Annotated in this window: 47 protein-coding genes and 1 riboswitch (2 of these 48 cut by a window edge); of the genes, 24 read left to right on the forward strand and 23 right to left on the reverse strand. The window is 74.1% G+C overall.

Annotated elements, in window-relative coordinates; genetic code table 11:
* From AC4MBH_RS13260 to AC4MBH_RS13275, 4 genes are all read left to right on the forward strand, one after another.
* Positions 1–497, forward strand: the 3' portion of a protein-coding gene (locus AC4MBH_RS13260) for a MerR family transcriptional regulator (RefSeq protein WP_491795358.1). It extends 106 nt beyond the left edge of the window; only the last 497 of its 603 coding nucleotides appear in the window; the start codon falls outside the window, past its left edge; its stop codon occupies positions 495–497.
* Positions 498–695: 198 nt separating this feature from the next.
* Positions 696–791, forward strand: a riboswitch (glycine riboswitch).
* Between the two features lie 70 nt (positions 792–861).
* Positions 862–3,735 (forward strand): aminomethyl-transferring glycine dehydrogenase, encoded by a 2,874-nt coding sequence (gene gcvP / locus AC4MBH_RS13265; RefSeq protein WP_491795359.1) that lies wholly within the window; start codon positions 862–864, stop codon positions 3,733–3,735.
* Positions 3,732–4,973, forward strand: a complete 1,242-nt coding sequence (locus tag AC4MBH_RS13270) for a serine hydrolase domain-containing protein (protein WP_491795360.1) — start codon at positions 3,732–3,734, stop codon at positions 4,971–4,973. The genes gcvP and AC4MBH_RS13270 overlap by 4 nt, the downstream gene beginning before the upstream one ends.
* A 34-nt stretch (positions 4,974–5,007) precedes the next feature.
* Positions 5,008–6,519: a CYTH and CHAD domain-containing protein gene (locus tag AC4MBH_RS13275; protein ID WP_491795361.1), complete on the forward strand. Its 1,512-nt coding sequence runs from the start codon at positions 5,008–5,010 to the stop codon at positions 6,517–6,519.
* 102 nt (positions 6,520–6,621) lie between these two features.
* Here the strand turns inward: AC4MBH_RS13275 and AC4MBH_RS13280 are convergent, their stop codons facing one another.
* Genes AC4MBH_RS13280 through AC4MBH_RS13290 form a run of 3 tightly spaced genes read right to left on the reverse strand, consistent with a single transcriptional unit; the run spans position 6,622 to position 10,248 of the window.
* Complete coding sequence (locus AC4MBH_RS13280) at positions 6,622–7,245, reverse strand: Ig-like domain-containing protein (protein WP_491795362.1); 624 nt, start codon at positions 7,243–7,245, stop codon at positions 6,622–6,624.
* 58 nt (positions 7,246–7,303) lie between these two features.
* Positions 7,304–8,725: a metallopeptidase TldD-related protein gene (locus AC4MBH_RS13285; RefSeq protein ID WP_491795363.1), complete on the reverse strand. Its 1,422-nt coding sequence runs from the start codon at positions 8,723–8,725 to the stop codon at positions 7,304–7,306.
* Positions 8,722–10,248 carry a TldD/PmbA family protein gene (locus AC4MBH_RS13290; RefSeq protein WP_491795364.1) on the reverse strand — a complete coding sequence of 509 codons (1,527 nt, stop codon included), beginning with the start codon at positions 10,246–10,248 and terminating at the stop codon, positions 8,722–8,724. Before AC4MBH_RS13290 ends, AC4MBH_RS13285 begins: the two co-directional genes overlap by 4 nt.
* Before the next feature lie 37 nt (positions 10,249–10,285).
* Here AC4MBH_RS13290 and AC4MBH_RS13295 point away from each other — a divergent pair, with 37 nt between their 5' ends.
* Together AC4MBH_RS13295 and AC4MBH_RS13300 are read left to right on the forward strand one after the other, a co-directional pair.
* The gene (locus AC4MBH_RS13295; RefSeq protein WP_491795365.1) at positions 10,286–10,999 is read left to right on the forward strand and encodes a sulfotransferase family protein; all 714 of its coding nucleotides are present in this window, start codon (positions 10,286–10,288) and stop codon (positions 10,997–10,999) included.
* Between the two features lie 127 nt (positions 11,000–11,126).
* Positions 11,127–11,663, forward strand: a complete 537-nt coding sequence (locus AC4MBH_RS13300) for a type 1 glutamine amidotransferase domain-containing protein (RefSeq protein WP_491795366.1) — start codon at positions 11,127–11,129, stop codon at positions 11,661–11,663.
* Here AC4MBH_RS13300 and AC4MBH_RS13305 read toward each other — a convergent pair.
* A complete protein-coding gene (locus AC4MBH_RS13305) occupies positions 11,652–14,645 on the reverse strand; it encodes an AAA family ATPase (RefSeq protein ID WP_491795367.1) in 2,994 nt (997 codons plus the stop codon). The two genes, AC4MBH_RS13300 and AC4MBH_RS13305, sit on opposite strands and share 12 nt — an antisense overlap.
* Positions 14,642–15,808 (reverse strand): exonuclease SbcCD subunit D, encoded by a 1,167-nt coding sequence (locus tag AC4MBH_RS13310; RefSeq protein WP_491795368.1) that lies wholly within the window; start codon positions 15,806–15,808, stop codon positions 14,642–14,644. Before AC4MBH_RS13310 ends, AC4MBH_RS13305 begins: the two co-directional genes overlap by 4 nt.
* Positions 15,809–15,955: 147 nt before the next feature.
* On the opposite strand from AC4MBH_RS13310, the gene AC4MBH_RS13315 reads away from it, so the two are divergent.
* Positions 15,956–16,903, forward strand: a complete 948-nt coding sequence (locus AC4MBH_RS13315; RefSeq protein WP_491795369.1) for a hypothetical protein — start codon at positions 15,956–15,958, stop codon at positions 16,901–16,903.
* A gap of 3 nt (positions 16,904–16,906) precedes the next feature.
* Here AC4MBH_RS13315 and AC4MBH_RS13320 read toward each other — a convergent pair whose 3' ends face one another.
* The 5 genes from AC4MBH_RS13320 to AC4MBH_RS13340 all read right to left on the reverse strand — a co-directional run bounded on the left by AC4MBH_RS13320 (position 16,907) and on the right by AC4MBH_RS13340 (position 22,862).
* On the reverse strand, positions 16,907–17,707 hold the full coding sequence (locus AC4MBH_RS13320) for a formate dehydrogenase accessory sulfurtransferase FdhD (RefSeq protein WP_491795370.1): 801 nt from the start codon (positions 17,705–17,707) through the stop codon (positions 16,907–16,909).
* Entirely contained in the window at positions 17,704–20,151 is a 2,448-nt protein-coding gene (gene pepN, locus AC4MBH_RS13325; RefSeq protein ID WP_491795371.1) for an aminopeptidase N, read from the reverse strand. The genes AC4MBH_RS13320 and pepN overlap by 4 nt, the downstream gene beginning before the upstream one ends.
* Positions 20,152–20,199: 48 nt before the next feature.
* Complete coding sequence (locus AC4MBH_RS13330; protein ID WP_491795372.1) at positions 20,200–21,063, reverse strand: CAP domain-containing protein; 864 nt, start codon at positions 21,061–21,063, stop codon at positions 20,200–20,202.
* An 86-nt stretch (positions 21,064–21,149) separates the two neighbouring features.
* Positions 21,150–21,776 carry a CAP domain-containing protein gene (locus AC4MBH_RS13335; RefSeq protein ID WP_491795373.1) on the reverse strand — a complete coding sequence of 209 codons (627 nt, stop codon included), beginning with the start codon at positions 21,774–21,776 and terminating at the stop codon, positions 21,150–21,152.
* Between the two features lie 84 nt (positions 21,777–21,860).
* Positions 21,861–22,862: an NADP-dependent oxidoreductase gene (locus AC4MBH_RS13340; RefSeq protein WP_491795374.1), complete on the reverse strand. Its 1,002-nt coding sequence runs from the start codon at positions 22,860–22,862 to the stop codon at positions 21,861–21,863.
* Positions 22,863–22,922: 60 nt separating this feature from the next.
* Here AC4MBH_RS13340 and AC4MBH_RS13345 point away from each other — a divergent pair, with 60 nt between their 5' ends.
* Positions 22,923–23,378 (forward strand): OsmC family protein, encoded by a 456-nt coding sequence (locus AC4MBH_RS13345; protein WP_491795375.1) that lies wholly within the window; start codon positions 22,923–22,925, stop codon positions 23,376–23,378.
* The gene (locus AC4MBH_RS13350) at positions 23,378–24,286 is read left to right on the forward strand and encodes an oxidoreductase (RefSeq protein ID WP_491795376.1); all 909 of its coding nucleotides are present in this window, start codon (positions 23,378–23,380) and stop codon (positions 24,284–24,286) included. The genes AC4MBH_RS13345 and AC4MBH_RS13350 overlap by 1 nt, the downstream gene beginning before the upstream one ends.
* A gap of 24 nt (positions 24,287–24,310) precedes the next feature.
* On the opposite strand, the gene AC4MBH_RS13355 is transcribed toward AC4MBH_RS13350, so the two are convergent.
* Both AC4MBH_RS13355 and AC4MBH_RS13360 read right to left on the reverse strand, forming a co-directional pair.
* Positions 24,311–25,051 (reverse strand): peptidylprolyl isomerase, encoded by a 741-nt coding sequence (locus AC4MBH_RS13355; RefSeq protein WP_491795377.1) that lies wholly within the window; start codon positions 25,049–25,051, stop codon positions 24,311–24,313.
* Positions 25,052–25,070: 19 nt separating this feature from the next.
* Positions 25,071–25,502, reverse strand: a complete 432-nt coding sequence (locus tag AC4MBH_RS13360; protein WP_491795378.1) for a hypothetical protein — start codon at positions 25,500–25,502, stop codon at positions 25,071–25,073.
* A 47-nt stretch (positions 25,503–25,549) separates the two neighbouring features.
* Here AC4MBH_RS13360 and AC4MBH_RS13365 point away from each other — a divergent pair, with 47 nt between their 5' ends.
* Positions 25,550–26,257 carry a sortase domain-containing protein gene (locus AC4MBH_RS13365; RefSeq protein WP_491795379.1) on the forward strand — a complete coding sequence of 236 codons (708 nt, stop codon included), beginning with the start codon at positions 25,550–25,552 and terminating at the stop codon, positions 26,255–26,257.
* 156 nt (positions 26,258–26,413) lie between these two features.
* Here AC4MBH_RS13365 and AC4MBH_RS13370 read toward each other — a convergent pair whose 3' ends face one another.
* A complete protein-coding gene (locus tag AC4MBH_RS13370; RefSeq protein WP_491795380.1) occupies positions 26,414–28,180 on the reverse strand; it encodes a CocE/NonD family hydrolase in 1,767 nt (588 codons plus the stop codon).
* 140 nt (positions 28,181–28,320) lie between these two features.
* Between AC4MBH_RS13370 and AC4MBH_RS13375 the strand changes: the two genes are divergently transcribed.
* Complete coding sequence (locus tag AC4MBH_RS13375; RefSeq protein ID WP_491795381.1) at positions 28,321–32,790, forward strand: reprolysin-like metallopeptidase; 4,470 nt, start codon at positions 28,321–28,323, stop codon at positions 32,788–32,790.
* Between the two features lie 28 nt (positions 32,791–32,818).
* On the opposite strand, the gene AC4MBH_RS13380 is transcribed toward AC4MBH_RS13375, so the two are convergent.
* Positions 32,819–33,256: a VOC family protein gene (locus AC4MBH_RS13380; protein WP_491795382.1), complete on the reverse strand. Its 438-nt coding sequence runs from the start codon at positions 33,254–33,256 to the stop codon at positions 32,819–32,821.
* An 87-nt stretch (positions 33,257–33,343) separates the two neighbouring features.
* On the opposite strand from AC4MBH_RS13380, the gene AC4MBH_RS13385 reads away from it, so the two are divergent.
* Genes AC4MBH_RS13385 through AC4MBH_RS13400 form a run of 4 tightly spaced genes read left to right on the forward strand, consistent with a single transcriptional unit; the run spans position 33,344 to position 36,555 of the window.
* Positions 33,344–34,069 (forward strand): VOC family protein, encoded by a 726-nt coding sequence (locus AC4MBH_RS13385; protein ID WP_491795383.1) that lies wholly within the window; start codon positions 33,344–33,346, stop codon positions 34,067–34,069.
* A 58-nt stretch (positions 34,070–34,127) separates the two neighbouring features.
* Positions 34,128–34,931, forward strand: a complete 804-nt coding sequence (locus tag AC4MBH_RS13390; RefSeq protein ID WP_491795384.1) for an ABC transporter ATP-binding protein — start codon at positions 34,128–34,130, stop codon at positions 34,929–34,931.
* Positions 34,928–35,695, forward strand: coding sequence for an ABC transporter permease (locus AC4MBH_RS13395; RefSeq protein ID WP_491795385.1), 768 nt, complete (start codon positions 34,928–34,930; stop codon positions 35,693–35,695). Before AC4MBH_RS13390 ends, AC4MBH_RS13395 begins: the two co-directional genes overlap by 4 nt.
* Positions 35,696–35,709: 14 nt before the next feature.
* Positions 35,710–36,555: a MerR family transcriptional regulator gene (locus AC4MBH_RS13400; RefSeq protein ID WP_491795386.1), complete on the forward strand. Its 846-nt coding sequence runs from the start codon at positions 35,710–35,712 to the stop codon at positions 36,553–36,555.
* A 51-nt stretch (positions 36,556–36,606) separates the two neighbouring features.
* On the opposite strand, the gene AC4MBH_RS13405 is transcribed toward AC4MBH_RS13400, so the two are convergent.
* Positions 36,607–38,076, reverse strand: a complete 1,470-nt coding sequence (locus AC4MBH_RS13405; RefSeq protein ID WP_491795387.1) for a M1 family metallopeptidase — start codon at positions 38,074–38,076, stop codon at positions 36,607–36,609.
* Between the two features lie 104 nt (positions 38,077–38,180).
* A complete protein-coding gene (locus AC4MBH_RS13410) occupies positions 38,181–40,085 on the reverse strand; it encodes a calcineurin-like phosphoesterase C-terminal domain-containing protein (protein WP_491795388.1) in 1,905 nt (634 codons plus the stop codon).
* Between the two features lie 173 nt (positions 40,086–40,258).
* Between AC4MBH_RS13410 and AC4MBH_RS13415 the strand changes: the two genes are divergently transcribed.
* A complete protein-coding gene (locus tag AC4MBH_RS13415; RefSeq protein WP_491795389.1) occupies positions 40,259–40,567 on the forward strand; it encodes a hypothetical protein in 309 nt (102 codons plus the stop codon).
* 5 nt (positions 40,568–40,572) lie between these two features.
* On the opposite strand, the gene AC4MBH_RS13420 is transcribed toward AC4MBH_RS13415, so the two are convergent.
* Complete coding sequence (locus AC4MBH_RS13420; protein WP_491795390.1) at positions 40,573–41,490, reverse strand: sigma-70 family RNA polymerase sigma factor; 918 nt, start codon at positions 41,488–41,490, stop codon at positions 40,573–40,575.
* Between the two features lie 138 nt (positions 41,491–41,628).
* Here AC4MBH_RS13420 and AC4MBH_RS13425 point away from each other — a divergent pair, with 138 nt between their 5' ends.
* From AC4MBH_RS13425 to AC4MBH_RS13435, 3 genes are all read left to right on the forward strand, one after another.
* Positions 41,629–42,954 (forward strand): FAD-binding oxidoreductase, encoded by a 1,326-nt coding sequence (locus tag AC4MBH_RS13425; RefSeq protein ID WP_491795391.1) that lies wholly within the window; start codon positions 41,629–41,631, stop codon positions 42,952–42,954.
* A gap of 59 nt (positions 42,955–43,013) precedes the next feature.
* Entirely contained in the window at positions 43,014–44,405 is a 1,392-nt protein-coding gene (locus AC4MBH_RS13430) for an MFS transporter (protein WP_491795392.1), read from the forward strand.
* Positions 44,406–44,750: 345 nt separating this feature from the next.
* Positions 44,751–45,377: a hypothetical protein gene (locus AC4MBH_RS13435; protein ID WP_491795393.1), complete on the forward strand. Its 627-nt coding sequence runs from the start codon at positions 44,751–44,753 to the stop codon at positions 45,375–45,377.
* 570 nt (positions 45,378–45,947) lie between these two features.
* On the opposite strand, the gene AC4MBH_RS13440 is transcribed toward AC4MBH_RS13435, so the two are convergent.
* Positions 45,948–46,406 carry a hypothetical protein gene (locus AC4MBH_RS13440; RefSeq protein ID WP_491795394.1) on the reverse strand — a complete coding sequence of 153 codons (459 nt, stop codon included), beginning with the start codon at positions 46,404–46,406 and terminating at the stop codon, positions 45,948–45,950.
* Between the two features lie 399 nt (positions 46,407–46,805).
* On the reverse strand, positions 46,806–47,357 hold the full coding sequence (locus AC4MBH_RS13445; protein ID WP_491795396.1) for an AAA family ATPase: 552 nt from the start codon (positions 47,355–47,357) through the stop codon (positions 46,806–46,808).
* A gap of 81 nt (positions 47,358–47,438) precedes the next feature.
* Between AC4MBH_RS13445 and AC4MBH_RS13450 the strand changes: the two genes are divergently transcribed.
* Entirely contained in the window at positions 47,439–48,089 is a 651-nt protein-coding gene (locus tag AC4MBH_RS13450) for a dihydrofolate reductase family protein (RefSeq protein ID WP_491795397.1), read from the forward strand.
* 48 nt (positions 48,090–48,137) lie between these two features.
* A complete protein-coding gene (locus AC4MBH_RS13455; RefSeq protein ID WP_491795398.1) occupies positions 48,138–48,929 on the forward strand; it encodes an Fpg/Nei family DNA glycosylase in 792 nt (263 codons plus the stop codon).
* Between the two features lie 9 nt (positions 48,930–48,938).
* Here AC4MBH_RS13455 and AC4MBH_RS13460 read toward each other — a convergent pair whose 3' ends face one another.
* The 4 genes from AC4MBH_RS13460 to larB are packed head-to-tail and all read right to left on the reverse strand — an operon-like array spanning position 48,939 to position 52,401.
* On the reverse strand, positions 48,939–49,637 hold the full coding sequence (locus AC4MBH_RS13460; protein WP_491795399.1) for a 4a-hydroxytetrahydrobiopterin dehydratase: 699 nt from the start codon (positions 49,635–49,637) through the stop codon (positions 48,939–48,941).
* Positions 49,638–49,677: 40 nt separating this feature from the next.
* Positions 49,678–50,898 carry a nickel pincer cofactor biosynthesis protein LarC gene (larC, locus tag AC4MBH_RS13465; protein ID WP_491795400.1) on the reverse strand — a complete coding sequence of 407 codons (1,221 nt, stop codon included), beginning with the start codon at positions 50,896–50,898 and terminating at the stop codon, positions 49,678–49,680.
* A gap of 7 nt (positions 50,899–50,905) precedes the next feature.
* Positions 50,906–51,715, reverse strand: coding sequence for an ATP-dependent sacrificial sulfur transferase LarE (larE, locus tag AC4MBH_RS13470; protein WP_491795401.1), 810 nt, complete (start codon positions 51,713–51,715; stop codon positions 50,906–50,908).
* Positions 51,712–52,401, reverse strand: a complete 690-nt coding sequence (larB, locus tag AC4MBH_RS13475) for a nickel pincer cofactor biosynthesis protein LarB (RefSeq protein WP_491795402.1) — start codon at positions 52,399–52,401, stop codon at positions 51,712–51,714. Before larB ends, larE begins: the two co-directional genes overlap by 4 nt.
* 85 nt (positions 52,402–52,486) lie before the next feature.
* On the opposite strand from larB, the gene AC4MBH_RS13480 reads away from it, so the two are divergent.
* The 3 genes in view from AC4MBH_RS13480 to larAH are tightly spaced (each overlapping or abutting the next) and all read left to right on the forward strand, a layout consistent with a single transcriptional unit that may run on beyond the window.
* Positions 52,487–54,817: an HAD-IB family hydrolase gene (locus AC4MBH_RS13480; RefSeq protein WP_491795403.1), complete on the forward strand. Its 2,331-nt coding sequence runs from the start codon at positions 52,487–52,489 to the stop codon at positions 54,815–54,817.
* Positions 54,817–56,004, forward strand: coding sequence for a zinc-dependent alcohol dehydrogenase (locus AC4MBH_RS13485; protein WP_491795404.1), 1,188 nt, complete (start codon positions 54,817–54,819; stop codon positions 56,002–56,004). Before AC4MBH_RS13480 ends, AC4MBH_RS13485 begins: the two co-directional genes overlap by 1 nt.
* A protein-coding gene (larAH, locus tag AC4MBH_RS13490; protein WP_491795405.1) for an NPN-dependent hydroxyacid isomerase, LarAH14/15/16 family crosses the window boundary here: on the forward strand, positions 56,001–57,487 show its 5' portion. It continues 94 nt past the right edge of the window; only the first 1,487 of its 1,581 coding nucleotides appear in the window; its start codon is at positions 56,001–56,003; its stop codon lies off the right edge, out of view. The genes AC4MBH_RS13485 and larAH overlap by 4 nt, the downstream gene beginning before the upstream one ends.

Consider the following 57,487-nt stretch of genomic DNA (forward strand, 5'->3'; position numbering starts at 1 on the left):
ACCTCGGCTACCGCGGCCCCACGGCGTGCAACGCCGCCGGCATCACCTACCGCCAGCTCGACTACTGGGCCCGCACCGGGCTGATCGAGCCCACGGTGCGCGGCGCCAAGGGGTCCGGCAGCCAGCGGTTGTATTCCTTCCGCGACATCCTCATCCTCAAGGTGATCAAGCGGCTGCTCGACGCTGGCATCTCGCTGCAGCAGATCCGCACCGCCGTCGACCACCTGCGCGAGCGCGGCACCGACGACCTCACCCGGGTGACCCTGATGAGCGACGGGGCCTCGGTCTACGAGTGCACCTCCAACGACGAGGTCATCGACCTCCTCCAGGGCGGCCAGGGCGTCTTCGGCATCGCCATCGGCGGCGTCTGGCGCGAGATCGAGGGCACCCTCGCCGCGCTGCCCAGCGAGCGCGCCTCCGACACCGCCGCCGAGGCCACCGAGCCGTCCGCCAGCGACGAGCTCGCCGCCCGCCGCCAGGCCCGCCAGACCGGCTGACCTCCCGCACCTCCGCCGACCCGTCGTACATGTGCGACGGGTCGGTCTCATTTTTGCGCTGACCCGTCGTACATGTACGACGGGTCAGCGTCGATCTCGCGGTGACCCGTCGCCACGATGCGACGGGTCGGCGTGGTCGGTCTCACCCGCGGGGGTACCGGCGGTGGTCGGTGGGGTCGGCTAGCCTGGACGGGCTGTCGATCCTGCGCGGGAGAGTCTTCACCCGCACCACCGAAGCGCCGAAGGGGCAATTCCTCCCCGGAACCTCTCAGGCACCCGGACCGCGCGGAGCAGGCACCTGTGGAGCCCCACCGTCGGGGTGACAGAGGGGGAGGGCGACCGGCCGACCCCGGAGGAGCCTCCCTTGTCCGACCACCCCAGCCTCAGCGAGCTCGACGCGATCTTGCCCTTCGTCGACCGGCACGTCGGGCTCGGTCCCGACGACGTCGCGACGATGCTGGAGGTGCTCGGCTACGACTCGCTCGACGAGCTGATGGCAGCGGCGGTGCCCGGAGGCATCCGCAGCGCCGAGGCGCTCGACCTGCCGATGCCGCTGACCGAGGAGTCCGCGGCCCGCGAGCTGCGCAAGATCGCGGCGTCCAACCGGCCGGGCGAGCCGATGATCGGGCTCGGCTACCACGGCACCATCACGCCGCCGGTCGTCCGACGCAACGTGCTCGAGGACCCGAGCTGGTACACCGCCTACACGCCGTACCAGCCCGAGATCAGCCAGGGCCGCCTCGAGGCGCTGCTCAACTTCCAGACCGTGGTCGGTGACCTGACCGGGCTGCCCACCGCCAACGCCAGCCTCCTCGACGAGGGCACCGCCGCCGCCGAGGCGATGACGCTGGTACGACGGGCACAGCGCGGGGCCACCGGGCCGTTCGTGGTCGACGCCGACGCCCTGCCGCAGACCATCGAGGTGGTCCGCACCCGCGCCGAGGCGATGGGCATCGCGGTCGTCGTCGCCGACCTCGCCGCGGGTCTGCCGGCCACCGACGAGCCGCCGTGCGGGGTGCTGGTGCAGCACCTCGGTGCGTCCGGCCGGCTGCTCGACCCCCGCCCGGTCATCGACGCCGTCCACGAGGCCGGTGGGCTGGCGGTCGTCGCCGCCGACCTGCTCGCGCTGACCCTGCTGGAGTCGCCGGGCGAGATGGGTGCCGACGTCGTCGTCGGCTCCAGCCAGCGCTTCGGCGTCCCGCTCTTCTACGGCGGCCCGCACGCCGGCTACATGGCGGTCGCGAGCGGTCTCGAGCGCCACCTGCCCGGCCGCCTGGTCGGCGTCAGCGTCGACGCCGAGGGCCGCCCCGCCTACCGCCTCGCCCTGCAGACCCGCGAGCAGCACATCCGCCGCGACAAGGCGACGTCCAACATCTGCACCGCCCAGGTGCTGCTCGCCGTCGTCGCCTCGATGTACGCCGTCTACCACGGTCCCGAGGGCCTGCGGCAGATCGCGACCCGCGCCCACCGCTACGCCGCCGTGCTGGCCCGCGCGCTCGCCGACGGCGGCCTCGCCGTCGCCCACGAGCACTTCTTCGACACCCTCGAGGTCTCCGTGCCGGGCCGCGCCGACCAGGTCGTGGCCTCGGCCCGCGCGCTCGGCATCCAGCTGCGGCTCATCGACACCGACACCGTCGGCCTGTCGACCTCGGAGACCACCACCCGCTCCACCGTCGACGGCGTGCTCAAGGCGTTCGGTCTCAGCGCCGACGTCGACGGCTTCGACCAGGCGGTCGGCGACGCGCTGCCCGACGGCCTGCGCCGGCAGACGCCGTACCTGACCCACGAGGTGTTCTCGAGCCACCACAGCGAGACGGCGATGCTGCGCTACCTGCGCCGGCTCTCGGGCCGTGACTACGCGCTCGACCGCGGCATGATCCCGCTGGGCTCCTGCACGATGAAGCTCAACGCCACCACCGAGATGGAGCCGGTCTCGCTGCCGGGCTTTGCCGACCTCCACCCGTTCGCACCCGCCGAGGACGCCGCCGGCTACCGCCGCCTGGTCGACGAGCTCGAGGGCTGGCTGGCCGAGGTCACCGGCTACGACCGGGTCTCCATCCAGCCCAACGCCGGTTCGCAGGGCGAGCTCGCCGGGCTGCTCGCCATCCGCGGCTACCACCACGCCAACGGCGACCGGCAGCGCGACGTCTGCCTGATCCCCAGCAGCGCCCACGGCACCAACGCCGCCTCCGCGGTGATGGCCGGCATGAAGGTCGTCGTGGTCAAGGCCGCCGACGACGGCGCCGTCGACCTGGCCGACCTGCGCGCGCAGTGCGAGAAGCACGCCGACGACCTGGCCGCGATCATGGTCACCTACCCCTCGACGCACGGCGCCTACGAGGACACCATCACCGAGCTGTGCGAGGTCGTGCACGCCCACGGCGGACAGGTGTACGTCGACGGCGCCAACCTCAACGCGCTGCTCGGCTTCGCCAAGCCCGGTGAGTTCGGCGGCGACGTCAGCCACCTCAACCTGCACAAGACCTTCTGCATCCCGCACGGCGGCGGCGGCCCCGGCGTCGGCCCGGTCGCGGTGCGCGCCCACCTGGCGCCCTACCTGCCCACCCACGGCATGCACCCCGACCCCGAGAAGCGGGTGGGCATCGGCCCGCTGAGCGCGGCGCCGTACGGGTCGGCCGGCATCCTGCCGATCTCGTGGGCCTACATCCGGCTGATGGGCGCTGCGGGCCTTACCCGCGCGACCGCCAGCGCGGTGCTGGCCGCCAACTACGTCGCCAAACGGCTCGGCGAGCACTACCCGGTGCTCTACACCGGGCACGGTGGGTTGGTCGCCCACGAGTGCATCCTCGACGTCCGCGGGCTCACCAAGGCCTCCGGCGTGACCATCGACGACGTCGCCAAGCGGCTGGTCGACTACGGCTTCCACGCCCCGACGATGTCGTTCCCGGTGGCCGGCACGCTGATGGTCGAGCCCACCGAGTCGGAGGACCTGCGCGAGATCGACCGGTTCTGCGACGCGATGATCGCGATCAAGGGCGAGATCGACCGGGTCGCCGCGGGGGAGTGGACGCCGGAGTCGTCGCCGCTTCGCGGCGCGCCGCACACCTCGCGGGCCCTGGTCGGTGAGTGGGACCGCGCCTACTCGCGCGAGCTCGCCGTGTTCCCGACCGGGATCGACCCCGACAAGTACTGGCCGCCGGTGGCCCGCATCGACCAGGCCTACGGCGACCGCAACCTGGTCTGCGCCTGCCCGCCGCCGGAGGCGTTCGCCGAGTGACCCTGGCGGCGCGCCTCACCGTCCTGCAGCGCCGCGGGCGGATCCCGTCGCTGGTCGGCGGGGTGCTGCGCGACGGCGTGCTGGTGGAGTCCGCCGGGGTGCGCGCCGACGCCGGCACGGCGTACCGGATCGGCTCGATCACCAAGACGTTGACGGCCGCGCTGGTGGTGCAGTGCCACGACGACGGGCTGCTGGGGCTCGACGACCCGGTCGGCCGGCACCTGCCGGGCGTCGGCTACGCCGACCTCACCCTGGCCGACCTGCTCGGTCACACCGGCGGCATGCAGAGCGAGCCCGCCGGGCCGTGGTGGGAGCGTTCGACCGGACCGGCCTTCCCTGCGCTCGCCGCGGCCAACGACGGCAGCGGCGCGGTGGCGGGCCCCGGTGAGTGGTTCCACTACTCCAACCTGGGCTACGCGCTGCTCGGCGAGGTGGTCGCCCGCGTGCGTGACGCCTCCTGGTGGGACGTCGCGCAGGAACGGCTGGTGAGGCCGCTCGGCATGACGCGGACGACCTGGGGCCCGGTCGCCCCGCACGCCCAGGGCCACAGCGTGGGGCACTTCTCGGGTCTGCTGACCGAGGAGCCGCACACCGACACCGGCGCGATGGCGCCGGCCGGCCAGCTGTGGAGCACCGCCGGCGACCTGGCGGTGTGGGCGGCGTGCCTCGCCGGCCGCCGGCCCGACGTGCTCACGCCGACGACGCTGGGGGCGATGGCGGCGCCGCGCCTGGACCCGACGTACGGGCTCGGCCTGCAGCTGCTCGACGTCAGCGGACGCCGCCTGGTGGGCCACAGCGGGTCGATGCCGGGATTCCAGGCGTCGCTGTTCGTCGAGCCGGCCACCGGCGACGGCACCGTCGTGCTCGCCGGCAGCACCACCGGGCTGGTGCCCGACCGCGTGCCGACCGCGCTGCTCGACGGTCCCGAGCCCGACGACGTGGAGCCCTGGGTGCCGTCGGCGTCGGTGCCGGCCGCGGTGGAGCCGCTGCTCGGCCTGTGGTTCTGGGGCAACACCGCCACCGAGTGGCGCTGGCAGGACGAGCGGCTGGAGGTCCGCGGGCTGCAGACCGGGTCGCTCGGCTACGCCTTCGAGCCCCGCCCGGACGGCACGCTGGTCGGCGTCAGCGGCTACCACCGCGGCGAGACGCTGCACGTGCACGACACCCACCTCGAGTGTGCGACGTTCGTCTACACCCGGCTGCCCTACGACCCGCGCGCGCCCATCCCGGGCCCGTGAGGCGTCGTTCACCCTGATCGGCTACTACTGGGGGATGCACCACCACGAGATCGAACGCGCCTACGCCCTCGGACCCGACGACGAGCTGCCCGACCTGGCCGGCCTGCCGGGCGTGGCCTCGGTGACCGAGCCGGAGACCGCGACGCTGGTCGCGACCTACCTCGACACCGACGACCTCAGCCTGGTCCGGGCCGGGGTGACCCTGCGGCGGCGTACCGGCGGGCTCGACGCCGGCTGGCACCTCAAGATCCCCGCCGGTCTCGGCCGCGACGAGGTGCACCGCCCGCTGGGCCGCACCGAGCGGCCCCCGGCGGCGCTGGCCCGGCAGGTGCTCGGCTGGACCCGCGGCCGCGCACTGCACCCGGTCGCCGACATCGAGACCCAGCGCACCACCCGGCACCTGCGCGACGAGGCCGGGGAGGTCCTGGCCGAGGTGTGCGACGACCGCGTCACCGGCCGGGGCGTCGATGGCGCCGAGGCGGTGTCGTGGCGGGAGGTCGAGGTCGAGCTCGTGACCGGGGGGCTCGAGCTGCTCGACGACGCCGACGAGCTGCTCGCCGCCGTCGGCATCGTCCCCCGGGCCGAGCAGCGCAAGATCGGGTCGGTGCTGGGCCACCGGCTGCCGGCGCCGCGCCCGGTGCCCGGCCCCGACGACCGAGCCGGCGACGTCCTGCACGCCCGGTTGGCCGAGCAGGTCGCGGCGCTGCTGGCCGCCGACTGCGACGTACGCCGCGGTGTGCCCGACGGCGTCCACCAGCTGCGGGTGGCGTGCCGCCGGCTGCGGGCCGCGCTGGCGACGTACCGCCCGCTCGTCGAGACCACCGTGACCGAGCCGGTGCGCGCCGAGCTGCGCTGGCTGGCGCGGACCCTGGGCGACGGGCGCGACGCCGAGGTCATGCAGGAGCGGCTGCGCGAGCACCTCGCCTCGCTGCCGCGCGAGCAGGTCGTCGGGCCCGTGCGCCGCCGCGTCGACCGCACCTACGCCGACCGCCGCCGCCGGGCCGGCACCCACGCCGCCGACGTGCTGGTCTCGCGCCGCTACCTGCGGCTGCTCGGCCGGCTCGACCGGCTGGTCACGACGCCGCCCTGGACGGCCGAGGCCGACCGCCTCGCCGACGACGTGCTGCGGCGCCGGGTCCGCAAGGACCTGCGCCGGCTGCGCGACCGGGTCGGCACCGCGCGGGAGGTCCGCGCCGCCGAGGGGCCCGGCGCGACGCACGACGAGGCCCTGCACGACGTCCGCAAGTCCGCCAAGCGGCTGCGCTACGCCTGCGAGGCCCTGGAGCCGACCTGGGGCAAGGAGGCCAAGAGCCTGCGCAAGGCCGCCCAGGAGGTCACCCGCGTGCTGGGCGACCGCCAGGACAGCGCGGTGGCCCGCACCGACCTGCGCCGCCTGGCCCGCGCGGCCACCGCGGAGGGCGAGAGCGCCTTCAGCTACGGCGTCCTCCACGCCCGCGACGAGGCGCTCGGCGAGCAGGCCGAGCGGGAGTTCGACGACGTCTGGCGCCGGGTGGACCACAAGAAGCTCCGCGCCTGGCTGCGCTGACCGCCCCCGCCAGGTGCGCACCTCGCCGGGTCTCGACTCGGGCTCGCTGGCGCTCGCCCGGCTCGACCAGCGTGGGTCTCCGACGGTGGTCGAGGAGGCCAGTCAGGTCCGGGACTGGAGCCCGGTGAGGACGCCGTCGCCGGCGGTGACGCGGGTGCCGTCGTGGTCGAAGTGGGCGAGCCAGTAGATCGACCGGCGGGTCGTGGAGATCCTGATGGTCGAGCGGGGGCCGATCGACCGGGTGGCGTCGGGGCGTCCGCTGCTGGCGCTGCCGAAGCTCACCCGGAGCGTCGCGGGGTTGGGGTTGGTGAAGGCCACCCGGCCCCTGGTGCCGCGCACCTTGACCGCCCGGACGTCGCCGAGCCGGCCGACGGTGAGGGTGATCGTGGCGGTCGACGGCTCCTGGTCGCCCTGGCACAGCGCGTAGGTGACCGCGGTGGTGCCCCGGAACCCCGGGGCCACGTCGACGACGACCCGAGACTCCGAGACGTGGGCGTGGACCCGCTGCCGGTCGAAGGACCGGACGCCGCACAGCGACTCGTCGCCGTGGACCGCGTCGAGGGTCGAGCCGTCGTTGTCGAGCGGCGAGAGCGTGTAGGTGCCGCCGGCCAGCACGTCGTAGGCGTCGTCGTTGGCCACCGGGGCCGCGTACGCCGGCGCCGCGGGCACGGCGACCAGGGCAGCGAGGACCCCACCGGCCAGGGCGAGCGTCGAGCGTCGGGACACGCCCGTGAGCCTACGGGCGGCGCACCCTCCGCGCGGCCGAACGCCCCGGCCGGGACCGTCACATCGCCTGCGACACGCTCGACATGTTGAAGTCGGGCACCCGCAGGGCCGGGGTCGCGGTGCGGGAGAAGTAGTCGTCGCCCCACTCGCGGCTGAAGCTCGGGACCGTGGCCGAGGCGTGGGTGAAGCGGCGCAGCAGGTCGATCGGGCTCTCGTTCCAGCGGAAGTTGTTGACCGAGCCCGTGATTTCGCCGTTCTCGACGAGGTAGACCCCGTCGCGGGTCAGCCCGGTGAGCAGCAGCGACTGGGGGTCGACCTCACGGATGTACCACAGGCAGGTCAGCAGCAGCCCGCGCTCGGTGCCGGCGACCAGGTCGTCGATCGACCCGCCACCGCCGTCGACCTCGAGGACCAGGTTGTCGATCGCGGGCGTCACCGGCTGCTGGGTCATCGCGGCGGTGTGGCGGGTCTGCAGGAGCGCGGTGAGCTCGCCGTCGCGGATCCAGTCCGTACGCCGCAGCGGCAGGCCGTTGTCGTAGACCGAGCTGTCGTCGCCCGAGGCGGAGGCGACGTTGAACGGGGCGCACTGGAGGCGGTCGTGGGCCGGGTCGCTGAAGAGGTGGACCCCCGGCGCGGTGATGGTCTCGCCGATCCGGGTGCCCGTGGGCCGCCGGCTGTAGACCGACTGGCCCTCCCAGGCCGTGCGGGCGCCGGCGTACCAGTAGGCGTCGATCATCACGTCGGCCACCGCCGACGGCGGCAGGATCGTGTCGTAGCGGCCGGCCGGGAGGTCGACCCGGCGGCTGCCCCACCCCAGGCGCTGGGCGACCTCGGCCTCGATGGCCAGCGCGTCGACGTCGGTGAAGTCGCGGGTCGCGCCGCCGACCCACGCGCTCTCGGTGAGCGCGGCGTTCTTGCCGGTGCAGCCGTAGTGGCCGGTGGGCTGGACGTGCCGCAGCCGCAGGCCGGTGCTGGAGCCGAGGTAGGTGGTGGTCACCTCGTGGTTGACGAAGCCGTAGAGGATCCGCTCGCCGGCGGTGGCGCGGCCGAACGCCTCGCCGAGCGCCGGCGCGAAGGCGTCGTAGACGTGGATGTCGGTGGGCTCGGGGGCGTCGTCCCAGTCGGCGCTGGCGGGCGCGGCGTCGGAGCCGACCAGCGGGTGGCGGTCCTCGGCGGGCGAGGCGGCGCGAGCGGCGGCGTCGGCGGCGTTGACGAGGTCGGTGACCTGCGCCTGGGTGGTCGCGCTGCCCGTGACCGAGCCGGTGCCCTCGCCGACGAACGAGATCACCGTGACGCTGACGCCGTGCATCACGCCGTTGGTGGTGAGGGTGTTGTTGGCCCAGCGCAGGTTGGCGCTGGTGTGGTCGCGCACGATGACGACGCAGTCGTCGGCGGTCGAGGTGGCGAGCGCCTGCTCGACCAGGGACTGCGGGGTGGCGGGCGACCCGGCTGCCGGCTGGGTGTTGGGGGAGAAGTTCACTGTCCGCCCTCCTCGAGGGTGTTGAGGATCCGGACGCCGCGGAACAGCGACGTCGGGCAGCCGTGGCTGACCGCCGCGACCTGCCCGGGCTGGGCCTTGCCGCAGTTGAAGGCGCCGCCGAGCACCCAGGTGTCGCGTCCGCCGACGGCGTCGAGCGAGTTCCAGAACTCGGTGGTCGTCGCCTGGTACGCCGCGTCGCGGACCTGGCCGACGAGCTCGCCGTCGGCGATCTTGTAGAAGCGCTGGCCGGTGAACTGGAAGTTGAAGCGCTGCATGTCGATCGACCAGGACTTGTCACCGACGACGTACAGGCCCCGCTCGACGCGGCTGATCAGGTCCTCGGTGGACGGGCCGTCGGACGACGGGTCGGGCTGGAGCGAGACGTTGGCCATCCGCTGGATCGGGATGTGGCCGGGGGAGTCGGCGTAGGCGCAGCCGTTGGAGCGCCCGCCGTTGAGCTCGGGCAGCAGCACGCCCATCGGCCGGTCGAGCTGGTAGCCGACCAGCACCCCGTCCCGGATGATGTCCCACGCCTGGGTCTGCACGCCCTCGTCGTCGTAGCCGACGGTGGCCAGGCCGTGCTCGACGGTGCGGTCGCCGGTGACGTTCATGAGGCCGCTGCCGTACTGCAGGGTGCCGAGCATGTCGGTGGTGGCGAACGACGTGCCGGCGTAGTTGGCCTCGTAGCCCAGGGCCCGGTCGAGCTCGGTGGCGTGGCCGATCGACTCGTGGATGGTGAGCCACAGGTTGCTGGGGTGGATGACCAGGTCGTAGGTGCCGGCCTCGACGCTCGGCGCCTTGAGCTTCTCGGCGAGCAGCTCGGGCACCTCGTCGATCTCGGCGTCCCAGTCCCAGGCGCCCTGCGCGGCGGTGCCGGTGACGTACTCCCAGCCGCGCCCGACGGGCGGCGCGATGCTGGCCATCGAGTCGAACGTGTCGGCGCCCGCGCCCATCGCCTCGAAGCCGGGCTGCATCCGCACCCGCTGCTGGGTGGTGCGGGTGCCGGCGAGGTCGGCGTAGTACTTGTTCTCCTGCACCTGCTGGACGTACGCCGTCGCGTGGTCGACCGCCGCGCCCGTGCGCAGCCGCTCGGTCCAGTCGACGAGCACCGCGACCTTCTCCGCCGTCGGCACGTCGAGCGGGTTGGTCTCGTAGGCGCTGACCCAGGTGACGTCGTCGTAGACCGGCTCGTCGGCGATCTCGACGGGCCGGCTGGTCATGCCGGCGGCGACCGTGGCGACCGCGACCGCGGTCTCGGCCACCCGCACCGCCTCGTCGGCGGTCAGGACCACGCCGGAGGCGAACCCCCAGGAGCCGCGGTGGATCACCCGGACCGCGAAGCCGAGGTCCTCGGCGTCGCTGGCGCCCTGGAGCGCGCCGTCCTTGACCCGCAGGCTCTGGTAGCGGACCCGCTCGAACCGGAACTCGGCGTGGGTGACGCCGAGCTCGCGGGCGCGGGTGAGGGCGGCGTCGCCGAGGGACCGGTGCGGCAGGTCGGCGAACGTGGGGTCGAGACCACTCATGGTCGTGAACCTATCGGTCCCCCGTAGGGTGCGCGCCATGGGAAATCCGGGGCCGGCGTGGCTGGGGATCGGGGCGCAGCGCAGCGGCACCACGTGGTTGACCGACCTGCTGACCCAGCACCCGCAGGTCGGGCTCGGCACCAACGGCAAGAAGGAGCAGCACCTGCTGCACAAGGTCGGCGACGGTCGCGCGCCGGCGTCGGCGTACCTCGAGCTGTTCCCCGACGACGACGGCGTGCGCCGCGGCGACTGGACGCCGCAGTACCTGCGCCACTCCTCGACCCCCGGCGTGGTGGCGCGGCTGCTGCCCGAGGTACCGGTGCTGGTCGTGCTGCGCGACCCGGTCGAGCGCTTCCGCTCGGCGATGCGGCTCGCCGCGACCCGGGAGCAGGCGGGTCAGCAGCCCCCGTGGCCCTACCCCGTGCCGATCACCGTGCAGACCTGGACCGGCATGTACGCCGACCAGCTCGCGATGTGGGCCGCGGCGGTCGGCCGCGACCGGATGCACGTCCTGGTCTTCGAGCAGGCCCGCACCGACCCGCAGGGCACCCTCGACCGGCTCTGGCGCCTCCTCGACCTCGACCCGGTGCCGCTGTCCGGCGTCGACGAGGCCTCCGGCTCCTCCTCCCGCGCCGACTGGGACTGGACCCCCGGCCTGCGCGAGTCCCTCCAGGCCCTCTACCGCCCCCAGCTCACCCGCCTCACCGACGACTGGGGCCTCGACCTCTCATCCTGGACCTCCCTGCTCTGAGGTTCGCTGACCCGTCGCATCGTGGCGACGGGTCACGCCCGATCTCGCGGTGACCCGTCGCATCGTTGCGACGGGTCACCCTCGTGGGCGTGGGGTGGGGTGCTCGGGCCTGCCTAGCGTCGGAGGCATGGCTACCAAGAAGGTTGCGTTCCTGACCGCCAACGAGGGCATCGAGAAGGCTGAGCTGGTCGACCCGTGGGCGGCGCTCGCGGATGCCGGGTACGAGCCGGTGCTGCTGGCGCCGGAGGACGGCGAGGCGCAGCTGTTCGAGCACCTCGACCACGCCGGGTCGCAGCAGGTGGACGGCGTCGTGTCGGGTGCCGACGTCGCCGACTACGCCGCCCTGGTGCTGCCGGGCGGGGTCGCCAACCCCGACGCGCTGCGGATGGACGAGGACGCCGTGTCGTTCGTCAGGCAGTTCGTCGAGTCCGGGAAGCCCGTCGCGGCGATCTGCCACGCTGCGTGGACGCTCGTCGAGGCCGACGTGGTGCGGGGGCGGACCGTGGCGTCGTGGCCGAGCCTGCAGACCGACATCCGCAACGCCGGCGGGGAGTGGAAGGACGAGGAGGTCGTCGTCGACGGCAACCTGATCTCGAGCCGCAACCCCGACGACCTCCCGGCGTTCAACGAGGCGCTGCTCTCGGCGTTGGGCTCAGCCTCGTAGGGAGACCGTCGACCCGCGACGCGACTTCGCGACCACCAGCTGGGTCGGGATGCGGTCGCGCATCTCGGCCACATGGCTGACGACACCGACCACGCGGCCGCCGTCGCGCAGCTCGTCGAGAGTGTCCATGACGTCGTCGAGGGTGTCGGCGTCGAGCGAGCCGAAGCCCTCGTCGACGAACAGGGTGTCGAGCGTCGCGCCGCCGGCCTCGTGGGCGATGACGTCGGCGAGGCCGAGGGCCAGGGCCAGGGAGACCACGAAGGTCTCGCCGCCGGAGAGGGTGGCGGGGTCGCGGGTCTCGCCGGACCAGTCGTCGCGCACCAGCAGGCTCAGCCCGCCGCGGGTCTCGCCGGCGCCGCGGCGTCCGGTGTGCTCGAGGGAGTAGCGCTGGTCGCTCATCCGGGCCAGCCGCTCGTTGGCGGCCGCGACCACCTGGCTGAGCCGGTAGGCCAGCACGTAGGCCGAGAGCCGCATCCGCAGCGCGTTGTCGGGCGACCGGCCGTCGACGAAGGACGACAGCCGGGTCGCCAGGTCGAGGTCGGCGCGCACCGGCGCCCACGCGGCCAGCACGTCGTCGAGCTCGGCCAGGAGGCCCGTGAGCCGGTCGGCGCGACCGCGGTGGAGCGCGGCGTCGGCCGAGGCGGTGCGCAACCGGTCGAGCGCCTCGGCGTGCGCGGCGGACAGGGCCGCGACGTCGGGCACGTGGGTCGCGGCGTCGGGACCGGGATCGAGGGTGCTCACCAGGTCGTCGAGCGCGGCCAGGCGCCGCTCGTGCCGGGCGACGCTGTCGACGAGGGCGCTCAGCGTCGCGGGGTCGAGCGCCGCGGCCAGCGCCGCCTCGACGTCGCCGAAACCGGCCTCGACCGCGGCGGCGTGGGCAGCCCTGGCGGCCTCGTCGCTGCGGATCGCGGCCTCCTGGGCCTCCGCGGCCGCTGCCTCGGCCGCGCGGCAGCGGGTGGCGGTGTGCTGGTGGTGGTCGTGGACGCGCTCGAGGTCGCCGACGTCGGCGCCGTCGAGGGCCGCGGCCAGCTCGGCAGTCAGGTCGCCGGCCTCGGCGGCGAGGGCGGCGCGGGCGCTGTCGGCCCGGGCCTCCTCGGCCAGCAGCGACTCGGCCCGGGCGCCGAGGTCGTCGAGCGCGCGCCGGTCGGCGTCGTGGCGGGTCTGCAGGTCGGGCAGCCGACCGACGGCACGCATCGACGCGGCCAGCGACTCCTGGTGGACGGCGAGCCGGGCGGCCAGGTCGGCGCTGGCGCCCTCCCCGGCGCGGGCGGTGGCGGCGGCGAGCGACTGCTCGAGCTCGCGCACCCGCTGGTCGTGCGCGTGCTCGACGACGGCGGCGTCGTCGACGGCGGCGCGCACCCGTCGCTCGGCCGCCGCGTCGGGTGCGCCCGGGGCCGGGCTCGCCTTGCCGGGGTGGTCGCAGGACCCGCACACCGGGCAGCAACCGCCGACCGCGAGGGCCCCGGCCAGCTCGGCGGCCATGCCCTCGATGCGGGCGAGCTGCACCTCGACGAGCTGGTCCTTGAGCTGGAGCGTCAGCTCGCGGGTCTGCAGCCACTCCTGTCGGGCCGCCAGCAGGACGGGTCGCAGCGCGTCGGCCTGCCGGCAGGCGTCGAGACGGTGTCGCGCGTCCTGCGCCGCGGCGGTGAGCGCCTCGACCTGCGCCGCCTGCTCCTGGACGGCGAGCAGCTCGGCGTGGAGCTCGGCGAGCCGTCCGGGGCGGACCGCGCGCTCGTGCTGGACGTGCGCGAGGTCGGCGGCGAGGCGGTCACGCTGACGGTCGAGGTGGTGCAGCCGGTCGTCGAGCTCGGCCAGCCGCCGGGCCCGCGGCCGGAGTGCGGTGACGGCGGCGGCCGCCGCGAGGGCCTCCTCGGCCCGGCGCGGCAGCTCGGCGGGGGTGACCTCGTGACCGAGGTGGGTGGCCGCCGTGCGGAGCGCGACCGTGGCCCGGTCGGTCGCCGCCGCGGCACGGCTCGCGGCCGCGACCGCCTGGCGCTGCCAGGGCACCACCTCGGCGGCACGCCGGGCGGCGTCGACGCGGCCCAGGTCGTCGGCGTGCTCGGTCGCCCGGGCGTGCAGGGCGGCCTGCTCGTCGCGGGCGGCCGCCAGGCGCTGCAGCCGCTCGGCGCTCGCCCTGGCCGACTCGAGCGCCAGCCGTCGGTCGACCTCGTCGCCGGTGGCCACGGCGGCCTGCCGGTGCGCCGTGGCGGCCTCGTCGGCGGCGGTGGAGCGGGACGCGTCGAGCCAGGCGCGCAGCGAGCCGTCGTCGGCGGTGGCTGCGAGGTCGTGGAGGTCGAGGGTGTCGGGCAGCGCGGTGGCCGCGGCCTCGACGGCGCGGCTGACCACGGCCGCCACCCGCTCGTGGTGGCGGGCGTCGTCGCGCGCGCGGTCGCGCCGGTGGTCGGCGAGCCACCGCTCGGCGGCCTCGAACCGGCCGGTGCGGAACAGCTGCTGCAGGAGCCGGTGCCGCTCGTCGGACCGGGCGCGCAGGAACGCCTGGAACCGGCCCTGGGGGAGCATCGCGACCTGGGTGAACTGGGTGAGGGTGAGCCCGGTGACCCGGGCGACGAGGTCGCCGGCCTCGTCGAGCCGACTCGACAGCGGCTGCCAGGCGCCGTCGACCTGCTCGGAGACGGTCACCTTGGCCGGCTCGGTGGTGGTGCCGCTGCCGCGCTTCTTGGGCCGCTCCCACGCGGGCGAGCGGACCAGGCGGAACCGGCGGCCGCCGAGGGTCGCCTCGAGCTCGACCCGGGGCGCCAGACCGGGCGCGGCCTGGTCGCACCGCAGCCGCTTGGCCGCGCTGCGGTCGCCCGGGACGTCGCCGTAGAGGGCGAAGCAGACGGCGTCGAGCACGCTGGTCTTGCCGGCGCCGGTGGCCCCGGAGAGCAGGAACAGGCCGGCGTCGGAGAGCTGGTCGAAGTCGACGCTCACCGTGGCGGCGAACGGGCCGAACGCCTGGGCCTCGAGCCGGTGCAGCCTCACGCGTCGACCTCGCGCAGGAGGGTGTCGGCCTCGGGGTCGTCGCAGCAGGCGTCGATGGCGCGGTCGAGCAGCGCGACCTCGGCCGCCGTCGGCGGCGCCCCGCGCAGCTGGACCATGAACTCGCGGGCGACGTCGTGGTCGCGCCGGGCGTGGGACGACGCCGCCGGCGCCGCGCCGACCGTCGGGCGGGCGCCGGCGAAGGCCAGCACCAGGGTGTGCGGGAACCGGCGGCGCAGCCGCTCCATCGCCTGCAGCGGACGGCCGGCATCGGTGAGGGTGGCCTCGACCCAGCAGCCCTCGGCCCAGTCGTGCGCGGGGTCGGCGAGCAGCTCGTCGACGGTGCCGGTGAGGCGCGCCAGCGGCCGCGGCACCGGGGCCTCGACCCACTCGGCGCGGACGCCGCCGACCGCGTCGAGGTCGACCAGCCAGGACCCCTTGCGGTGACCGGCCTCGGAGAAGGAGTAGGCCAGCGGCGAGCCGCTGTAGCGGACGTGGTCGGCGAGCACGTGCGGGCCGTGGAGGTGGCCGAGCGCGACGTAGTCGACGCCGTCGAAGACCGAGGTCGGCACCCGGGCGACCCCGCCGACGCTGATGTCGCGCTCGGAGTCGGACGGCGCCGCGCCGGCCACGAACGCGTGGGCGAGCACCACCGACCGGGTGCCCGGACGGGCGGCGACGTCGCGGCGGACGCGGGTCATCGCCTCGCTGAGCGCCGCCTGGTGGGAGCGCTGGGGGAGCGACCACGGCTCGGCGACCGCGTGCGGGTCGAGGTAGGGGATGCCGTGCACCGCCACCGCACCGTGCTCGTCGCCGAGGAGCACCGGCGTGCCGACCGCGCCCACGTCGGTGCGGAGGTGGACGCCGGCGGCGTCGATGAGGCGGGAGGAGAACCCCAGCCGCTGGGCGGAGTCGTGGTTGCCGCTGGTGAGGACCACCGACGCCCGGGACCGTGCCAGGCGCACCAGCGTCTCGTCGGCGAGGCGGACGGCGTCGACCGGCGGCAGCGCGCGGTCGTAGACGTCGCCGGCCACCACGACGAGGTCGACCCGCTCGGACTCGACCACCGACAGCAGGTGGTCGACGTAGGCCGCCTGGTGGGTGAGCATCCCCTCACGGTGGAACGACCGGCCCAGGTGCCAGTCGGAGGTGTGCAGGATGCGCATGTCGAGAACGCTAGGGGCGACCACCGACACGGCGGCGCACCCACGCCGGGCCACCGGCTCGCAAGGTCGTGGATGGCCCGAACGGGCCATGGTGCCGGGCCACGCCCCGGTGGAGCATCGAGCCACCCGACGCCCCCAGGAGCCCCCATGCCCGGCACCGCACAGCGTTCCCGTCGTTCCCCGGCCCGGTCCGCCGCGGTGGTCGGCGCCGTCCTCGCCCTCGCTGCCGGGCTGCTCGTCGCGGGTCCGGCGCCGGCGGTCGCCGGAGGGGCGACGGTCGTCGGTCCCGCCGACGTGTTCTCCGCGGCGTACCCGACGCTCGCCCGCGAGGACTTCGAGGGCTCCCGGGTCGCTGCCGGCACTGTCGGCGACTGCGGCATCGCGCCGCTCTCGTCGAGCCCCGAGGGCCCGTGCTACGACGACGGCGCCCTGACCCGCGGCATCACCTACACCTCCGACCCGACCCACCTCGGCGACTTCAACATGGCCGTGGGCACCGCGGGTTGGTTCGGGGCCGCCTCGACCGTCGCAGCGTCGAACCACACCCCGGCCACGCTGGTGCTCGACTTCACCGTTCCCGTGGACACGTTCGGCCTCGCCCTCGGGATGGTGTCGCCCGGCCCCTGCACCGTGCAGGTCGTCTACGTCGACGGCAGCCGGCCCACCACGTTGCCGGCCACGTGCACGGCCGTGGGGTCCCTGACCTTCATGGGGGTGCGGGCCGACCGACTCGTCGACGCGGTGCGGATCACCGGGGCGAGCGCCGAGGTCGTCGACGACGTGCGCTTCGGCCTCCGGGCTCCCAGCAGCGTCCGCCTCGGCGCCGTGCGGGGCAACCGCGCCGCCGGGACTGCCGTCCTCCCCGCCACCGTGCCGGGGATCGGGACCACCACCCTCGGCGGCAACGGCGTCGTGCCGGTGTCCCAGGACTCGGCGCGACCGCGGACCCTGGCGCTCCCCGTCGCGGCCCGCGGCACGGCCCGCCGCACGCTCCTGCGCACCGGCCGGGTCACCGTGACCGTCCGCGTGACCTACCGGCCCAACGGCGGGACGCCGACGACGGCGACCAAGCGGATCACGCTGCGCCGGCGCTGAGGCTCAGGCGTAGCGGACCGCCCGCGCGGCGGAGGTGAACCCGTAGAGCACCAGCCCGGCGCGCTCGGCCAGGTCGACGGCGAGGCTGGTGGGTGCCCCGACGGCGACGAGCGACCCGGTGCCGACCGCGACCGCCTTCTGGACCAGCTCGAACCCGGCGCGCCCGCTGACGACCAGGCACGCGCCCGCGACCGGCTCGCCGGCGAGCAGGCGCGCCCCGGTGACCTTGTCGACGGCGTTGTGGCGGCCGACGTCCTCGCGCACGACGAGCACCTCGCCGTCGGCGGTAGCGAGCCCGGCCGCGTGGACCCCGCCGGTGCGCTCGAAGAGGCGTTGGTGCGCGCGCAGCCCGTCGGGCAATCGGCGTACGGCGTCGTACGACGGCAGCGGGCCGTCCCACCGCGGGCCGGTGGTCGTCAGGGCGCTGCTCACGCTGTCGCGGCCGCACACCCCGCAGGCCGACGACCCGGCCGAGAGCGCGTCGTGCTGGTGGGGGAGCTCGGCGGGCGGGCCGTCGAGGGTGACGGTGACGACGTTGAACTCCTGGTCGGGGGCCAGGGTCGCCTCGGTGCAGTAGGCGACGCCGTGCACCCGCGGTGCGAGGCCCTCGTGGAGCACCCAGCCCGCGGCGAGCTCGAAGTCGTGCCCGGGCGTCCGCATCGTCACCCAGACCCGCCGGGCCGCGGCGCCGGGCCACTGCAGGCGGATCTCGAGCGGTTCCTCGGTGACGAGCCGGTCCTCGCGCTCCTGGCCGTCCTCGGTGACCCGCACCCGGACCGACGGGCCCGGTCGGCGCGTCTTCACGCGACGGGGAAGGCGGCGCGCACGGCGAGCCGCCGGGTCAGGGCGTCGACCTCGTCGGCGACGCGTCGCTGCACGGCGGGCTCGAGGGTGCCGCCGTCGAGGAGTCCCTGCACGAGCGCGAGCGTCGTCGGGTCGACGGCGGTGCGCGGGAAGAACGCCTCGGCGGCCAGCGCGAGCACCCAGCCCGACCGGACCCGCGAGGTGCCGGGCAGGTCGGCGACGTACCGCTCGACGTAGGGGGTGGTGAGCTCGGTCTGCCGGCCGTGCCACAGGCCGAGGCCGGCCGCCTCGAGCTCGTAGTTGGGGGCGTCGACCACTCCGGTGAACAGCTCCCAGGCCAGCGCCTTGGCCTCCGGGGTGGGCAGCGAGGTCGTCGCCCGGGTGTGGGCGACCTGCGTGGTCGCGGTCTTGTCGGCGGACAGGGCCTCGTCGAGCTCGCTGGTGTCGGTGCCACCGAGCCCGGCCAGCTGGACGAGGATCCGCCACCGGACGTCGGAGTCGACCTCGATCCCCGGGGGCGCCGTGGTCAGCCAGCGCCGCAGGACGTCGACGTCGTCGGCGGTGCGCACGGCCGCCCGGAACGCCGAGAGCTGCAGCTCCGAGCCCGGCTCGGTGGTGCCGACCAGCTCGACGACGGCCCGGTGCACCCGCTGCTGCGAGCCCGGGGCCGCGGCCGGCAGTACCTCGCGGAGCATCCACGGCACCAGGTGCCGCGCGGTGTCCTCGACGTCGTCGGCCGGGAACGCCGCGACCAGCAGGTCGACGACGTCGTCAGGAGCGACGCGGGCCACGCTGAAGCCGCTCCGCAGGTTGTTCCACACCGCGGCCCGCAGGCGCCCGTCGGAGACCAGCGGCAGCTCGGTGCGCAGCGCGGCGACGGTCGCGGCGTCGGGCACGTGGACGCCCCAGCTCTGCTCGAGGGGGTCGAGAACGACCGCGCCGTCGAGGCGGGGCACCGCCGTCACGTCGCCGGTCACGTCGACCACGGAGGTGGTGACCTGACCACCGGACAGGGCCGCGACCTCGAACCGGTGGTGCCGGTCGGCCGGGTGCTCGGCCGGCGGCGTACGACGCAGCGTGGCGGCGTCGCGGTCGAGCGTGAAGACGTCGGCACCGGCGGTGCGCAGCCACTGGTCGACCACGGGGGAGAGGTCGTCGGCACCGGCGCGCTCCCACGAGCCGAACAGGTCGTGCATGGTGGCGTTGCCGAACCGGTGACGCTCGAGGTGGTCGACGACACCGCCCAGGAACACCTCGTCGCCGAGCGTGGTGCACAGCTGCTTGAGGATGCTCGACCCCTTGGCGTAGGAGATCCCGTCGAAGTCCTGCAGCGCGGCCAGGGCGTCGGCCGCGCCGTTGCCGGCGACCGGGTGGGTGGTGGGGCGCTGGTCGGCGACCAGGCCCCACTGGCGGCGCGACCAGGCGAGGTGGGTCCAGGCGTCGTCGTACTCGGTGACGTCGGCGGTGACCCGGTTGCCCATGTACTCGGCGAACGACTCGTTGAGCCACAGGTCGTCCCACCACGCCGGGGTGACGATGTTGCCGAACCACTGGTGGGCCATCTCGTGGGCGACCGTGGTGGCCCGCAGGACCCGCTTGCCGCGGGTCACCCGGGTGTCGAAGACGAGCTGGTCGCGGAAGGTGACGCACCCGGGGTTCTCCATGGCGCCGGCGTTGAACTCCGGCACGAACGCCTGGTGGTAGTCGCCGAACGGGTAGCGGACCCCGAAGAGCCGGTGGAACTCGTCGAAGCACTGCCCGGTCGTCCTCAGCAGCTCCTCGGCGTCCTTGTCGAGGTGCCGGGCGAGGCTCTGCCGCGCGCTCAGGCCGAGCGGGATGCCGTCGTGCTCGGAGCGCACGACGTGGTACGGACCGGCCACCACCGTGACGAAGTACGTCGACAGCGGCTGCGTCGGGCCGATCTCCCAGGCGCCCGGCTCGGGGTTGGTCGCCGGCGCGTTGCCGACCACGACCCAGTCGTGGGGGGCGCGCACGTGCAGCGTGTACGGCGCCTTGAGGTCGGGCTGGTCGAAGCAGGCGAACACCGTGGGCGCGGCGTCCATGAACGACATGCCGTAGACGTAGCGGCGCCCGTCGGCAGGGTCGACGTGCTGGTGCAGCCCCTCGCCGTCGTTGCGGAACGGCATCACCGCGTCGACCACCAGCACGTTGGTGCCGGCGACGGTGTCCAGGGGCAGCCGGCCCTCGGAGAGCGTGTCCACGTCGAGCGGCCTGTCGTTGAGGCGCAGGCCGTGGACCCGGACCGGCTTGAGGTCGACGAACGTCGATCCGCCACGGCTCTCGAACGTCACCGTGGTGACCGAGCCGAACGTGGCGTCGTCGCAGGCGAGGTCGAGCGCGACGTCGTACGACGTCACGTCGAGCAGCGCGCGACGCTCGAGTGCCTCGGTGTGCAGCAGGCTCCGGGACGACGCGACGCTCATGCTCGTCACAGTAGTAGCGGCCCGTGCGCCGCCGGCCCGGGTGAGACCTCAGAGCGGGGCGGCGAAGTCCTGCACCCAGTAGTGGACGTACGGCGACCCCGGCCGGCGCACGTGTCCGATGCCGATGTCGGTGAAGTCGGCGGCCATGATGTTGCTGCAGTGACCGGGGCTGTCGAGCCAGGCGCGGACGACGGCGGCCGGTGTCGTCTGGCCGGCGGCGATGTTTTCGCCCACGGTCCGCCAGCGGTAGCCCTGGGCCTCGATCCGGTCCGCCGGCGTCGTGCCGTCGGGGGAGACGTGCGAGAAGTAGCGACGCGCCGCCATGTCTGCGGCGTGACCACCGGCCGCGCGGGCCAGCCGCGCCACCCCCCGCAACGGGCGCACGGGGCCGTGGCGGACGTCGCCGCACGTCCGGCCCGCGGCCCGGGCGTCGTTGACCAGCTCGAGCACCCGCAGCTCGGCGGCGTCGTGCGCGGGTGGGGCCATCACGCCGCGGGTGCGGACGACGCGTGCCCGAGTGGTGGCCGCTCGCCGGGTCGCGGTGGCGGGCACCCGCACGCGCAGCGCGTGGTCACCGGGTCGTGCGGGCGTCCGCCAGCCGAGGCTGACGTCGCCCCGGCGGGTCGAGCGGGCGACGTCGACGGTGCGCCAGGTGGAGCCGGACCGGCGCTGCAGCAGCACCCGACGCTGCCCGCCGCTGACCCGGACCCGGTCGGCGAAGCGGGCGCCGGTCGCGATGGTCGTCGGTGCCGTCGACCACCCGCTCACCGACGTGGGGGCCCTGGTGGCAGGCGCTGCCGACCCTGGGGACGACGAGACCGCCAGCAGCGCGGCCAGCAGGGAGACGACGGACACGATCGACACGATGGACAGGACGGCCAGCCCGCGGGCCGAGCGGGGGGAACGGCTCATGCCCCCATCAAGCGCCGAGCGGCCACGACGTGCCTCACCTGTGCGGGTGCCAGTGGCCGGGAGGTCGGCGGTGGTGCGCAGGACGGTCATCGGGTCGCGAAGTCCTGGACCCAGTACTGGTCGTACTGCGAGCCCTCGACGTAGACGTAGCCGAGGCCGACCTCGGTGAAGCGGCCCATGATGTTGCGGCAGTGGCGGGGACTCTCCAGCCAGCTGCGCACCACCGACGCGGCGTCCTCGTAGCCGGCGGCGATGTTCTCGCCGTAGGTGGCCCAGTCGTAGCCCTCGGCGGTGATCCGGTCGCCCGGGTCACGGCCGTCGGGGGAGACGTGGTCGAAGAACGAGCGGGTGCCCATCAGCCGCGCGAACTTCGTGGCGGCCCGGTTGAGGCGGGCGTTGGCCTGGACCGGGGGGACCGCCGGGTAGCGGACCGTGCCACAGGTGGCGCCGCGGTTGCGCGCCCGGTTGACCAGCGTCAGCATCTCGCGCTGCTCGGCCGAGAGCGCGGGGGCGGCGCCGCGGCGGCGGCGCTTCTCCTGTGCGGCGTACGTCGTGCCCCGCGCCGCGGGTGCGTCGGTCCCGCCCTCGACCTTCGCGGCCTTCGAGGCCTCCGATGAAGGTCCTGGGGCGGCGGTCGCCCGGGCGGGGGCGGCGACGAGGGCCAGGGACAGGAGCAGGGGGATCAGCACGATTGCCGTGGGGGGGCGGCGCATGAGGACAGCGTGCCCTGCCCGGGCGGTGGAAGATCAAGATTTGCCCAAGATTTGCCGTACTGGCGCGCAAGTGGTCCGGAGTGACTAGGCCCCGTTGTCCAAACGGATGAGCATCTTGCCGATGTTGGCCCCGGACGCCAGACCGAGGAACCCCTCGACGGTGCGGTCGAGGCCGTCGAGCACGGTCTCGCGGTAGGTGACCTCGCCGCTGGCCAGCCACGGGCCGACGGTGCGGTAGAACTCGCCGGCGAGGTCGGCGTGGTCGGTGACGATGAAGCCGCGCATGGTCAGCCGCTTGGCGATCATCATCATCAGGTTGCGCGGTCCCGGCACGGGGGTGTCGTAGCCGGCGATCGCGCCGCACAGCGCGAGCCGCCCGAAGTCGGCCATGTGCAGGATCGCCGCCTCGAGGTGGTCACCGCCGACGTTGTCGAAGTAGACGTCGACCGGGGCGTGGGCGGCGAGCTGCTTGGCCACGGGCGCCCCGGTGTAGTCGAACGCGGCGTCGTAGCCCAGCTCGTGCAGCCAGGCCACCTTCTCGGCGGAGCCGGCCGACCCGACCACCCGGGCCGCACCGAGACGCTTGGCGATCTGGCCGGCCATCGAGCCGACCGCCCCGGCGGCACCGGAGACGAAGACGGTGTCGCCCTCGCGCAGCCCGGCGATCGCGGTCAGGCCGGCCCAGGCCGTGAGGCCCGGCATCCCCAGGGCACCGAGGTAGGCCGAGGACGGTGCGGCGTCGGTGTCGACGACGCGGACCTCCCGCTCCCCGAGCACGGCGTGCTCGCGCCAGCCGGCCTGGTGCAGCACCGTGGCCCCCACCGGCACCCGCTCCGAGCCCGACGCCTCGATCACGCCGACCGCGCCGCCCTCCAGCGGCGCGTCGAGGGCGTACGGCGGCACGTAGGACCGCACGTCGTTCATCCGGCCGCGCATGTAGGGGTCGACCGACAAGAAGGTGTTGCGCACCAGCACCTGGGCCTCGCCCGGGTCGGGCAGGTCGACCTCGACGGTGCTGAAGTCGGCGGGGGTCGGCACCCCCTGCGGGCGGGCGGTGAGCTGGATCTGCCGGGTCGTGGTGGTCACGCGTCCAGCGTGACAGGTGGTCCCGAGACACGCGCGGGACGATTCTGGGAACCTGGCGCCATGAGCGACAGCCTGCGCACCGTCAACCTCACCCGCGTCGGGTCCGGGGCCTTCCGGATCACCAACGCCGCCGGCGGCACCCTCGACGTCGGCGTCACCGACACCGACTTCACACCGGTCGAGCTGCTCCTCGCAGCGCTGGCCGGCTGTGCCGCGATCAACGTCGAGGAGCTCACCGGGCGTCGGGCCGAGCCGGAGTCCTTCGACGTGCGCGCCGAGGGCCACAGGGTCCGCGACGAGACCGGCGGCCGGATGGACGACCTGCGCCTCGTCTTCGACGCCGTCTTCCCCGAGGGCGAGGCCGGCGACGCCGCCCGGGCCAGCCTGCCCAGGTTCATGAAGCAGACCCACGACCGGATCTGCACGGTCTCGCGCACCGTCGGGCTCGGCTCGGACGTCGCCTACGTGCTCGGCGAGGCAGGTTCCGAGGTCGGGACCGACCCCGAGGACGGCTGATGGTCGGCGCGCCCCGGGTCGGCCCCTGGCACGAGGTGCCGCGCCAGGACGGTCGCCGGTTCGTGGTCACCGGCGCCAACAGCGGCGTCGGCCTGGAGACGGCGCGGGTGCTCACCGACCGGGGCGCGCACGTCGTCCTCGCCTGCCGTGACGCGGCCAGGGGCGAGGCGGCGAGGGCCGACATCGCGAGTGGTCACCCCGACGGCAGCGTGGAGGTGCGTGCGCTCGACGTGTCCGACCTGTCGTCGGTGCGGACGTTCGCCGAGCAGGTGGCGGCCGAGGGCGGAGTCGACGTCGTGGTCAACAACGCCGGCATCCTCGGCGTGCCGTTCGGCCGCAGCGCCGACGGGTTCGAGCTGCAGCTGGCCACCAACCACCTCGGGCACTTCGCGCTGGCCGGGCTGCTGGTGCCGCACCTGCGCGACCGGGTCGTCGTCGTGTCCTCCCAGAGCCACCGCGCCGGCGACCTGCGCCTCGACGACCTCGACTGGGAGCGGCGCGGCTACTCGGCCTACGGCGCCTACGCGGCGTCCAAGCTCGCCAACATGCTGTTCCTCGCCGAGCTGCAGCGCCGCCTCACCGCGGCCGGGTCGACGCTGCGCGCGACCGGCGCCCACCCCGGCAGCACCGCGACCGGCATCACCTCGGGGCGCGGGGGCGTGGTCAGCTGGGTCGGGTCGTGGGGGCACGGGCTGGTCGGCATGAAGCCGGCCCAGGGCGCCCTGCCGACGCTGTACGCCGCCACCATGGACGTGCCGGGCAACTCCTACATCGGCCCGCACCGCCTGCGCGAGATGAACGGCTGGCCCGTCGGCGTCGGCCGCAGCCGCGCCGCCGTCGACCCCGACCTGGCCAAGGCCGCCTGGCTGCGGTGGGAGGAGCTCACCGGGGTCGGCTGGCCGCTCTGAGGCCGACGACGAGCCTCGGAGCCGTCAGCCCAGGGTGGCGGTCTGGATCTCGACCGGCACCTTGGGGGTGCCGTCCGGGGTGCCCTGCGTGGTGCCCTGCTCGGCCGCGGCGGCGACCAGGTCGATCCCCTCGGTCACGGTGCCGAAGATCGTGTACTGCGGCGGCAGCTGGGTCTCCGGGCCGTCGTAGACGATGAAGAACTGCGAGCCGCCGCTGTCGGGCGCCGGGGTCTTGGCCATCGCGAGCGTGCCGGGACCGTACGCCGGCGTGTCGGGGAACTCGTCGGGGACGCCGTAGCCGGGACCGCCCGTGCCGCTCGCCGTCGGGTCGCCGCACTGCAGCACGAAGATGCCCTGGGTGGTCAGGCGGTGGCAGCTGGTGCCGTCGAAGTAGCCCTGCTCGGTCAGCGACACGAACGAGTTGACCGTGCACGGCGCCTGCGCGGCGTCGAGCTCGAGGACGAGCTCGCCGAGCGAGGTGGTGAGGTCGACGGTCTCGGTGCCCTCGGCCGGGGCGTTGGCCGGAGGCAGCGCGGCGGTCGCCTCGGTCCCGTCGGGCGCGTAGGCGCAGGCGACCTCGCCGGCCGCGGGCGCCGCACCCTCCGACTCCGTGGTCTCCCCACCCGCGGGCTCCGACGGTGAGGGGGAGTCGCTCGAGGTGGTGTCGTCGGTGGCGGCGTCCTCGGGGTCGTCGGAGCCACCGCAGGCGCCGAGCGCCAGGGTGAGGGCTAGGACGGCCAGGACACCGGCAGGTCGCGATCGCATGGTCGGTGATCGTAGGCGGTCAGGGTGTCGGTTCGTGTCCCGGCTGGCCGTGCGTGCGCCGCAGCTCCTTCATCTCGGCCTCGAACAGGTGGCGCCGGCCCTCGACGAGCTGGTCGAGCGCGCGCTGCTCGAGACCCTTGACCACGGCGTAGTACTCGTCGTCGAAGGCCTCGACCATCTGGAAGGTCCACATGCCCGGCAGCGCGTTGCGGCCGAGCACGTCGCGGTGCAGCTCGTCGACGAGGTCGTCGTGACCGGCCTCGGCCAGCAGCTCGGTCGCCTCCTCCAGGGTGCGCTCGACGCTGCCCATGCGCCGGTGGAAGGCGTACATGTGGCCGCGCGCCTCCTCGACGTGGTCGAGGGCGGCCGAGAGGCGCCCCAGGGCCTCGACCGTGGCGTCGGTGACGCCCTCGGGGCGTCGGTGCTGGGCGTCTCGCTCGTCGTCGGACATGAGCGGAGCGTCGCAGCCGTCACCGACCCGTCTCTACGCTCGAAGGCATGAAGTCGGCTGGGTTGGTCGCCGTCCTGCTGCTGTCGGCGTGCTCGACGTCGGCGGGACCCGACGCGACGCCCGCCGCGTCCTCCGCGCGGTCGAGCACGGGACCGGCCTCGTCCCCGCCTCCGTCCTCCTCCCCGACCCCGACCGCCGAGCCCGCGCCGGAGCCGCCACCGCCGTACGTCGTCAGCGACGGGCGGCCGCGCGATGCCCGGCTGAGCATCCCGCGCCTGGGGATCACCGGCCTCGAGGTCCGCACCTACCGGGGGTTCACCGACGACGCCCCCGGCCACGCGATCCAGAACACCGGCATCGCCGCCAGCCCGCACGGCCCGCTCGGCGGCACCGGCCCGGGCGGGGTCGGCAACTACCAGGTCACCGGTCACCGGACGTCGTCCACGCGGATCCTCGAGTACCTCCCCGACCTCCGCCGCGGCGACCGGGTCCTGGTGACCGCGGCCCGCACCGTCTACGTCTACCGGGTCACCACCACCCGGATCACCTCGTTCCGCTCCGACCGCTCGCTGCGCGAGCAGCGCGCCGCCGTCCCGGGACGCCCCGGTGCCGAGCCGACCCGCGCGATGATCACCCTGTCGACCTGCCGCACCGCCGAGGACCACGCCGAGGGCAACTACTGGTCCGATGAGTTCGACAACCCCGAGCACCGCATCGACAAGATCGGCGTCCTGGTCCGCACCCGCCCCGCGTGACGAGGGGCCCACTGGACGGTGGTCGAGCCGGGCGAGCGCCAGCGAGCCCGAGTCGAGACCCGGCGAGGTGGACGCGGAGGGTGAGCGCGGACCTTGCGGGGGTCTCGACTCGCGGAGACTTCGTCCCCGCGGCTCGACCACCGTCAGGTCGCGCCGTCAGCCGACGACGGGAAGCAGGAGGGTGGTGGCGGAGGGGTCGAGGGTGAGGCGGGTGCCGGCGGGTGGGCGCAGGGTGAAGTCGTGGTCGCTGGCCATCACCAGCAGCGAGACGCGGGCGCCGTCGGGCAGGCGCCGGTCGACGGGCTGCAGCCGCACCCGGACGTCGTACGACGTGCCGGGCTCGAGCGCGACGCCCTCGGTGAGCGAGGCGACGTTCTGCGGGTCGGCGAACCCCTGGGTGAGCAGCCGGGTGCGGCCACCGGCGGTCACGCACAGCGCCGCGGTGACGTTGGAGGCGGGCCGGTCGAAGGCGAGGCGGAGCCGGGCGACCGGGCTGCCGCTGAGGTCGAGGCCGCGGGGGAGGCGGGCGGTCGTGAACCGCAGGCCGTGGGCCGGGCGCATCGTGCGGCACAGGCCGGCGGCGCTGAAGCGAGCGTCGTCGGTGAGCGAGCGCGGCTCGCCCGCGGCCGAGGTGCCCGGCCGCAGGGTCGACCCGGCCAGGCCGTAGGCGCGCAGCCGTGCCCCGGGTCGCGGCCAGGTGCGGTACCACCGGGTGCGGCCGGCGGTGGTCACCGCCGCCCGCGGGCCGGCGTCGACGCCGTTGCGGACGCCGTAGAGGAACCGGTCCATCCAGCGCACGACCAGCCGGTCGGGCAGCGGCGTGCCGTGACCACCCTGGTCCCACCAGATCTTGGCCGGCACGCCGGCCCGCCGGAGCGCGGCGTACCACCGCGCGGCCTGGTCGGGCTTGACGTTGGTGTCGCCGAACCCGTGCGCCAGGAGCACGGCCGCGCGCACCCGGTCGGCGTCGCCGAGCAGGTCGCGGTCGGCCCAGAAGGCGGAGTAGTCGCCGGTCCGCCGGTCCTGCTGCCGGGTGAGGTCGGCGATCACGGGGCGGCAGATCCGGCGGTCACGCCGGGTGTAGTTGTAGCGGGCGAGCTGGTCGGTGTCCTCGCCCTGGTACCCGCCCGGCGCGACGACGAGGCCGTCCTGGCGGTAGTAGTCGTACCAGCTGGAGATCGCCGAGACCGGGACGATCGCGCGCAGTCCCTCGACGCCGGAGGCCGCGGCCATGTTCGGCAGGGTCCCGTCGTAGGAGACACCGACCATCCCGGTCACACCCGTCGCCCACCTGGCACGCACGCGGCGACCGGACGACGTCCGGGCCACCGTGCGGCCGTTGAGCCAGTCGACGAACGCCACCACGCCGGCGGCCTCGAGGTCGTCGCCGATCGTGGGGCACCCGGTCGACCGGCTGGAGCCGAGGGAGGCGACCGTGGCGTAGGCGTAGCCGCGCCGGGCCCACGCGAGGGCGTCGGCACGGATGCCGTTGAGCGGGCCGTTCGCGGCGCGGGGTCCGCCGAGCGGCACGTCGACGTCGTGGGACCGCTCCTCCCCGCAGCACCCTGAGTACGGCGTGACGGACGCGACCGTCGCCAACCGCCGGCCATCGACCACCCTCGGCCTCGGCCGGGCCACGACGACGTGGACGACGTCGCGCCGCCCGTCGCGGTCGGTGTCGACGCGCGTCGTGACGGCGACCCGGGTGACCACCAGGTCGCGCGCACCCGCGGTGTTGCGGGGCGGCCGGGCCGGGCGTGGGGACCTGGTGACACCCGCGGTGCCCGAGCCCGACGCCGACGACGTGAGGTCGGTGGCTGCGGGCCTGTCGTGGACCGTGCGGGAGGTCGCCGCGGCCCCCCCGGTCAGCCCGGTCACGACGAGCGCGAGGGCGAGGACGCAGGCGGGTCGGGCACGGCGCATGCCTCATCAGAACACGTGGCCGGCCCTCACCCGTACAGGTTGCGCGACGCGGAAACCCCACGGTCGTCGACGGGCGCGGTTACCTTGGACAAGACGCGGCTGGTTGCCCGGCCCCGTCATCCCCCCACTGAAGGACCCCCGTGCCGCTCCCCGCGCGCCTGACCACCCTGCTCACCCTCTCCACGTCGGCCTCCGTCGTGCTGGCCCTGGTCGCCGTCGTGCCGGCCGGCGGCGCGCCAGCCGCCGTCGTGCCCGTGGCCTCGACCGCGGCGGTCGATGACCCGAGCGACGTCTGGACCGAGGTCGACCGGCGTCCCGCCGCCCGTGGCGGCCGGCAACCGCGGGTCACCCCCGCGGCCTACGGCGCCTTCCACCTCGACCTCGACGTGCTGAGCCGGCGGCTCGACCGTGCCCCGCTCGAGACCGCCGACGTCCGGCCGCTCCTCGTCGAGGTGCCGGCGCCCGACGGCGAGCTGGTCGAGTTCGCGGTCGTCGAGTCGCCCGTGATGGAGCCCGGGCTCGCGGCACTGCACCCCGACATCACGACGTACGCCGGGCGCGCCACCGGCGACGTGCCGGCCAGCATCCGCCTCGACGTCACCCCCATGGGCTTCCACGCCTCGGTGCGCGGCCCCGGCGCGAGCTGGTACGTCGACCCCGCCCTCAACGGCACCGGCCAGGGCGAGGACGCCCTCTACCTGTCCTACGACGGCGCCGACCTGTCCGAGCCCGACCAGGAGCTGATCGAGCCCGAGAAGGCCGGGATGGCCGCGTCCGCGCGCCGGGCCGCGGCTCGCGTGGCGGGGGAGCCGCGTGTCGGCGAGGGCGCCGGGGCGGTCGCGATCCAGCGCACCTACCGCCTGGCGCTGGTCACCGACCCGTCGTACGCCGCGTACTTCGGCACCACCTCCGACGCGGTCGTGACCGCCGAGAAGGTGACCCTGGTCAACCGCGTCAACCAGGTCTACGGCGACGACCTGTCCATCCGGATGCTGCTCGTCGCGGGCAACGACGCGCTGAACTTCAACACCTCGGCCGAGTTCCTCGGCGCCGACGGCCGCTGCGGCACCGCGCCCTGCTACACGACCGACGACATCGGCTGCGGCAACGTGATCGACACCAACCGCTTCGTCGTGGGCCAGGTCGTCGGCGCCGACAAGTACGACATCGGCCACATCATGTTCGGCCCCGACGGCGACGGTGGGGGCGTGGCCTACCTCGGCGCCGTCGGCACCACCTTCAAGGCCGGTGGCTGCACGGGCCTGGACCCGCCGACCGGTGACGGCTTCGCCATCGACTACGTCGCCCACGAGATCGGTCACCAGTTCGCGGGCAACCACACCTTCAACGGCACCTCGGGCAGCTGCGCGGGGGAGAACCGCAACGCCGGCACGTCGGTCGAGCCCGGCTCGGGCGTGACCGTGATGGCCTACGCCGGCATCTGCGGCGGCGACAACCTGCAGGTCCACAGCGACCCGTACTTCTCCCAGCGCTCCCAGGCCGAGATCGCGGCGTTCACGCGCTCGACACCGTTCCGTGTCCAGGAGGTCCAGAACGTCGCCCTGAGCGGCTTCACCACGCCCGGTGAGTCGTTCACCGTCTCCTACGGCGGCGCGACCACCTCCAGCGTCACCGTCGGCACCAGCTACACGGTCGCCGGGCTCAAGGCGGCCCTCGAGGCGGCCGAGCCCAGCGCCGCCACCGCCACCGTGGTCGGCTCCAGGGGCGCCGTCTTCGACCCCGGCGCCGACGGCTTCCAGGTCACCTGGTCGACCACGGCCGACATCCCCACGCCCACGGTCACCGTCACCTCCGGCGCCTTCACCTCGATCGTCGGCACGTTCGACAACGGCGGCCCCGAGACCCTGGGTGGCTTCCAGAACCCGACGCCGACGGGCAACCACAACCCCACGGTGACCGCCCCTCCGGCCCGGACGATCCCGGTCCGCACCCCCTTCCAGCTGACCGGTGCGGCCACCGACTCCGACGGCGACGCGCTCGTCTACTCCTGGGAGCAGAACAACCCCGGCGCGGTCCTCGGCACCGCCCTCAACAGCAACGTCAAGCCCAGCGGCCCGCTGTTCCGGGTCTTCGGCACCTACGCCGCCGTGAGCTCGGCCGCGACCCAGCAGTACGGCTCACCCGGGGTCAACCGCGCGGCCACGACGCCGACCCGGTCGTTCCCGGACGCCGCCCAGGTCGCCGCCGGGGAGACCAACGCCGCCGCCGGCTCGTGCCCGGTCCACGGCGGTTCCGGTGGCGCCGACAGCGCCGCGCTGCGCTGCTTCTCGGAGTTCCTGCCCACGACCCCCCGCACGATGGGCTTCCGGCTCACCGCCCGCGACCTCGGTAGCGCCGACGGCGGCTCCGACGGCGGCACGGCGTTCGCCGACACCACCGTCACCGTCGGCACGGCCGGCCCCTTCCTGGTGACCTCGCAGCCGGCCGCCGCGTCGGTCTCCGGCGGCACGCGCGGCACGGTCGCGTGGAACGTCGCCAGCACCAACACCGCGACCTACGCCACGGCCGTCAGGATCTCGTTCTCCACCGACGGCGGTCTCACGTTCCCCACGGTCCTGGCCGAGAGCACCCCCAACGACGGGTCCGAGACGATCGCGTGGCCCAACACCGCCACCACCAGGGGCCGGTTCAAGGTCGAGGCCGTCGGCAACTACTTCTACGACGTCAACGACGGCCCGATCTCCGTCACGCCGAGCGAGCCCACCCTGACCACCGGGGGCAACGCCGCCGGGGCGACGTTCACCGCGCCGTCCTCCGACCCGCTGCCCTCCGTGCCCGAGGTCACCGCCGAGTCCAACCGGGTCGCCGGGTCGGCCCTCACCGCGTCGCTCGGGCTGCCGCCCGGCCTCACCGGGCTCACCATCGACCCCGCCGGCACGACGACCACCGCCGCCGGCGCGACCTTCCGGGTCACCGGCACCGCCGACGCCGACCCCGGCAGCTACCCGGTGACCGTCACCGTGAGCGACGGTGCCGGCAACGCCGCCGACTCGACCGTGTCCTTCACCGTCGTCGTCACGCAGGACGCCGCCACCGTGACCTACACCGGTGACACCACGGGCCAGGCCGGTGCGCGCACCGCCTCGGCCACCGTGGCCGACACCGACGCCACGCCGGGCGAGGTGGTCGGCGACGTCGTGTTCACCGACCAGACGACCGGCGAGACCCTCTGCACGGCCACGATCGTCTCGGGCGCCGCGTCGTGCACGTTCCCCGCCGGACAGGTCCGGACCTACCAGGTGGTCGGGACGCTGGTGAGCACCCGCTACACCGGTGCCTCGGCCCCCAGCGCCGTCGTGGTCTCCGCGCCGCCCACGCTCACGACCGGGGGCAACGCCGCCGGGGCGAGGTTCACCACGCCGTCCTCCGACGCGCTCTCCTCCGTGCCCGAGGTCACCGCCGAGTCCAACCGGGTGGCCGGGTCGGCCCTCACCGCGTCGCTCGGGCTGCCGCCCGGCCTCACCGGGCTCACCATCGACCCCGCCGACACGACGACCACCGCCACCGGCGCGACCTTCCGGGTCACCGGCACAGCCGACGCCGACCCCGGCAGCTACCCGGTGACCGTCACCGTGAGCGACGGTGCCGGCAACGCCGCCGACGAGACCGTGTCCTTCACCGTCGTGGTCACCCAGGACGTCGCGACGCTGACGTACACCGGCGACACCGCCGAACCCGCCGGCACCGTGACCGTGTCGGTGACCGTGGCCGACACGGACAGCACGCGGGGCACCGTGGCCGGCAGCGTCCGGTTCACCGACGACACCACCGCCGACGAGCTCTGCACCGCCACGGTCGCCGCCGGGGCCGCGTCCTGCACCTTCACCGCGACCGAGTCCCGGACCTACCGGGTCGTCGCCACCCTCGCCAGCACCCGCTACACCGGTGCGTCGTCACCCGCTTCCCTCGTCGTCCGCGCCGCCGGACCCAGCGACACCACGCCGCCCGAGACCCGGATCACGGCCGGCCCCGCGCAGGGCAGCATCCAGCTCGCCCGCACCCTGGTCTTCCGGTTCGCCTCCGAGGCGGGGGCGACGTACGCCTGCACGCTCAGGGGGCGCACGGTGCCCTGTGACGCCGGCACCGCCACCCTGCGCAGCCCGGCCGCCGGCACCTACGACTTCCGGGTCGCGGCCGCCGACGCCGCCGGAAACGCCGACCCGACCCCGGCCACCCGCCGGTTCTCGGTGCCGGTCGACGACCGTGCGCTCGCGGCCGCCCGGGGGCGGTGGCAGCGCCGCTCCTCGTCCGCCCACTACCGCGGCACCTTCTCCACCACCGGTGCCCGGGGTGCCACGCTGACCTACCGCGTCACCCGCGCGACGTCGCTGGCGCTCGTGCTGAGCAACGGTCGCGGGTTCGGGTCCGTCGACGTGTTCCTCGGCAACCGCCGGCTGGCGACGGTCGCCTCCGCCGGGGCGCCGCGCAACCAGCGGGTCGCAGGCGTCGCCAGCTTCGCCGGCCCCGTCTCGGGCACGGTGCGCGTCGTCACCAGGAGCGCGAAGCCGGTCCGCATCGACGGCCTCGCCGTCCGCACGGCCACCGCGACCGCACGACCGGCACGGCTGCCCGCCGCGCCAGTCACCTGAGCCGCGCCGGGCCGCTCTGGGGGTCCCCCTACGGGGGCGGGGCGACGAGCAGGCAGAACGGGTGACCGGCCGGGTCGGCGAGCACGTACAGCGCCTCCTCGGCGTCGGTGCGGTCGAGCAGCACCTGCGCGCCGAGCTGCTCGGCCCGGCGCCGGTGGCGCTCCAGCTCGGCGCGGTCGGCCACCTGGTAGTCCACGTGCAGCTGCATCGGTACGTCGTGCGCCGGCCACGTCGACCGCGCGAGCCGGGGAACCCGCTGGAAGGCCAGCCGGCGCCGGCCCTCGTCGTCGACCAGGACCAGCCAGTCGGCGTCGTCCCCGGGAGCGCCGGGGCCGGCCGGCCACTCGTCGCCCGGCCGGTACTGCAGGCCGAGGAGCACCCGGTAGAACTCCGCGAGCCCGCGGGGGTCGGTGGCGTCGAGCGCAGTGTGCATGAGGAGGGGGTAGGGGCCGTCGGTCTCGGTCACCGAGCCCACGATGCCGCACCGGGCGCGGCCGGGGGAGGAGCGGAAAACCTCGTGGCGCGGCCGCGGCGGCACGCATAGCGTCGCCGGGTGACCGTGCACCTGGACGCGCTCTGCATCAACGCCCTCGACCCCGACCGCCTGGCCCGCTTCTGGGCCGGGGTGCTGGGCCGGGAGGTCACCCCCGACCCGCAGGACGGCGTCACGCTCCGGTCCGACGAGGACCCCGGGTTCCGGATCCGGTTCCTGCCGACCAACGAGCCGAAGACCGGCCCCAACCAGGCCCACCTCGAGCTGGCGAGCGCGACGCTGGAGGAGCAGGCCGCGACCGTGGCCCGGGCGCTCGAGCTGGGCGGCCGCCACATCGACGTCGGCCAGCTGCCCGAGGAGGAGCACGTCGTGCTCGCCGACCCCGAGGGCAACGAGTTCTGCGTCATCGAGCCGGGCAACGGCTTCCTCGCCGGCTGTGGGTTCATCGGCGCCCTGTCGTGCGACGGCTCGCCTGCGGTAGGTCACTTCTGGAGCGAGGCCCTGGGCTGGCCGCTGGTCTGGGACCAGGACGAGGAGACCGCGGTCCAGTCGCCCCGGGGCGGCACGAAGATCGCCTGGGGTGGCCCGCCGTACGAGCCCAGGCACGGCTCGACCTACCGCCTGCACCTCGACGTCGCGCCGCCCGCCGGGGGCGACCAGCAGGCCGAGGTGGACCGGTTGGTCGCGCTGGGCGCCACCCGCGTCGACATCGGCCAGGGAGACGTGGACTGGGTGGTGCTGGCCGACCCCGACGGCCACGAGCTGTGCGTGCTGCCGCCGCGGTGACGGAGGTGTCCCGGCAGGCTTGACCCTGACGCAGCGTCAGGGTTGCACGCTCCCTCCCATGACCACTGAGATGACCACCCGCGCGATCGAGGTGCGGGGCCTGGAGAAGTCGTTCGGAGACCTGCACGTGCTGCGGGGCGTCGACCTCGACGTCGCCCGGGGCAGCATCGTCGCGCTGCTCGGGTCCAACGGAGCCGGCAAGACCACGCTGGTGCGGATCCTGGCGACGCTGCTCAGCGCCGACGCCGGCACAGCCCACGTGCACGGTCTCGACGTCGCTACGCAGGCTGCGCAGGTGCGCGAGTCCTTCACCCTGACCGGGCAGTTCGCGGCCGTCGACGGGATCCTGACCGGACGCGAGAACCTGGTGCTGATCGCGCAGCTGCGGCACCTCGCCGACCCCGCCGCGGTCGCCGACGACCTGCTCGCCCGGTTCGCGCTGACCGAGGCCGGGGACCGGCGGGCGGCGACGTACTCCGGCGGCATGCGGCGCCGCCTCGACATCGCGATGAGCCTGGTCGGCGACCCGCCGATCATCCTGCTCGACGAGCCGACGACAGGGCTCGACCCGGAGGCGCGCCTGGAGGTGTGGCAGACGGTCCGGGAGCTCGCGGCCGGCGGCACGACGGTGCTGCTCACCACGCAGTACCTCGAGGAGGCCGAGCACCTCGCCGACCGGATCGCGATCCTGCACCAGGGCCGGATCATCGTCGACGGCACGCTGGCCGAGCTGCGGGCGCTGCTCCCGCCCACCGTCGTGGAGTACGTCGAGAAGCAACCCAGCCTCGAGGAGGTCTTCCTCGCGGTGGTCGGGCACGGCCACGTCGGCGAGACGGGGGAGACCGGGGAGGAGGTCCGGTGAACCAGCACTTCCTCGGCGACACCGTCGCCCTGACCAAGCGGTCGCTGCGGCACGTCACGCGCAGCCCGGACACGATCGTCACCACCGCGGTGATGCCGATCGCCTTCCTGCTGCTGTTCGTCTACGTGTTCGGCGGCGCGATCGAGGCCGACACCGGGACCGACTCCTACGTGACCTACCTGCTGCCGGGGATCTTGTTGATGACGGTGGCCACGGGCATCTCCTACACCGCCTTCCGGCTGTTCCTGGACCTCAAGGAGGGGATGTTCGAGCGCTTCCAGTCGATGCCGGTCGCGCGGTCCTCGGCGCTGTGGGCGCACGTGCTGACGTCGCTGGTCGCCAACCTGGTCGCACTGCTCGTCGTCGTTGCGGTCGCCCTGCTCATCGGGTTCCGCTCGGGAGCAGGTGTCCTGGCGTGGCTCGCGGTCGCTGGCATCCTGGTCCTGTTCACCCTGGCGCTGACGTGGCTCGCGGTCATCGTGGGTCTCGCCGCGAGCACCCCGGACGGCGCGAGCGCCTTCTCCTACCCGCTGGTGTTCCTGCCGTTCCTGAGCTCGGCGTTCGTGCCCACCGAGACGATGCCCGCACCGGTGCGCGCCTTCGCGGAGCACCAGCCGGTCACGTCGATCGTCGACACGATCCGGGCCCTGTTCGCGGAGCAGCCGGTCGGCAACGACGTCTGGGTCGCCCTCGCGTGGTGCGTCGGGCTCCTGGCCGTCGCCCACGCGGCCGCGATGGCGAGCTATCGGCGCAGGACCGCCTGAGGCAGGGTGGCACCGTGCTGACGATCGGACAGCTGGCCGCCTACACCGGCACCACGGTGCGGGCGGTGCGGTTCTACCACCACAAGGGGCTGCTGCCCGAGCCGGAGCGCGACCACTCCGGCTACCGCCGCTACTCCGCGGCGTCGGTCGTGGAGCTGATCCGGATCCGCACGCTGGCCGAGGCCGGCGTACCGCTCCAGCGAGTGCGTGAGCTGCTCGCCGCGGGTCCCGAGGAGTTCGCGGTCGCGGTCGAGGACATCGACCGTCGACTGCGGGAGGAGATCCGGGACAAGGCGCAGCAGCGGAGGCGGATCGCCCGGCTCGCCGGCGGCGAGAGCCTGGCCCTGCCCCCGGAGGCGGTCGCCTACCTCGACGACCTCCGCGCGCACGGCTTCCCCGACCGGATGATCGACCTGGAGCGCGACGCCTGGATCCTGATCGCCGCCCAGCTGCCGGAGCAGATGACGACGCTGATGGCGTCCAAGCGGGCGCAGCTCGACAGCCCGGTGGTCATCGACATCTACACCAGCCTCCTGGAGGCGGCCGACTGGCAACCCGACGACCCACGCCTCCCGGCGCTCGCCGACCGGCTCGCGGCGTCGATCGAGGCCTCCTGGAAGTCCTGGGAGGAGTGGGAGGGCGACGAGGACACCTTCGTCCTCGACGACGGTCTGGTCGACCTGCTCGACTCGGTGTTCCTCGACTCGTTGCCGATCGCCCGCCGGCTGCTCGTGCTGCTGGAGGAGCGTGGCTGGAGGGGGTGGACGCGGCTCGAGCGGGTGGAGCCCTCGGCCGCTCTGGCGTCGGCCCGTGGCGGGGCGGTCGGCACGGGTCCGGCCCGAACCTCGTCCTGTCCCTGAGTCGGCGAGGGTCGGGCGCGGTGACCTCGACACCGGGTGCCTGGACCCACCTCACCCGCCGAGGCCGTACCTGGCCGACTCGGGCGGGCGCGCCCGTCGCAGCAGCCAGGCGTCGAAGAACCGGTCGAGGTCGCGGCCGCTGAGGCGTTCCGAGAGCCGTCGGAAGTCCGCGGTGGAGGCATCGCCCCCGCTGTGCAGCGCGGTCCAGCGGCGCAGGATCCGCCAGAAGACGTCCTCGCCGACCACGTTGCGCAGCGCCTGGACGGTCATCGCCCCCCGGTCGTAGACCTGCCTGGCGAAGATGTCGTCCGGCCCGGGGCGTCCGATGCTGAACCTCCAGTCCGCCCTCGTGTAGTCGCGGTAGGTCCGACGCAGCCACTCCTCGGCGGACCGGCCGCCGTGGGTCTCTCCGTGGCGGACCTCCATGAAGGTGGCGAGCCCCTCGTTGAGCCAGATGTCGCGCCAGCTCCGGACCGACACGGAGTCCCCGAACCACTGGTGGGCGAGCTCGTGGACGACGAGCTCGGAAGATCCGCTGCGCGAGTACGTCGGGCGGGTCTGGTTCTCGAGTGCCATGCCGGTCCGCAGGCCGCTGACCACCCCGCCGGTCGAACCGAACGGGTACCGACCCAGCTGGGTCTGCAGCCACGCCGTCGAGGCGGACGTCGTCCGCATCAGGTCCAGGGCGTAGGACCGCGCCCGGGGGCCGAGCTCGTGGGAGACGGCGGTGATCCACGGGATCCCGTCACGGCTGCCGCGACGGACGGTGAAGCGGCCGGCCGCGAAGAAGGCGAGGTAGGGGGCCATGGGCTCGCGGGCGCGCCACCGGTGGGTGACGAGGCCACCCCGGGACGACCTCCCGACCGGCCAGCCGTTGGCCAGCACCTGCTTGCCCCGGGGCACGGTGACGGAGATGGCCATCGCGGCCTTGTCCCGCGGGTGGTCGTTCGACGGGAACCACCACGCAGCCATGTGCGGCTGGCCCTGGGTGAGGACCTCCCGGTCGTTGGCGACCCACCCGCGCCTGCCGTCGTAGGTGTGCTCGCCCGGTCGCCCGGCGTAGGTCACCGCCACGTCGACGCGGCGTCCGGGACGCAGCACGTGGGGTGGATCGATCACCAGCTCGTGACCTTCGTGGTCGAAGGGCACGCGGCGTCCGCCGATCCGGACCCGGGTGACCGGGAGCAGGAAGTCGAGGTTGAAGGAGTCCAGGTCGCGGTCGGGGACGAGCGAGACCACCGTGGTCCCGCTCAGACGACGACGCCCGAACTGGTAGCGGACGTCGATGTCGTACTTCCTGACGTCGTAGCCACCGTTCCCGTCCTGTGGCCAGTACGGGTCCCCGATCCCGGGGGCGCCTCGCTCGCCGGGTCCCCCGTCCGGGGCGACGCCGGCCGCGACGCCGATCGCGGCCGCTGGGGTCGGTTGAGGGGTGGGGACGAGCAGCGCGGCCAGGAGCGCTGCCCCCAGGAGGAGCGTTCGTGCCGTGACGGAACGGTGGGTCTGCTCTCGGGTGCGCACGGCTCTCAGACGTTCGGGCCGGGCCGTCCATTTAGCCGGCGTCCGACCGGACGCCGGAGGGGCCGGTCGGCTGCGACCGGCCCCTCCTGCGAGCGGGGTGCGGCTCAGCGCGACGCGACGACCCGGAAGGTCAGGCGGTCGGTGAACGTGCGGCCGTGGAGGTCGGTCGCCCACACCTTGAGCGTGTGCCGGCCGGGGGAGAGACGCGCCGGCAGGTCGTAGCGCCACAGGTGCATGCTCCGGTCGGCGACGCTGCCGCCGTGCACGAGCTGCTCGGCGACGGCGTAGGGGTCGGCGTACTCCGGACCGATCAGCTGGTCCTCGCCCCGGGCCGGCTGCGTGCGCCGCGCGGTGGCCGGGCGGCCCCCGTCGAGCGAGGCCCGCACCGTCGAGCCGGTGGAGCCCATCCAGAAGTTGGTCGTGAGCCAGGTGCCGCGGGCCAGGTCGTCGGTGGTCACGACCGACTGGTCGGCGAGCTCCGGTGCCGCACCGGACGGCGTCTGGTTCCACCGCTGCCGGGCCACCATCCACTCGCGGAACGTGGGTGTGTTGAGCGCCAGCTGGGTCTGGACGCGGTCGCTCTCGCCGGTCACGGTGAACCGCTCCCGGAACGAGCTGCCCCACAGGTCGAGCGTGGTCACGCCCGGTCGCCCTCCGTCGCGGCCCAGCGCGGTGGGGTAGCCCTCCTCGGTGAGCCGCCCGGAGTACCAGTCGCCGGCGATGGCGCCCGCCACCAGGTGCGGGAAGGGGAGTCCGTCGATGCCGAAGATGTCCTTCCAGCCCTGGAACAGGTCGCCGGTCCGCATGTTCTCGATCGAGTGGGTGTGTCCGGCGATCGCCACGGCCGGACGGCCCTCGAGGAGCTCGTGGACCTCGCGCACCTGGTCGACCTGGTGGATCCGGCTGCCCTCGTCGGCGTAGGTCAGCAGCGGGATGTGGCTGGCGACGACGACCAGCTTGTTCCTCGGCGTGGCGGCGAGGTCGGCGGCCAGCCACTCGAGCTGGGCCTCCGAGAGCCGGCCGTTGTAGCGCGGGTTCGTCGTCGGGTTGGCGCACTCCGGGTGCTGGCCGTCGGCGTTGTCGACGTCGGGCGTGCAGGGGTAGCGCACGGTGTTGAGGGCCACGACGTGGGCCCGGCCGACGTCGTAGGAGTAGTACTCCGGCGCCAGCTGGGCCTTGTAGGTGTCGAACGAGTGCTCCGCGGTCCGGGCGTCGAAGTCCAGGTCGTGGTTGCCCGGCAGGAAGCGGACCGGGCCGTTGAGCTCGCTGACCAGGTCGCGCGTGTGGGAGTAGAGGGACAGGTCGTCCCCGACGATGTCGCCGATGAACAGCGCCCCGCAGCTCGCGTAGTCGCGACGCTCCGAGAGGTCCTCGATCCCGCCGTTGCGGGCGTAGCCCACCTCGTCGAGGTCGTAGGTCTGCAGGTCACCGGCGATCACGCAGGACTGCTTCGGCGACGCGGTCCCGATCGACCGGACGACGCCGAAGTTGATCTCCTCGGGGAGGGGACCGGTCGGCTCCAGGCCGCCGTACCGCAGCGCGGGGGAGCCCTCGGGCAGGTGGTGGTAGTGGAACTGCGCGACGTTGTCGTCGTCGACCGGGACCTGGTAGCCGGCCGGCTGGGTGACGAAGACGGTCATGTTGTCGTGGGCGGGCAGCTCGTAGCGGCCGGCACGGTCGGTGCGGGTGACCTCGCGGCCGTTGGAGACCACGACGCCGGCGAGGCCGCGCTCGCGGCGGTCGCTGGTCGAGTCGCGGTCGGAGTCGACGTACACGACGCCGCGCACGGTGTCGGACGGCTCGTCGTCGGTGGCCGGGACGACCTCGACCTGACCGCGGTAGGCGGAACGGTCCCAGCCGGAGTGGCCGGGGCGCGACGAGTCAGCGGATCCCGCGGCCTCAGCGGGCGGCTGGCCGGTGGCTGGGGCGAGGACGGAGCCGGTAGCAGCGAAGGTCATTCCCGAGAGCAGCACGAGGGCTGCAGCGCCGGTGGGCGCAATGCGAAGCATGCTTCCTCCTGTCGACGTGCGCCGCCGCGGTGGCGGCTCCACGATCCTCGGGAGCGCGGGTGACCTGCCGACGACGACGCAGTGACGCGCCGTCGTCCGGATGCCGACGCTCCGCCCGGCAGCGGCGTCCGTGGTGCTGGGGCGTGGACGCCATCGGGTGGCAGACTCCGGACGTGGACCTGTCCGCGTTCGACGACCTGGCGCAGTCCCTCGACGGCGTCCGGCGCGTGTCGAGTCCCGGCGCCGCGCGCTGGCAGCGGGGGAGCAGGCTGGTCGCGCGCGAGCTCGACGAGACGCACGTGGTGGTGCGGGTCCCCTTCGACGTGCGCGACCTCCTGCTCCGGACTCACCCCCAGGTCTTCTCGGTGCCCACCCGCTTCGCCAAGCACATGATGGTGGTCGCCGACCTGGCGGCGGGCGACGACGACGCGGTCGAGGACGCCGTGGTCTCGGCGTGGCGCCACCAGGTCGAGGGCGGCTGAGTCGGTCAGCGTCCCGGCGCCGGGGGAGCGGCGGTGATCTCCAGGTGCGCCAGGTGGGCGGGGTCACTGACCACCTCGACGCCGACGATCCCGTGCTCGCCGAGGCGGACGAAGTACGCCGCGCGCGGCTGTCCGCCGGGCGCGTAGACAGCGCCTGGCCAGCCGTCGATGAGCACCGGGCGCGCGGCTGCCGCGCGACCGGCGAAGACGCGGGCGACCGCGTCGGCGCCGCGCACCGACGGCTGCAGCAGCGGTGCTCCGGCATCCGCGTGGGCCGAGGTGGCCGCGACGACCGCGGCGTCCGCGCGGAGCTCGACCTCGGGGTCGAGCAGCTGCAGCAGGTCGCCGAACTCGCCGTCGCGCGACGCCTTGAGGAAGGCGGCGACGGCCTCGGCGCGCCGCGCGCGCTCTGCCGGGAGGTCGACGCCCCGCACGCGGCGCCGAGCCCGGGAGGCCAGCTGACGGGCGGCCGCTGGGCTCCGCTCGACGACCGGGGCGATGTCGTCGAAGGAGAGCCCGAAGATGTCGTGCAGCACGAACGACAGGCGTTCGAGCGGCGTCAGCTGCTCGAGGACGACGAGCAGCGCCGTCCCCATCTCCTCGGCGTGGACCGCGGCGGACTCCGGCCCGTCGACGTCCGCCTCCGTCTCGGTCTCGGGCACCAGGTCGCGGGGCTCCTCCCGGCGGGCACCGCGGCTGCGCAGGATGTCGATGCTGGCCCGCGAGACCACGGTGGTCAGCCAGGCCTCGACGTTGTCGATCGCGTCGACATCCGTGCGGCTCAGGCGGATCCAGGTCTCCTGGACCGCGTCGTCGGCATCCCAGTGGGAGCCCAGCACCCGGTAGGCGATGGCGCGCAGGCGCTGTCGTTGCGCGTCGAACGCGCTCACGAGGGCGGCATCGGCGAGGGCGGCGTCGGTCATGGGCCCATCCTCGCCGACCGGGTCGGCCGGGTCTCGTCACATTTCGCACGGGCGGTCCGACGTGATGGGTGAGGCAGGATCCCGCGCACCCCGCGACGGCTGCCTCGCTCCCCAGCACCCCACGACGGAAGGCACCTCATGAGCACCGACTCCACCACCACCTCGCCCGCCGCCCTCCTCGGCCTGCGCGACGCCGTCCGAGGAACGGTGTCACTGCCGGGCGACGCCGACTTCGACGACGTCAGGCTGCCCTGGAACCGCGCCGTCGAGCAGCCGGTGGACGCCGTCGTCACAGCGGCCGACGCCGACGACGTCGCGTCCCTGGTCCGGTACGCCGCCGCCCACGGGCTCGTGATCGCCACCCAGCCCAACGGACACGGTGCGTCGGGCCGCACGGCCGGCGCGATCCTGCTCCGCACGGGCCTGCTCGACGACATCCAGGTGGACGCCGGCGCACGCCGCGCCAGGATCGGGGCCGGCGTCCGGTCGGGGCAGCTGCAGCACGCCGCCGCCGAGCACGGCCTCACCGGCCTGCCGGGCAGCTCGCCGGTGGTGAGCGTCGCCGGGGTCGCCCTCGGCGGCGGACTCAGCTGGTTCGGACGCGCCCACGGGTGGGTCGCCGACAGCGTCCGTGCGTTCGACGTGGTCGACGCCGGGGGAGAGCAGCGCACGGTCACCGCCACGAGCGACCCGGACCTCTTCTGGGCGCTCCGCGGGGGCGGCGGTGACTACGCCGTCGTGACCGGTCTCGAGCTGGACCTCCACGACGCACCCGAGGTGTACGGCGGGCGGCTCCTGTGGTCCGGTGAGCACACCGCGGCCGTGGTCGAGGCGTTCACCACCCTCACCCGGTCGGCGCCCGAGGAGCTGACGCTGTGGCTGGAGCTGCTGCACTTCCCCGGGGGAGACCCGTTGGTCGCGGTCGACCTCACCTTCCTCGGGTCGCCGCAGGACGCGACGACCCACCTGGCCGCCCTGGGCGCCCTGCCCGCGCCGCTCTCGGACAGCCGCCGGCCGATGTCCGTGGCCGAGCTGGGGACCATCACGGCCGAACCGACCGACCCGGCAGCGGGTGTGACCCGCGGAGAGATCCTCACCCGTCTCGACGCCGCTGCCGTCGAGGCGCTCCTCGCCGAGCCCATCGCGCCGATGATGAGCGTCCAGGTCCGGCACCTGGGCGGTGCCCTGGCGCAGCCGTCCGACACTCCGCACGGCCCGCTGGAGGAACCGTTCGCCGTGTACATGTTCGGCGCACCCCTCCCGCAGGCACCGGCCGACGCCATCGCGGCCCGCCAGCGCCGCCTGGCCGACGTACTGCCGACGAGCGGGCGCAAGCCGGTCACGTTCCTCAACCGGGACGAGCAGCTGTCCGACGCCTTGCCGCCGGCGGCGATCGAGCGGCTGCGACGGATCAAGGCCGAGCGCGACCCGGACCGGCGCCTCCGCAGCAACTTCCAGGCGTGAGGGGTACCGCGGACGCATCCGGTTGACCTCAACGAGACTTGAGGTTCTACCGTCGGGTCGTGACCGTGACCTCCACCGACCGTGGCGAGCGCATCCTGGCTCCGCCCTACGCGGCCACCACCGTCGGGATGTTCGGCCTGATCGCCTTCGTGGCGTTCGAGGCGATGGCGGTCGCGACGGTGATGCCGACGGTCGCGCGCGACCTCGACGGGCTGGGCCTGTACGCCCTGGCGTTCGCTGCGCCGCTGGCCAGCGGGGTGGTGGGCATGGTGGCGGCGGGGATGTGGAGCGACCGGACCGGGCCGGTGGTGCCGCTGCTCGCCTCGATGGCCCTGTTCGCCCTGGGGCTGGTGGTCGCCGGCACCGCGCCCTCGATGGAGGTGCTGCTCGCTGGTCGTGTCCTGCAGGGGCTCGGCGGCGGTGCCCTGACGGTCGGCCTCTACGTCGTGGTCGGGCTCGTCTACCCGGCTGCGCTGCGGCCGGCGATCTTCGCGTCGTTCGCCGCTGCGTGGGTCCTGCCGTCGCTGTTCGGGCCGGCCCTCGCGGCGCTCGTCGCCGACCTGTGGAGCTGGCGCTGGGTCTTCCTCGGCACGGTCGGTTTCGTCGTACTCGCGCTGGTGCTGCTGGCGCCGGCGTTGCGTGGTCTCGAGCCCCGTGCCGAGGCGGGGGAGAGCGGGACCTCCATGCGGTTGTGGTGGGCGGTCGTGGGAGCCGTCGCGGTCCTGGTGCTCGAGCTGGCCGGGTCGACGCGCGGCGCCACGGCCCTGGGCGGCGTCGTCGCGCTCGGGGTGGCGTGGGTGTCCCTCGGTCGGCTCCTGCCTCGCGGCAGCCGCCTCGCCGCCCGCGGGCTGCCGGCCGTCGTGGCGACCCGAGGACTGCTGTCCGCGATGTTCTTCTGCGCCGAGGCCTACATCGTCTACGTGCTCCAGGAGCGCTGGGACCTCTCGGCCGGTCGCGCCGGTATCGCCCTGACCTGCGTCGGCGTGATGTGGGCGGCGGCCAGCCAGGCCCAGGCGCGGCTCGGTGCGCGCCTGTCGCACACCCGCGTCATGGTCACGGGCACGACGATGGTGCTCGTCGGCCTCGCGGCTCTCGCCGCGTCGGTGCTGGCGTCGGACTCCGGGGCTCGCCCCTCGGCGGTCGTCCCGGTGGCGGCGTACGTCGTCGCGGGGGCCGGCATGGGCTTCGCCTACCCGCGGACCGGCGTCGCGATGCTGGAGGTCTCCACCGACCGGGACCGCGGCTTCAACTCCTCGGCCCTCACCATCGCGGACTCGCTGGGTGCCGCGCTGGCCCTGGCCGTCGCCGGCGCCGCCTTCGCCGCAGCGGAACGTGGCGATCGCGACCCGTTCCTCGTCGTCTTCTCCCTCGCGGCCATCGGTGCCGTCCTCGGCGTCGTCGCCGCGTCGCGGACCGCCGGGGGAGCCGCTCGTGGCGACGTCGTGGCCTGAGGGCGCTCCCGTGCTGGAGGGGGGCGTCAACGTGGGCCGTGGCTGAGGTGAGTGGCCCGCCGCCGGACGATCGGGCAACATCCGTACATGGCGGACGACAGACGACGGCAGCGGATGAGTTCCGACCGCATCTGGGTGCAGACCGACGGTTGGCCGCTGGCGGCTCTCCTCGTCGGGGTAGTCGGTGCAGGGGTCGTGGCGCTCGCGCGCTTGCAGTTCTAGTGGTCGGTGGTGGTGCCGGCTGAGTCCTCAGCGCGGCATGGTCGGGCGGGGCCCGCAGCGCGGCACTGTCGGGCGGTCGGCCGTAGCAAACGATCGAGTCGGCTGAGGCGTCAGAATGCACTGGTGCAGACGATCGACGACACCATCGACGAACTCATTGCGGGCATACAGAACGCGGGGCTGGAGCCACCGGCTCCGCCAGCCGGGCGTGCTGAGCTTGACGCCCTCATCGCGAGCATCGCGCCACTGCGTCTCCCGTATTCGGTCCGACGCTGGTGGGAGCGAGTAGACCCAAGCACGGTCCGCGTTCGTCCTCACCCTCGGTTCCGAAGCTGCGAGCTCGCGCATGAGTTCTGGCTCAGCAGGCAGCAGGATGTCCCGCCCTCAGCACCGCGGGTGTTCCTCGATGTTGGTTATGAGTCGCACTGGACCATGTCGGTCGAACTCGACGACGAGGACGAGCTCGGCGGGGCACTGTTCGACTGGTCCGTTTCCGATCCAGGTCCGTATTCACGAGCTTTCAATGACCTCCAGGACTGGCTGCTGTTCCAGTGCGAGCTATTGGCCGCTGGGGCCTATGACCGACTCGAGTACGACAGTTCATGGGCCTCCTTCCGAGAGGAGGACGGAGTCGGGATGAGGCGCAGACCGCCTGTCCCGCCCCACCCGGTTTACGGTGACGTTTTGACCATCAGCGCGGATTTCTCGGAGTGGCCCGAGCACTGGCGACGTGCGTCGCTCAAGGCTTAGGGTCACCGACGCGATCCCAGGCCGTCAACCGACCCCACCACCAACTGTGATGGCAACACCTGCGCTCTGCACCGAGCCCTCAGCGCGGCATGGTCGGGCGGAGCCCGCAGCGCGGCAAGTGAGTGCGCTCGTTCTGAGACGATCGCAGTATGAAGAATCGGACGAGCCGATTGGCTAAGCGCAAGCCAGAGTGGGCGATCGTCGTTCGACGGCCAGACGGCTCCGGCCTTTACTACTGCGAGTCAGGCGGACGCCAGGGTCAGACAGAGTGGGGCCTAGCTTCCCAGGCGCGTCGATACGACTCGGAGGCAGCCGCCGCTTCCGTCGCCGCCGCGTTCGAGACCAACAGCGTGGCGCTGGAGTACCTGATCGTCCGCTTGCCGCAGTGAAACCGGACGCCCTGTCATCGGCATGTCCGGGCGGTCCCGAGCGCAGCGCAGGGAAGGCCCCTGTGGGCGGTAGACCGTTCCTAGTTGACATAATGTCACTTATCGGCGAACCAGCAACGGAATCAGAATCACTCTCAGGACCCGACGGCCGACGTGCTCGCAGCCCGACCGTCCTCGGTGCCTACTCGTCGCGGTAGACCGTGACGCACGAGTCGTCGTCTGGCGAGCATTGAGTGAAGGGCCCGAACAGCGCCTCACCTGCGGACCACGCAGCGCATCCCTCGCCCCCACTGATCAGCCACCCGGCGGCCCGCTTGCCCACGTGGAACACGCCCGTCTCGGTGCCGAGCCGGACGTGCACGTCGGCTGACCGTCCCGACGCGCCGATCACAAGCCGCTCGATCTCGACGCCGTCGGCAGCCACCGCAAGGACGGCCGCCCTGGGCGACCCGAGGCCGGGTCCGTCCACGTAGTCCAGGCTCCGGTCGTAGATCGGGGCAGCAGGACAGGTCGTCCAGTACGAGTCAGGGTCGAACGCTGGTGGTGCAGCAGCCCTGTCGTCATGACTGCTGCACCCGGCGGAGGTCAGGATGAGCGCGGCAACCGCCAGGCCTGGGCGGCGAAAGAGGTTCGGCGTCATCGCGACCCTTCTAGCGGCTGTCTCGGGTGCGAGATCGTAGCCGCAAGCGCGACCCGCCAGCCCAGCCTTCGCAGCCTAGATAGTGAAGAGCCGGAGGCAGAACCACCCTGACCGGTACGCCGTCACAAGTACAGGAAGTTCTCGTCCTGACGAATGTACGGTTCGGTGCTACTCAGGCGGAGCTCGACGATCACATCATCGACGAGGACGACGTCGACGACCTCCTCGTCGACACATCCGCAGTTGCGACAATCCTCGAAAACACCCAAGGCGCGAACTCGATGAGCGGGCTTAGTTGATCTGGTTGAGGAAGTTGTACACCGTCGTGGCCCGGCTGCGTCCCGCCATTGTCCAGGTCCAGAGGAACTACGACCTCGCGTCGTCCCGCGTCCCGCGCCCTCAGACGAGGGTGTCTACCAGCGCGCGGTAGGCGTCCTCCACCGCGCCCTCGGTGGTCCGGACGACGACGGCGCCCGGTCGCACCTGCAGCAGGCGCTCGAGGTCGGCGTGGTAGCCGGCCACCACCTCGTCGCCGCCCTGCGCCGCCACGATGGCCCGGACCTGGTGGTGCCACGGATCGCCTCCGTCGGACGCACCGCGGCGCGCGAACCGGGCCACCGTGGCGGCGGGCGTGTCCATCAGCACCCGCTCCACGAACGACGCGCCGGCGGCCGTCGCGACCGCCTCGAACCTGGCCACCTCGGTCGGGCGGACCAGCAGCTGCGGCAGGACGACGTCCTTGCCGGTGGCGAGGTAGGCCTCGATCATGGCGAGCGCCGCGGGCCGCACGAGGCCGCCGGCGCCGACGAAGTCACGCTCCCAGCCGCCGACGAGCGTCCTGAGCACGTCGATGTCGCAGTTCAGCACCCCGGGGTGCTCGTCGACGTAGCGCCTCGCCAGGGTCGACTTGCCGATGCCGGGCGGTCCGTTGAGGTGGATGAGCCGAGGCACTCGCAGACCCTAGACGCCGGTCCCCCGACCGACGTCCGACGCGACCGATGAGTTCGACCGACTCCCCCGGTCGGTCACCGCATGAGCCAGCTGCTGAGGGTCCACAACTTCTGCGTGTCCGGCGACGGGTACGGCGCCGGGGACGGCCAGAGCCTCGAGACGCCGTTCGGCCACGCCGATCCCGGCGTGATGATGGCCTGGGCCGGCGCGACCGCCAGCTGGCCCAACCGCACCGACCCCGGCGGCAGCCGCGGCCTCGACGACCACTTCACCCGCGAGTTCCACCGCAACATCGGCGCCGAGATCATGGGCCGCAACAAGTTCGGCCCCCAGCGTGGGCCGTGGACCGACCACGAGTGGCAGGGCTGGTGGGGTGACGAGCCGCCGTTCCACACCCCGGTCTTCGTGATGACCCACCACCTGCGCCCGTCGTTCAGCCTCGGCGAGACCACGTTCCACTTCGTCGACGACGAGCCGGCCGTCGTGCTCGAGCGCGCGTTCGAGGCGGCGCAGGGCCAGGACGTCCGGCTGGGCGGCGGCGCCTCGGTCGTCCGGGCGTTCCTCGACGCCGACCTCGTCGACACCCTGCACGTCGCCGAGTCGCCGGCGTACGAGCTCGGGGCCGGCACCCGGCTGTGGACGTCGCCGGACGAGCTGGCCGACCGCTTCCACCACGAGGTCGTGCCGAGCCCCACCAGCGGCGTCAACCACCACCTGTTCTGGCGCCGCTGACGTCCTGGGGGTGAGCCCGCGCCCGACGCGGGCCGTGAGGGTGGGGCCATGCCCGAGGGCCACACCATCCACCGGCTCGCCGGGCGCCACCGCCGGCTGCTCGTCGGCCGCGAGGTCGCGGCGTCGAGCCCGCAGGGCCGGTTCGCCGACGGCGCCGCGGTGCTCGACGGGCAGGTCGTCCGGGGCGCCGACGCCTGGGGCAAGCACCTGTTCCACCAGTACGACGACGTGTGGCTGCACGTCCACCTCGGCCTCTACGGCCGGTACGCCGACGGCCCGGCGCCGGCGCTGGAGCCCCGCGGGGCGCTGCGGCTGCGGTTGACCACCGACGAGCACTGGGCCGACCTGCGGGGGCCGACGGCGTGCGAGCTGCTCACCGAGCCGGAGCGCGACGCGATCCTCGCGCGGCTGGGCCCCGACCCGCTGCGTCCCGGCGCCGACCCCTCGACCGCCGGACGTCGGATCGGCCGATCCCGGGCGCCGATCGGGACGCTGCTGATGAACCAGGAGGTCGTGGCCGGGATCGGCAACGTCTACCGGGCCGAGGTGCTGTTCCGGCACGGCGTCCACCCGCTGCTGCCCGGCCGCGACCTCGACCCGGCCGCGTGGCCCGCACTCTGGGACGACCTCGCGCGGCTGATGCGCGCCGGCGTCCGCAGCGGGCGGATCGTCACCACCGACCCGGACGACCGGGAGCGACCGAGCGGTCGCGTCCGGCGCGTCGACGCCCACTACGTCTACCGGCGCACCGGTCTCCCCTGTCGCCGCTGCGGCACCGCGGTCGCCCGGGACGAGCTCGCCGCCCGCACCGTCTACTGGTGCCCCGTGTGCCAGCCGTGAGCGGTGCGCTCAGGGGCGCGACTGCGACGTGCAGATGCACGCCTTGTTGCCGTCGGCGTCGGCCAGCACGGTGAACGACGGCGCCTCGCTGTCGTCGACCACGACTCCCCCGGCGGCCACCGCCGCCGCGATCCGCCGGTCGGCCACCTCGGGCGCCACCCACACGTCGAGGTGGAAGCGCTGTCGCGGCGTCTCGTGCTCCTCGGTGCCCTGGAACCAGATGATCGGGGTCTGACCGGACGCGTCCCGGACGTCGTCGCCGATGCCGCCGCGCCCGACGGCGTCGGTGGAGCCGGTGAGCACGGCCGCCCAGAACGGCGCGACCCGCTCCGAGTGCGCCGTGTCGAGCCCCAGCTCGTACGACGTGAGCGTGCCCGGCTCGGCGGCCAGGCCGTGGTCGGCGGCGATCGAGGTGATCCGGTGGGCGAGGTCGACGTCGCGCTGGGTCACCCACGCCACGACGTGCTCGACGCCGTCGTCGTCGCGGTGGACGGCGTCGTCGCTGACCAGCTCGAGGTCGACGTGGGTCTCCCCCACCACCGCCCGCGGGTGGTGCCCCGCCCGGTCGCCGGCCTCGGCGACCGCGGCGACGAACCGCGCGCCCCCGGCGAAGCCGGTCACGGCGTAGCGGGCGTGCAGCCCCTGCCCGAGCCGGCGCCAGTCGGCCAGGCCGGCCCCGCCGATCTGCTCCCCCGTCAGCATCTCCATGGCGCCGACCGTAGGACGGCACGCGGACGTTCGGCGTCCGCTAGGAACGGCCCCGATGCTCCCAGTGCTCCCAGTACTCATGGGCGGCATGCACGGCCGCGGCGAGCACCGCCTTCTCCGACCGGCCGGTGGCGGCCGCGAGCCGCGCCACGTCGTCGTACTCGACGCTGACGTTGACCACCTCGCCGTCGAGCCGGGCGACCTTGACCCCGACCGGCGAGCCGTCGACGTCGACCGTCGCCGTCTCCCGCGGCAGCGGCACCTTGTCGGTCGTACGCCGCCGCAACCCGATCGTGCTCGTGCGGGTGAGCAGCACCCGGCCCAGCACGTCGGCGAGGTCGGGGCGGCACAGCACCGTGACGGCGTGGGCGGGACGCCCCTTCTTCATCACGATCGGCGACAACCAGGCGTCGTCGGCGCCGGCGTCGAGCAGCGCGGTGAGCACCGACGACCAGAGCCGTGGGTCGAGGTCGTCGACGTTGGCCTCCAGCACGCAGGCCGGCTCCACGGGCAACGACGACGCGGTCGGGGCCGCCGACGGGGTGGTGCCGACGAGCAGCCGCAGGAGGTTGGCGTGGCCCTCGGGGTCGCCCGAGCCGGCACCGGACCCGGCCGCCTCGGGCACCATCGCCGGCATCGGCCCGAACGCCTCCGCCAGCACCACCGCGAGCGCGACACCGGTGGGGGTCGCCAGCTCGCGCTCGATCGGGCCGCCGTACGACGGCACGCCGGCCGCGCGCAGCAGCTCGACGACCGCGGGCGCCGGGACCGGGATCGAGCCGTGCGCGGCACGGGTGCGGCCGCCGCCGAGGGCGACCGGGCTGCACACGAGCCGGTCGAGGCCCAGCGACCGCACCGCCGCCACTCCCCCGACGACGTCGGCGATCGCGTCGAGCGCCCCGACCTCGTGGAAGTGCACCTCCTCGGCGGCGACCCGGTGCACCGTGGCCTCGGCCGCGGCGAGCACCCGGAAGACCTCCGCGGCCGTCGCGCCGACGGCGGGGTCGAGCCGCTCCAGCATCGTCAGGATGTCGCCGAGCCGGCGGTGGTGGTGGCTCTCGGGGGCCGCGACGCCGACGAGGGTGCCGCCGATGCCGGACCGGGTGACCGGCTCGGCCGACAGACCGATCCGCTCGGGCAGGCCCAGCGCGTCGACGGCCGCCTGCGGCACGGCGAGCGGCACGCCGGCGTCGACGCACGCGCCGAGCAGCATGTCGCCGCTGATGCCGCTGCTCGCGTCGAGCCATCCGACGCGGGTCACCACGACCTCATGCGCTCTCGTTCATCGACCCCGACCGGAAGCCCTGCGGGTCGACCTCGACGGCGTCGAAGCCCGACACCGCGGCGAGCAGCTCGGGCCGGGCGGAGAGCGCGGTGACGAGGTGGCGGTCGACCTCGACCCGGGCGCGGTCGCCGAGGTCGCGGACCCGCAGGTCGGCGACGGCGAGGCCGGCCTCGGTCATCGCGCGACGCAGGTCGTGCTCGGACCTCTCGACGCGTCCGAGCCGCAGCGGGGTGATCTCGAGGCCGTAGGCGACCCGGCTCGACAGGCACGCCGCCGCCGGCTTGTCGGCCGTCTCCAGTCCCCAGGCGCGGGAGGCGGCGCGCACCTCGGCCTTGGTCATCCCGACGTCGGCCAGCGGCGTGACGGCACCGGCGGCGCTGGCGGCGCGGATGCCGGGCCGGAACCGGTCGACGACGTCGTCGGCGTTGGTGCCGGTCGCGACGGCGGCGACGCCGAGGTCGACGGCGAGGGGCGTCAGCACCGACAGCAGCTCTGACTTGCAGTGGAAGCACCGGTCGCGACCGTTGGCGACGTAGCCCGGTCGCGACAGCTCGTCGGTGCGCGGCGCGTGGTGCGCGACCCCGAGGTCGACGGCGAAGGCCCGGGCGGCCGCGAGCTCGGTGGCCGGCAGCGAGGGGCTCACCGCGGTGGCCGCGACCACGGAGTCGGTGCCGAGCGCCCGGACGGCGGCGGCCAGCACGAACGCCGAGTCGGCCCCGCCCGAGAAGGCGACCAGCACCGACCCCAGCTCGTGCAGCCGCGCCTCGAGCGCGGCGATCTTGTCGAGCGTCACGCGGGCACCCGGCGCGGGTTGAGGAACCGGACGGCGGCGCACCCGGCGCCGAAGCCGTTGTCGATCCCGACGACGGTGATGCCGGGGCTGCACGAGGCGAGCATGGCGAGCAGCGCGGTGATGCCGTCGAGGCCGGCGCCGTAGCCCGTGCTCGTCGGTACGGCGATCACGGGCGCGCGGGTCAGGCCCGCGGCCACGCTCGCCAGCGCCCCCTCCATGCCGGCCACGACCACCACGACGTCGGCCTCGGCCAGGAGGTCCTGCTGCTCCAGCACGCGGTGGAGCCCGGCCACGCCGACGTCGGCGACCAGGGTGGTGGCGACGCCGTAGGCCTCGAGGACGGCGGCCGACTCGCGGGCCACCGGCAGGTCGCCGGTGCCGGCGGTGAGCACCAGCGCCCGGCCCTCGCGCGACGGCTCGGCGCGCCAGACCAGCGTCCGCAGGCCACCGCCCTCCGCCTCGTCGTACGACGCCACGACACCGCCCGGGTTGGCCGCGCCCGCCGCGGCGGCCTGGTCGGGGTCGGCGCGGGTCAGCAGCACCGGCCCCGTCCCGGGGCCGGCGAGCAGCTCGGAGACCGCGTCGGCGCACTGCCGCGGGGACTTGCCGGGACCGTAGACGGCCTCGGCGATGCCGGTGCGGGTCAGCCGGTCGTGGTCGACCCGGAGCTCGGGCAGGGGGTGCACCGATCGATCCTCGCACAGCGTCCCGGGACGGCTGGTGACCCCCGGGCGTCGACTACACCGCCCGCATGTGGAACGGTTCGTCCTCATGAGCGCTGCCCCGGACGCTTCCCACGACCACGGCGGCCGACCCCTCGTCCGGGACGTCCTCGCGGGGCAGCACGTGCTGCTCACCGGCGTCACCGGGTTCGTCGGCGAGGCGCTGCTCCAGCGCCTGCTGGTCGACGTGCCCGACGTGCGGATGAGCGTGCTGGTGCGCCCCCGCGGCTCGACCCCTGGCACCGCCCGGATCTCGACCCTGCTCGCCAAGCCGATCTTCGCCGACGTCGTGGCGGCCGCCGGCGGTGTGGAGGCCGTGATGGCGTCGCGGGTGACCGTCGTCGAGGGCGACCTCACCGACCCGCCGCCCCTGCCCACCGACCTCGACGCCGTCGTCCACTGCGCCGGCGACGTCTCCTTCGACCCGCCCGTCGACGAGGGCTTCCGTGCCAACGTCGTCGGGGTCCGGCAGCTGCTGGAGCGCATCGAGGAGGCCTCGGGCCACGGCGAGCGCGACATCCACTACCTGCACGTCTCCACGGCCTACGTCGCCGGGCGCCGGCGGGGTGCCGTGTTCGAGGAGACGCTCGACCACTCCGTCGACGTCGACGCCGAGCTCGCCTGGGGACTCGGACGGGCGGCCGAGGTCGAGGCGCGGTCGCGCAGCATCGAGGTGCTCTCCGACCTGCGCAAGAAGGCCGAGCGCGAGCACCGCCGTGCCGGGCCGCTCACCTCGGCCCAGGCCGCCGAGGAGGCCCGCCGCACGTGGGTCAAGGACGAGCTGGTCAAGCTCGGCACCGAGCGCGCGCACAGCCTCGGCTGGACCGACGCCTACACCTTCACCAAGGCGTTGGGCGAGCGGGTCGTCGAGGGCCACGCCCGCCGCGGCCGCCGGGTCACCATCTACCGCCCCACGATCATCGAGTCGGCGCTCGAGCGGCCCTACCCGGGCTGGATCGAGGGCTTCAAGATGGCCGAGCCGCTGATCCTGGCCTACGGACGCGGCGAGCTGCCGATGTTCCCCGGCGGCTCCGACACGATCGTCGACGTCGTGCCGGTCGACCACGTGGTGGCCTCGATCGTCGCCTGCCTGGCCCGGCCGCCCGAGCCGGGCGACGCGACGTACCTCCACCTGTCGTCGGGCAGCCGCAACCCGCTCACCTTCGGTGAGGTCTACGACAACGTCCGCGCGTACTTCCAGGAGCACCCGTTCGCCGCCGGCGACCGCGGCCACACGCCGCTCGCGGCGTGGAGCTGGTCGGGCACCGCCGCCGTGCAGCGGGTGATGGGCACCGGCGAGCGCGCCCACCGCGCCGCCGAGCGCCTGATCTCCCTGGCGCCGCGCACCGACCGCACCTTCGACTGGATCAAGCAGCTCGACGTGCAGGGCCGGCGCCTGGCCTTCCTGCGCCGCTACCTCGACGTCTACCAGGAGTACGCCCAGGCCGACCTCCGCTTCGTCGACAGCAACGCCGTCGCCCTCCACGCCGACCTGGCGCCGGAGGACCAGGCGACCTTCGCGTTCGACACCGCGGTCATCGACTGGCGCCACTACCTGCAGGAGGTGCACTGCCCGGCGGTCACCAAGCCGGTGCGCGACCTCGACGAGATGCGGGCGCGCCGCAAGAAGGTCGACCCGGCCGAGCTGCGCACGCTCGCGCCGGCCCCCGCGAGCAACGTCGCCGCGTTCTTCGACATGGACGGCACCCTGCTGTCCTCCAACGTCGTCGAGAGCTTCCTGTGGCTGCGGCTCGCCGACCTCTCCCCCGGCCAGAAGGTGAGCGAGGCCGCCCGGGTGGCGAGCCGGCTGCCGAAGGTCGTGCAGGCCGACCGCCACGACCGCACCGGCATGCTGCGCGCGGTCTACCGCGAGTACGCCGGCGCCCGGCTCGCCGACCTCGAGGCGATCGTCGACGAACAGCTGACCTCGCACGTCCTGGAGCGGCTCGCGCCCGGCGCCGTACGCCGCATCCGCGAGCACCGCGCCGCCGGCCACACCACGGTGCTGGTCACCGGCGCGCTGCGGCCGCTCACCCGGCCGCTGGCGCCGCTGTTCGACCACATCGAGGCCGCCGACCTGGCCGTCGACGACCGCGGGCGGTGCACGGGGCACCTGGCCGACTCCTCGATCGTGGGCGAGTCGCGCGGGGCCTTCGTGCGCGAGTTCGCCCGCCGCCACGACATCGACCTGACCGTCTCCCACGCCTACGCCGACTCCTACTCCGACCTGCCGCTGCTGGAGGCGGTCGGCCGACCGGTCGCCGTGCGGCCCGACGTGGCGCTCTACCGCCACGCCCGCAAGAAGCGCTGGAACATCGTCGACTGGGCCTCCACCGACACCTCCACCCGCAGTCTCGACCCCGCTGGGAAGGTGCGCTGATGCTCGCGCTCGAGATGGTCCGCAGCGTCCCCAAGACACTGCTCAGCAAGGCGGCCGGCGGCCGCGTGCCGGTGCTGCTGAGCGGGGTCGCCGCTCCCCTGCGCCTGGTCACCCTCGACCCGCCGCGCGTCGACCGGCCCGGGTGGGCGCGGCTCAAGGTGCGGCTGTCGGGCATCTGCGGCAGCGACCTCGGCATGCTCTCCGGCACCACGTCGCTCTACTTCAGCGCGCTCGTCTCGCTGCCGTTCGTGCCCGGCCACGAGATCGTGGCCGAGCTGGTCGACGACTGCGACGACCTGCCGGCCGGCACCCGCGTCGTCGTCGACCCGGTCCTGGCGTGCGCCCCCCGCGGCGTCGACCCGTGCCCGGCCTGCGCCGTCGGCGAGACCAACCGCTGCTCGCGCATCACCGTCGGCGACCTCTCCCCCGGCCTGCAGACCGGCTTCTGCCACGACACCGGCGGGGGCTGGGGCGAGCTCCTGGTCGCCCACCGCTCCCAGCTGCACCCGGTGCCCGAGGGGCTCTCCGACGAGCAGGCGCTGCTGGTCGAGCCGCTGGCGTGCGCGGTGCACACCGCGACCCGGGCCGGGGTACGCCCCGGTGACCGGGTGCTGGTCTCCGGCGCCGGTGCCGTGGGCCTGCTCGCCACCCTCGCGCTGCGCGAGCTGACCCCCGCCGGCGAGATCGTCGTGGTCGCCAAGCACGGCCACCAGCGCGAGCTCGCCCACGAGTTCGGCGCGTCCGACGTGGTCGCGCCGTCGGAGGTGCTGCGCCGCGTACGCCGCTCCACCGGCGCGTTCCAGCTCAAGCCCGAGCTGTCCTCGCCCTACCTGCTGGGCGGGGTCGACGTCGCGCTCGACGCCGTCGGCAGCACCACCTCGATCGAGACCTGCCTGCAGGCCACCCGCGCCGGCGGCCGCGTCGTGCTGTCGGGCATGCCGGCCAAGGCCGACCTGTCCGCCGCGTGGTTCCGCGAGCTCGAGCTGGTCGGCACCTACGCCTCGTCCCGCGGTGAGGACGCCTTCCCGCGGGCGATCGGGCTGGTCGCGCACGACGCGGTCGCCCAGATGTCCAAGACCGTCGCGCCCTACCCGCTGCACCGGTGGCGCGAAGCCCTCGACCACGCACACTCGGCGGGCCGCCTCGGCACCGTCAAGGTCGCGTTCGACCCCAGGAGGACCAGTTGACCCGCCCCGGATTCGTGCTCGAGGTCGACGACCGAACGCCGCCCCTGCTGGTGCAGGAGGGCCTCGGCTTCCGGCTCGAGGAGTTCCCGCTCGGCACCCGGGTGATCTACCCGCCGGAGTCGCTGCCGGCCGTGCCCGACGTCGACGAGGCCATCGTCGAGGCGCTGCTCAACCCCGTCGACTCCGAGCCGCTCCCCGAGCTGCTCACGGCCGGGATGCGCCTGACGATCGCGTTCGACGACCTGTCCCTGCCGCTGCCGTCGATGCGCGGACCCGACATCCGCGGCCGGATCATCGAGCACGTCCTCGAGCTCGCGGCCCAGGCCGGCGTCGACGACGTCGAGCTGGTCGCGGCCAACGCGCTGCACCGGCGGATGACGGCGTCCGAGCTGCGCCACATCGTGGGTGAGCGGGTCTTCCGCTCGTTCTACCCCCAGGGCAAGCTCTACAACTTCGACGCCGAGGACCGCGCCAACCTCGCCCACCTCGGTCACACCGAGAAGGGCGAGGACGTCGAGATCAGCAAGCGGGCCGCGGAGTCCGACCTGCTGATCTACGTCAACGTCAACCTGGTCGCCATGGACGGCGGCCACAAGTCGGTCGGCATCGGGCTGGCGTCGTACAAGTCGCTGCGCCACCACCACAACGCCAAGACGATGGTGGCGAGCCGGTCCTTCATGGACCACAAGCACTCCGAGATGCACTCCTCGGCCTGGCGGATCGGGCGGCTCATCAAGGACACCGTGAAGGTGTTCCAGATCGAGACAACGCTCGACAACAACGTCTTCCCGAAGCCGTACGAGTTCATGCAGAAGCGCGAGTGGGAGTGGAACGTCCGCGACCAGGCGACGATGCTCGGGATGCGCCGCGGGCTGGCGCTCGCGCCGCAGAAGCTGCGTCACCGCGCCTTCCACGACCTGCGCTCGGCCTACGGGCTCACCGGGATCAACGCCGGCGAGGTCGAGGGTGTGCACGAGCGCACGCTGAAGAAGGTGCACCAGCAGCAGCGCGTCGAGGTCGACGGCCAGTCCGACATCGCGGTGTTCGGCATCCCGTTCGTCGGGCCGTACAACGTCAACAGCTGGATGAACCCGATCCTGGCCACCTGCGTCGGCCTCGGCTACTTCTTCAACTCCTACCTCGGCAAGCCCGTCGTGCGCCAGGGCGGGGTCGCGATCCTCTACCACCCGCTCGACGAGGGCTTCAGCTCGCTGCACCACCCGTCGTACATCGACTTCTACGAGGAGGTGCTGGCCGAGTCGACCGACCCGGCCGTCATCGGGGAGAAGTTCGAGCAGCAGTTCGCCACCGACCCCTGGTACATCCACCTCTACCGGACCTCGCACGCCTACCACGGCGTCCACCCGTTCTACATGTGGTACTGGGCGGCGCACGCCATGGACCACCTGGGCGACGTGATCTGGGTCGGGGCCGACCGCAAGGCCGCGGCCAAGCTGGGGTTCCGGGCCGCCTCGACGCTGCG

It is taken from the genome of Nocardioides sp. WJ219 (assembly GCF_058559815.1).

What these genes read in the sequence shown, in the direction of transcription:
- AC4MBH_RS13315 (WP_491795369.1), top strand. Translation starts at nt 15,956, where the DNA reads ATGCCCGGCACCGCACAGCGTTCCCGTCGTTCCCCGGCCCGGTCCGCC.
- AC4MBH_RS13450 (WP_491795397.1), top strand. Translation starts at nt 47,439, where the DNA reads ATGAGCCAGCTGCTGAGGGTCCACAACTTCTGCGTGTCCGGCGACGGG.
- AC4MBH_RS13425 (WP_491795391.1), top strand. Translation starts at nt 41,629, where the DNA reads ATGAGCACCGACTCCACCACCACCTCGCCCGCCGCCCTCCTCGGCCTG.
- AC4MBH_RS13480 (WP_491795403.1), top strand. Translation starts at nt 52,487, where the DNA reads ATGAGCGCTGCCCCGGACGCTTCCCACGACCACGGCGGCCGACCCCTC.
- AC4MBH_RS13290 (WP_491795364.1), bottom strand. Translation starts at nt 10,248, where the DNA reads ATGAGTGGTCTCGACCCCACGTTCGCCGACCTGCCGCACCGGTCCCTC.
- AC4MBH_RS13335 (WP_491795373.1), bottom strand. Translation starts at nt 21,776, where the DNA reads ATGCGCCGCCCCCCCACGGCAATCGTGCTGATCCCCCTGCTCCTGTCC.
- AC4MBH_RS13355 (WP_491795377.1), bottom strand. Translation starts at nt 25,051, where the DNA reads ATGCGATCGCGACCTGCCGGTGTCCTGGCCGTCCTAGCCCTCACCCTG.
- AC4MBH_RS13365 (WP_491795379.1), top strand. Translation starts at nt 25,550, where the DNA reads ATGAAGTCGGCTGGGTTGGTCGCCGTCCTGCTGCTGTCGGCGTGCTCG.
- AC4MBH_RS13295 (WP_491795365.1), top strand. Translation starts at nt 10,286, where the DNA reads ATGGGAAATCCGGGGCCGGCGTGGCTGGGGATCGGGGCGCAGCGCAGC.
- AC4MBH_RS13310 (WP_491795368.1), bottom strand. Translation starts at nt 15,808, where the DNA reads ATGCGCATCCTGCACACCTCCGACTGGCACCTGGGCCGGTCGTTCCAC.
- AC4MBH_RS13455 (WP_491795398.1), top strand. Translation starts at nt 48,138, where the DNA reads ATGCCCGAGGGCCACACCATCCACCGGCTCGCCGGGCGCCACCGCCGG.
- AC4MBH_RS13420 (WP_491795390.1), bottom strand. Translation starts at nt 41,490, where the DNA reads ATGACCGACGCCGCCCTCGCCGATGCCGCCCTCGTGAGCGCGTTCGAC.
- AC4MBH_RS13330 (WP_491795372.1), bottom strand. Translation starts at nt 21,063, where the DNA reads ATGAGCCGTTCCCCCCGCTCGGCCCGCGGGCTGGCCGTCCTGTCCATC.
- AC4MBH_RS13485 (WP_491795404.1), top strand. Translation starts at nt 54,817, where the DNA reads ATGCTCGCGCTCGAGATGGTCCGCAGCGTCCCCAAGACACTGCTCAGC.
- AC4MBH_RS13390 (WP_491795384.1), top strand. Translation starts at nt 34,128, where the DNA reads ATGACCACTGAGATGACCACCCGCGCGATCGAGGTGCGGGGCCTGGAG.
- AC4MBH_RS13440 (WP_491795394.1), bottom strand. Translation starts at nt 46,406, where the DNA reads ATGACGCCGAACCTCTTTCGCCGCCCAGGCCTGGCGGTTGCCGCGCTC.
- AC4MBH_RS13300 (WP_491795366.1), top strand. Translation starts at nt 11,127, where the DNA reads ATGGCTACCAAGAAGGTTGCGTTCCTGACCGCCAACGAGGGCATCGAG.
- AC4MBH_RS13350 (WP_491795376.1), top strand. Translation starts at nt 23,378, where the DNA reads ATGGTCGGCGCGCCCCGGGTCGGCCCCTGGCACGAGGTGCCGCGCCAG.
- AC4MBH_RS13360 (WP_491795378.1), bottom strand. Translation starts at nt 25,502, where the DNA reads ATGTCCGACGACGAGCGAGACGCCCAGCACCGACGCCCCGAGGGCGTC.
- pepN (WP_491795371.1), bottom strand. Translation starts at nt 20,151, where the DNA reads ATGAGCGTCGCGTCGTCCCGGAGCCTGCTGCACACCGAGGCACTCGAG.
- AC4MBH_RS13345 (WP_491795375.1), top strand. Translation starts at nt 22,923, where the DNA reads ATGAGCGACAGCCTGCGCACCGTCAACCTCACCCGCGTCGGGTCCGGG.
- AC4MBH_RS13410 (WP_491795388.1), bottom strand. Translation starts at nt 40,085, where the DNA reads ATGCTTCGCATTGCGCCCACCGGCGCTGCAGCCCTCGTGCTGCTCTCG.
- AC4MBH_RS13460 (WP_491795399.1), bottom strand. Translation starts at nt 49,637, where the DNA reads ATGGAGATGCTGACGGGGGAGCAGATCGGCGGGGCCGGCCTGGCCGAC.
- AC4MBH_RS13370 (WP_491795380.1), bottom strand. Translation starts at nt 28,180, where the DNA reads ATGCGCCGTGCCCGACCCGCCTGCGTCCTCGCCCTCGCGCTCGTCGTG.
- AC4MBH_RS13275 (WP_491795361.1), top strand. Translation starts at nt 5,008, where the DNA reads ATGCACCACCACGAGATCGAACGCGCCTACGCCCTCGGACCCGACGAC.